This is a genomic window from Neobacillus cucumis (genome assembly GCF_023715505.1).
Genome location: NZ_JAMBOH010000006.1, coordinates 57,672 through 115,342 on the forward strand (window position 1 = coordinate 57,672; position 57,671 = coordinate 115,342).

The 57,671-nt window shown below is 39.0% G+C and carries 57 protein-coding genes (2 of these 57 cut by a window edge); 48 read left to right on the plus strand and 9 right to left on the minus strand.

Annotated elements, in window-relative coordinates:
• The 4 genes from M3226_RS11010 to recQ form a co-directional block, all read left to right on the plus strand.
• Positions 1-449 carry the 3' portion of a thiolase family protein gene (locus tag M3226_RS11010; protein WP_251565248.1) on the plus strand. The gene continues 712 nt to the left of window position 1, outside the view, so only the last 449 of its 1,161 coding nucleotides appear in the window; the start codon falls outside the window, past its left edge; the stop codon is at positions 447-449.
• Positions 450-562: 113 nt separating this feature from the next.
• On the plus strand, positions 563-2,134 hold the full coding sequence (locus tag M3226_RS11015) for a fatty acid--CoA ligase (protein ID WP_251565250.1): 1,572 nt from the start codon (positions 563-565) through the stop codon (positions 2,132-2,134).
• A gap of 14 nt (positions 2,135-2,148) precedes the next feature.
• The gene (locus M3226_RS11020; RefSeq protein ID WP_251565252.1) at positions 2,149-3,243 is read left to right on the plus strand and encodes a CaiB/BaiF CoA transferase family protein; all 1,095 of its coding nucleotides are present in this window, start codon (positions 2,149-2,151) and stop codon (positions 3,241-3,243) included.
• Between the two features lie 205 nt (positions 3,244-3,448).
• The gene (recQ, locus tag M3226_RS11025; RefSeq protein ID WP_251565253.1) at positions 3,449-5,572 is read left to right on the plus strand and encodes a DNA helicase RecQ; all 2,124 of its coding nucleotides are present in this window, start codon (positions 3,449-3,451) and stop codon (positions 5,570-5,572) included.
• Between the two features lie 530 nt (positions 5,573-6,102).
• Here recQ and M3226_RS11030 read toward each other — a convergent pair.
• Positions 6,103-6,903 (minus strand): formate/nitrite transporter family protein, encoded by an 801-nt coding sequence (locus tag M3226_RS11030; RefSeq protein ID WP_144563278.1) that lies wholly within the window; start codon positions 6,901-6,903, stop codon positions 6,103-6,105.
• Positions 6,904-7,103: 200 nt separating this feature from the next.
• Here M3226_RS11030 and yfkAB point away from each other — a divergent pair, with 200 nt between their 5' ends.
• The 5 genes from yfkAB to M3226_RS11055 all read left to right on the plus strand — a co-directional run bounded on the left by yfkAB (position 7,104) and on the right by M3226_RS11055 (position 11,558).
• Entirely contained in the window at positions 7,104-8,222 is a 1,119-nt protein-coding gene (gene yfkAB, locus M3226_RS11035) for a radical SAM/CxCxxxxC motif protein YfkAB (RefSeq protein ID WP_251565254.1), read from the plus strand.
• A 221-nt stretch (positions 8,223-8,443) separates the two neighbouring features.
• The gene (gene hprK / locus M3226_RS11040) at positions 8,444-9,367 is read left to right on the plus strand and encodes an HPr(Ser) kinase/phosphatase (protein ID WP_251565257.1); all 924 of its coding nucleotides are present in this window, start codon (positions 8,444-8,446) and stop codon (positions 9,365-9,367) included.
• Positions 9,368-9,472: 105 nt separating this feature from the next.
• Positions 9,473-9,622 carry a hypothetical protein gene (locus tag M3226_RS11045; RefSeq protein ID WP_251565259.1) on the plus strand — a complete coding sequence of 50 codons (150 nt, stop codon included), beginning with the start codon at positions 9,473-9,475 and terminating at the stop codon, positions 9,620-9,622.
• A gap of 152 nt (positions 9,623-9,774) precedes the next feature.
• Positions 9,775-10,005 (plus strand): hypothetical protein, encoded by a 231-nt coding sequence (locus M3226_RS11050; RefSeq protein ID WP_098996209.1) that lies wholly within the window; start codon positions 9,775-9,777, stop codon positions 10,003-10,005.
• 221 nt (positions 10,006-10,226) lie between these two features.
• Complete coding sequence (locus M3226_RS11055) at positions 10,227-11,558, plus strand: GntT/GntP/DsdX family permease (protein ID WP_251565261.1); 1,332 nt, start codon at positions 10,227-10,229, stop codon at positions 11,556-11,558.
• 47 nt (positions 11,559-11,605) lie between these two features.
• On the opposite strand, the gene M3226_RS11060 is transcribed toward M3226_RS11055, so the two are convergent.
• Positions 11,606-12,451, minus strand: a complete 846-nt coding sequence (locus M3226_RS11060) for a MurR/RpiR family transcriptional regulator (RefSeq protein WP_251565263.1) — start codon at positions 12,449-12,451, stop codon at positions 11,606-11,608.
• 148 nt (positions 12,452-12,599) lie between these two features.
• Between M3226_RS11060 and gnd the strand changes: the two genes are divergently transcribed.
• On the plus strand, positions 12,600-13,496 hold the full coding sequence (gene gnd / locus M3226_RS11065; RefSeq protein ID WP_251565265.1) for a phosphogluconate dehydrogenase (NAD(+)-dependent, decarboxylating): 897 nt from the start codon (positions 12,600-12,602) through the stop codon (positions 13,494-13,496).
• A 61-nt stretch (positions 13,497-13,557) separates the two neighbouring features.
• Here the strand turns inward: gnd and gntK are convergent, their stop codons facing one another.
• A complete protein-coding gene (gene gntK / locus M3226_RS11070) occupies positions 13,558-15,102 on the minus strand; it encodes a gluconokinase (protein WP_251565267.1) in 1,545 nt (514 codons plus the stop codon).
• Between the two features lie 366 nt (positions 15,103-15,468).
• On the opposite strand from gntK, the gene M3226_RS11075 reads away from it, so the two are divergent.
• The 19 genes from M3226_RS11075 to M3226_RS11165 all read left to right on the plus strand — a co-directional run bounded on the left by M3226_RS11075 (position 15,469) and on the right by M3226_RS11165 (position 32,631).
• On the plus strand, positions 15,469-15,816 hold the full coding sequence (locus M3226_RS11075) for a YrdB family protein (RefSeq protein WP_251565269.1): 348 nt from the start codon (positions 15,469-15,471) through the stop codon (positions 15,814-15,816).
• A gap of 117 nt (positions 15,817-15,933) precedes the next feature.
• Positions 15,934-16,695 (plus strand): threonine/serine exporter family protein, encoded by a 762-nt coding sequence (locus M3226_RS11080; RefSeq protein WP_251565271.1) that lies wholly within the window; start codon positions 15,934-15,936, stop codon positions 16,693-16,695.
• A gap of 17 nt (positions 16,696-16,712) precedes the next feature.
• Positions 16,713-17,144, plus strand: coding sequence for a threonine/serine exporter family protein (locus tag M3226_RS11085; protein ID WP_251565273.1), 432 nt, complete (start codon positions 16,713-16,715; stop codon positions 17,142-17,144).
• A gap of 207 nt (positions 17,145-17,351) precedes the next feature.
• On the plus strand, positions 17,352-18,101 hold the full coding sequence (locus M3226_RS11090; protein ID WP_251565275.1) for a C39 family peptidase: 750 nt from the start codon (positions 17,352-17,354) through the stop codon (positions 18,099-18,101).
• Positions 18,102-18,876: 775 nt separating this feature from the next.
• On the plus strand, positions 18,877-20,292 hold the full coding sequence (locus M3226_RS11095; protein WP_251565277.1) for an amino acid permease: 1,416 nt from the start codon (positions 18,877-18,879) through the stop codon (positions 20,290-20,292).
• 177 nt (positions 20,293-20,469) lie between these two features.
• Positions 20,470-21,708, plus strand: a complete 1,239-nt coding sequence (locus tag M3226_RS11100) for an ATP-binding protein (RefSeq protein ID WP_251565279.1) — start codon at positions 20,470-20,472, stop codon at positions 21,706-21,708.
• A 224-nt stretch (positions 21,709-21,932) separates the two neighbouring features.
• A complete protein-coding gene (locus tag M3226_RS11105) occupies positions 21,933-23,129 on the plus strand; it encodes an HD-GYP domain-containing protein (RefSeq protein WP_251565281.1) in 1,197 nt (398 codons plus the stop codon).
• Between the two features lie 152 nt (positions 23,130-23,281).
• Positions 23,282-24,469: a hypothetical protein gene (locus tag M3226_RS11110; RefSeq protein WP_251565283.1), complete on the plus strand. Its 1,188-nt coding sequence runs from the start codon at positions 23,282-23,284 to the stop codon at positions 24,467-24,469.
• A 147-nt stretch (positions 24,470-24,616) separates the two neighbouring features.
• Positions 24,617-25,702: a hypothetical protein gene (locus M3226_RS11115; RefSeq protein ID WP_251565285.1), complete on the plus strand. Its 1,086-nt coding sequence runs from the start codon at positions 24,617-24,619 to the stop codon at positions 25,700-25,702.
• On the plus strand, positions 25,689-27,878 hold the full coding sequence (locus tag M3226_RS11120; RefSeq protein WP_251565287.1) for a molybdopterin oxidoreductase family protein: 2,190 nt from the start codon (positions 25,689-25,691) through the stop codon (positions 27,876-27,878). The genes M3226_RS11115 and M3226_RS11120 overlap by 14 nt, the downstream gene beginning before the upstream one ends.
• Positions 27,878-28,438, plus strand: a complete 561-nt coding sequence (locus M3226_RS11125) for a 4Fe-4S dicluster domain-containing protein (protein ID WP_251565289.1) — start codon at positions 27,878-27,880, stop codon at positions 28,436-28,438. Before M3226_RS11120 ends, M3226_RS11125 begins: the two co-directional genes overlap by 1 nt.
• 15 nt (positions 28,439-28,453) lie before the next feature.
• On the plus strand, positions 28,454-28,978 hold the full coding sequence (locus M3226_RS11130) for a QcrA and Rieske domain-containing protein (RefSeq protein ID WP_251565601.1): 525 nt from the start codon (positions 28,454-28,456) through the stop codon (positions 28,976-28,978).
• Positions 28,968-29,159, plus strand: coding sequence for a hypothetical protein (locus M3226_RS11135; protein WP_251565291.1), 192 nt, complete (start codon positions 28,968-28,970; stop codon positions 29,157-29,159). Before M3226_RS11130 ends, M3226_RS11135 begins: the two co-directional genes overlap by 11 nt.
• Positions 29,152-29,463, plus strand: a complete 312-nt coding sequence (locus M3226_RS11140) for a hypothetical protein (RefSeq protein ID WP_251565293.1) — start codon at positions 29,152-29,154, stop codon at positions 29,461-29,463. Before M3226_RS11135 ends, M3226_RS11140 begins: the two co-directional genes overlap by 8 nt.
• The gene (locus tag M3226_RS11145) at positions 29,450-29,731 is read left to right on the plus strand and encodes a hypothetical protein (RefSeq protein ID WP_251565295.1); all 282 of its coding nucleotides are present in this window, start codon (positions 29,450-29,452) and stop codon (positions 29,729-29,731) included. Before M3226_RS11140 ends, M3226_RS11145 begins: the two co-directional genes overlap by 14 nt.
• Before the next feature lie 58 nt (positions 29,732-29,789).
• Entirely contained in the window at positions 29,790-30,443 is a 654-nt protein-coding gene (locus tag M3226_RS11150; protein ID WP_251565297.1) for a sensor histidine kinase, read from the plus strand.
• A 20-nt stretch (positions 30,444-30,463) separates the two neighbouring features.
• Positions 30,464-31,117, plus strand: coding sequence for a response regulator (locus M3226_RS11155; RefSeq protein WP_285857808.1), 654 nt, complete (start codon positions 30,464-30,466; stop codon positions 31,115-31,117).
• A 13-nt stretch (positions 31,118-31,130) separates the two neighbouring features.
• Positions 31,131-31,583 (plus strand): GAF domain-containing protein, encoded by a 453-nt coding sequence (locus tag M3226_RS11160; RefSeq protein WP_251565299.1) that lies wholly within the window; start codon positions 31,131-31,133, stop codon positions 31,581-31,583.
• 19 nt (positions 31,584-31,602) lie between these two features.
• On the plus strand, positions 31,603-32,631 hold the full coding sequence (locus tag M3226_RS11165) for a PAS domain-containing sensor histidine kinase (RefSeq protein WP_251565301.1): 1,029 nt from the start codon (positions 31,603-31,605) through the stop codon (positions 32,629-32,631).
• Between the two features lie 78 nt (positions 32,632-32,709).
• Here the strand turns inward: M3226_RS11165 and M3226_RS11170 are convergent, their stop codons facing one another.
• Positions 32,710-33,174 carry a low molecular weight protein-tyrosine-phosphatase gene (locus M3226_RS11170; protein WP_251565303.1) on the minus strand — a complete coding sequence of 155 codons (465 nt, stop codon included), beginning with the start codon at positions 33,172-33,174 and terminating at the stop codon, positions 32,710-32,712.
• Positions 33,175-33,387: 213 nt separating this feature from the next.
• A complete protein-coding gene (locus M3226_RS11175; RefSeq protein WP_251565305.1) occupies positions 33,388-35,046 on the minus strand; it encodes a glutamine--tRNA ligase/YqeY domain fusion protein in 1,659 nt (552 codons plus the stop codon).
• Between the two features lie 228 nt (positions 35,047-35,274).
• Here M3226_RS11175 and M3226_RS11180 point away from each other — a divergent pair, with 228 nt between their 5' ends.
• From M3226_RS11180 to M3226_RS11190, 3 genes are all read left to right on the plus strand, one after another.
• Entirely contained in the window at positions 35,275-36,258 is a 984-nt protein-coding gene (locus M3226_RS11180; protein WP_251565605.1) for a Gfo/Idh/MocA family protein, read from the plus strand.
• 302 nt (positions 36,259-36,560) lie between these two features.
• A complete protein-coding gene (locus M3226_RS11185; RefSeq protein WP_251565306.1) occupies positions 36,561-37,577 on the plus strand; it encodes a 4Fe-4S binding protein in 1,017 nt (338 codons plus the stop codon).
• Positions 37,578-37,747: 170 nt separating this feature from the next.
• Positions 37,748-39,715 (plus strand): WG repeat-containing protein, encoded by a 1,968-nt coding sequence (locus M3226_RS11190; protein WP_251565308.1) that lies wholly within the window; start codon positions 37,748-37,750, stop codon positions 39,713-39,715.
• Between the two features lie 63 nt (positions 39,716-39,778).
• Here the strand turns inward: M3226_RS11190 and M3226_RS11195 are convergent, their stop codons facing one another.
• Entirely contained in the window at positions 39,779-40,135 is a 357-nt protein-coding gene (locus tag M3226_RS11195) for a hypothetical protein (protein ID WP_251565310.1), read from the minus strand.
• Between the two features lie 268 nt (positions 40,136-40,403).
• Between M3226_RS11195 and M3226_RS11200 the strand changes: the two genes are divergently transcribed.
• The 4 genes from M3226_RS11200 to M3226_RS32210 all read left to right on the plus strand — a co-directional run bounded on the left by M3226_RS11200 (position 40,404) and on the right by M3226_RS32210 (position 43,206).
• Positions 40,404-41,252 carry an MBL fold metallo-hydrolase gene (locus tag M3226_RS11200; RefSeq protein ID WP_374110582.1) on the plus strand — a complete coding sequence of 283 codons (849 nt, stop codon included), beginning with the start codon at positions 40,404-40,406 and terminating at the stop codon, positions 41,250-41,252.
• Between the two features lie 125 nt (positions 41,253-41,377).
• Entirely contained in the window at positions 41,378-41,677 is a 300-nt protein-coding gene (locus tag M3226_RS11205; RefSeq protein WP_251565312.1) for a DUF5658 family protein, read from the plus strand.
• A gap of 100 nt (positions 41,678-41,777) precedes the next feature.
• The gene (locus M3226_RS11210) at positions 41,778-42,923 is read left to right on the plus strand and encodes a DEAD/DEAH box helicase (RefSeq protein WP_251565314.1); all 1,146 of its coding nucleotides are present in this window, start codon (positions 41,778-41,780) and stop codon (positions 42,921-42,923) included.
• A gap of 148 nt (positions 42,924-43,071) precedes the next feature.
• Positions 43,072-43,206: a hypothetical protein gene (locus tag M3226_RS32210; RefSeq protein WP_255286495.1), complete on the plus strand. Its 135-nt coding sequence runs from the start codon at positions 43,072-43,074 to the stop codon at positions 43,204-43,206.
• A 187-nt stretch (positions 43,207-43,393) separates the two neighbouring features.
• On the opposite strand, the gene M3226_RS11215 is transcribed toward M3226_RS32210, so the two are convergent.
• From M3226_RS11215 to M3226_RS11225, 3 genes are all read right to left on the minus strand, one after another.
• Positions 43,394-44,926 (minus strand): FAD-dependent oxidoreductase, encoded by a 1,533-nt coding sequence (locus tag M3226_RS11215; RefSeq protein WP_251565317.1) that lies wholly within the window; start codon positions 44,924-44,926, stop codon positions 43,394-43,396.
• 141 nt (positions 44,927-45,067) lie between these two features.
• On the minus strand, positions 45,068-45,214 hold the full coding sequence (locus M3226_RS11220; RefSeq protein ID WP_186446588.1) for a hypothetical protein: 147 nt from the start codon (positions 45,212-45,214) through the stop codon (positions 45,068-45,070).
• A gap of 82 nt (positions 45,215-45,296) precedes the next feature.
• Positions 45,297-45,683 carry a DUF1360 domain-containing protein gene (locus M3226_RS11225; protein WP_144567249.1) on the minus strand — a complete coding sequence of 129 codons (387 nt, stop codon included), beginning with the start codon at positions 45,681-45,683 and terminating at the stop codon, positions 45,297-45,299.
• Between the two features lie 113 nt (positions 45,684-45,796).
• On the opposite strand from M3226_RS11225, the gene safA reads away from it, so the two are divergent.
• The 12 genes from safA to M3226_RS11285 form a co-directional block, all read left to right on the plus strand.
• Positions 45,797-46,408, plus strand: coding sequence for a SafA/ExsA family spore coat assembly protein (gene safA / locus M3226_RS11230; RefSeq protein WP_251565319.1), 612 nt, complete (start codon positions 45,797-45,799; stop codon positions 46,406-46,408).
• Positions 46,409-46,561: 153 nt separating this feature from the next.
• Positions 46,562-46,909, plus strand: coding sequence for a lmo0954 family membrane protein (locus M3226_RS11235; RefSeq protein WP_251565321.1), 348 nt, complete (start codon positions 46,562-46,564; stop codon positions 46,907-46,909).
• 33 nt (positions 46,910-46,942) lie between these two features.
• Positions 46,943-47,587: a PspA/IM30 family protein gene (locus M3226_RS11240; RefSeq protein WP_251565324.1), complete on the plus strand. Its 645-nt coding sequence runs from the start codon at positions 46,943-46,945 to the stop codon at positions 47,585-47,587.
• A 365-nt stretch (positions 47,588-47,952) separates the two neighbouring features.
• Positions 47,953-48,687, plus strand: coding sequence for a cell wall-active antibiotics response protein LiaF (liaF, locus tag M3226_RS11245; RefSeq protein WP_251565326.1), 735 nt, complete (start codon positions 47,953-47,955; stop codon positions 48,685-48,687).
• Positions 48,684-49,733 carry a sensor histidine kinase gene (locus M3226_RS11250; protein ID WP_251565328.1) on the plus strand — a complete coding sequence of 350 codons (1,050 nt, stop codon included), beginning with the start codon at positions 48,684-48,686 and terminating at the stop codon, positions 49,731-49,733. The genes liaF and M3226_RS11250 overlap by 4 nt, the downstream gene beginning before the upstream one ends.
• Positions 49,726-50,358: a response regulator transcription factor gene (locus M3226_RS11255; RefSeq protein ID WP_251565330.1), complete on the plus strand. Its 633-nt coding sequence runs from the start codon at positions 49,726-49,728 to the stop codon at positions 50,356-50,358. Before M3226_RS11250 ends, M3226_RS11255 begins: the two co-directional genes overlap by 8 nt.
• A gap of 137 nt (positions 50,359-50,495) precedes the next feature.
• Positions 50,496-51,344, plus strand: coding sequence for an iron uptake system protein EfeO (gene efeO, locus M3226_RS11260; RefSeq protein WP_251565332.1), 849 nt, complete (start codon positions 50,496-50,498; stop codon positions 51,342-51,344).
• Positions 51,345-52,634 carry an iron uptake transporter deferrochelatase/peroxidase subunit gene (gene efeB / locus M3226_RS11265; RefSeq protein ID WP_251565334.1) on the plus strand — a complete coding sequence of 430 codons (1,290 nt, stop codon included), beginning with the start codon at positions 51,345-51,347 and terminating at the stop codon, positions 52,632-52,634. It abuts the gene before it with no gap.
• 37 nt (positions 52,635-52,671) lie between these two features.
• Positions 52,672-54,432: an FTR1 family iron permease gene (locus tag M3226_RS11270; protein WP_251565336.1), complete on the plus strand. Its 1,761-nt coding sequence runs from the start codon at positions 52,672-52,674 to the stop codon at positions 54,430-54,432.
• A 108-nt stretch (positions 54,433-54,540) separates the two neighbouring features.
• Complete coding sequence (locus M3226_RS11275; RefSeq protein ID WP_098527285.1) at positions 54,541-55,875, plus strand: polysaccharide biosynthesis protein; 1,335 nt, start codon at positions 54,541-54,543, stop codon at positions 55,873-55,875.
• Positions 55,876-55,955: 80 nt separating this feature from the next.
• Positions 55,956-56,474, plus strand: coding sequence for an RNA polymerase sigma factor (locus M3226_RS11280; protein WP_251565338.1), 519 nt, complete (start codon positions 55,956-55,958; stop codon positions 56,472-56,474).
• 47 nt (positions 56,475-56,521) lie between these two features.
• Positions 56,522-57,671: the 5' portion of an aromatic amino acid hydroxylase gene (locus M3226_RS11285; protein WP_251565340.1), read on the plus strand. 590 nt of this gene lie beyond the right edge of the window; 1,150 of the gene's 1,740 nt are visible here — the first part of the coding sequence; the start codon lies at positions 56,522-56,524; its stop codon lies off the right edge, out of view.

Here is a 57,671-nt window from a genome sequence, read left to right on the forward strand (position 1 = left end):
CCAGCCAAATTAGTGACGGTGCGGCCGCCTTATTACTGATGTCACGGGAAAAAGTAGAAGAACTCGGTTTGAAACCTCGTTTTCGAGTCCACACACGTGTGGTCGTTGGATCAGACCCAACTCTAATGCTGACAGGACCAATCCCGGCGACACAAAAGGTGCTTGTAAAATCAGGCCTTTCGATTTTTGATATAGATGTATTTGAAGTCAATGAAGCCTTTGCTCCAGTTACGCTGGCATGGCTAAAGGAGACAGGTGCCGACCCTAGGAAGCTGAATCCGAACGGAGGTGCGATTGCCCTAGGCCATCCATTAGGCGGCAGTGGTGCACGTTTAATGGTTACGATGATGCATGAGCTTGAACGGACAGGTGGACGATATGGATTGCAAACCATGTGTGAAGGTCATGGAATGGCGAATGCGACTATTATTGAACGGTTGCAATGTTAAAAAACAATTCGCTGATAAACTGAAAAAATCGCTGATAACCAACATCCTAATCCTTATGAATAAATAAGGGCAGTCCCGGCTGCCCTTAAGTTTAAATAATTGGAGGCGGCCTAATGAGTACGACGATTGGTAAAATCTTTGATTTAACAGTGAAAAAGTTCCCGAACAAACCGGCCATTTACGATGTCAGAAAAAATGTCCGTTACACCTATCGGGAGTGGAGCGAACAAGTAAACCGGCTAGCCAATGCCCTACTCAAAGAAGGGGTAAAAAAAGGAGACCGCGTATCTACCTTCATGTTTAATACCGAAGAATTAGGTACAGCACTGTTTGCCTGCGCCAAAATTGGAGCGGTATTTAATCCAATTAATTTCCGTTTAACGCAGGAGGAGGTTGCTTTTATTCTCTCAGATGCTACCCCGAAAGTGGTACTTTTTGAAAGGGCACTGGAACCTGTAATGGAGGCCATCGCAGGTCGTTTTGATAAAACTGCCTTTTGGTTTATCGATGAAAATAAGCCTGACTATGCCGCATCGTATCAAGAAAAACTGGCAGAAGTTTCTACAGAGGATAAAAAAATAGAGGTAAAAGAATCTGACATCTATGCATTTATCTATACAAGCGGAACAACCGGAAGACCAAAAGGTGTGATGCATACACACCGCAATATGGTGGACCAAAGTGTATTGTGTATCGCCGCAGAAAAGCTTGAAGTAAACGATGTCGGTCTGGTTACCGCACCGATGTTTCATTGTGCTGAACTCCATTGTGCCTTTCTCCCAAGGGTCCATGTCGGGGCGAGTAATGTCATTTTGCATCAATTTAATCCAAAAGCTATTCTTCAATTATTAGAACAAGAAAAAATTACGAAACTATTTGCTGCTCCAACGATGTGGAATATGCTCCTTCAAGAGAATTTAACTCAATATAATCTCTCTAGTTTGAAGCTTGGGCTTTATGGTGCTGCACCCATGGCTCCATCCCTTGTTAATAAGCTGCATGACCGCTTAGGTATCTCCCTGATCCAGGCTTATGGAATGACGGAAATGGGACCCGCCATTACCTTTTTATCCGAGTATGATCAGCTTCGGAAGGCAGGATCTGCCGGGCAAGCTGCTCTTAGTCATGATATTCGAATTGTCCGTACGAGGGAGGATGGCCCCTCAGATCCGGATGATATCGTTCCAGTGGGAGAAACGGGTGAGATTATTGTACAGGGGCCATGTATGATGCTGGGATATTTTAACCGTGTAGATGCGACTGAAAAAGCTATGTACAAAGGGTGGTACCACACTGGCGATATCGGCTACATGGATGAAGAAGGATACCTTTATGTCAATGACCGTGTCGATGACATGATTATTAGCGGTGGAGAAAATATTTATCCGAGGGAAGTAGAAGATCTTTTACATGCTCACCCTAGTGTCCTTGATGTGGCAGTTGTTGGTCAGCCAGATGACCGATGGGGAGAAACGGTTACCGCTTTTATTGTAAAAAAGAATCCCGTTATTACGGAACAAGAGCTGGATGATTATTGTAAAAACAGCGATCAGCTGGCCAACTATAAACGCCCGCGTAAATATGTTTTCTGTGAATCACTCCCACGGAATGCGAGCGGGAAAATTCAAAAGTTCGTTTTGCGAAAACAATTGGAGGAGCTTCTTTCCCCCGACTCCAGCAAATAGAAAGGGTTTTGTCTATGTTAAAAGGAATAAAGGTAATTGATTTTACTAACTATCTTCCGGGACCATTTGCAACACTCAGACTAGCGGAATTAGGGGCAGAAATCATCAAAGTAGAGTCACCGGAAGGAGATCCGGCCCGGAACACAGGCGTATTAAAGGACAATACTGGCCTTGTTTTTCTAGCGAATAATAGACAAAAGAAGAGTATAGCACTAAATCTGAGGGAAAAAGCTGGCTTGGAGACCGCACTAAGCTTGATCTCCCATGCCGATGTTGTGATTGAAAGTTTCAGACCTGGGGTAATGGGGAAACTAGGTTTGGGATATGAGGCGGTTCAACAGGTGAGGCCTGATATTATTTATTGTTCTATTTCTGGATACGGTCAAACAGGACCGTTAAGTAAGCTCGGAAACCATGACATTAATTATATGGCTCTAAGCGGGGTCCTTGCCCAGCTTAAAGATCAACAGGGAAGACCCATCCATCCCTCGATCACTCTTGCCGATTATTTGGGCGGGTTTGCCGCCAATGAGCGGATTTTAGCAGGGCTTGTTTCAAGACTGTTGACAGGAAAGGGAAGCTATCATTCTATTTCCATTACTGATCAACTGGTATCACTATTGGGAAATCATGTCTTGGTAGAAAAAGAAACAGGTGAAGGAAGCGGTATAAACGTTTTGAACGGCAGTATTATTTCGTATGCGATTTACGAAACGAAGGATCAGCGTTACATGAGCTTAGGGACGTTAGAGCCCAAATTTTGGAAGAGTTTTTGCCAAGCACTTGGACGCGAGGATTGGATAGGAGCTCATTTTTCCAGAACAGAAGCATCTAACCCAGTCTATCAGGAGCTCATCAACCTTTTTAAAACTAAGACCTTTTTCGAATGGATCGAATTTGCTCAGGCAGTAGATTGTTGTATGGCACCAGTCCTCGAGGTGGGGGAACTGAGCGAAAATCCGTATTTTAAAGAAAAAGAACTTATTTTTGCATCGTCCTGGGGAGATTATCAGGTTAAAATGCACAGTGATTTAGAGCTCCCGGTGATTGCTCCTCCTCCTAAAAAAGGTGAGCATAAAGCAGAAGTTTTAAATAGTATCTTCATATAAACAAGAGAAAGGCTATCGGAGGGAGCGATAGTCTTTCTTTTTATGGTTAAGAATACTCTCGGATTAAAAAAGGTTGCTCTCGGATAAGCGGAAAGTACTCTAGGCATAAGAATTTTCTCTCTCAGTTTTTTTAATTAATAGAACAGTAGCAGCTCCAAAAGCAGTATAATATAGACAGTTCCTAAAATTGAAAGGAGATACCATTTTGTTTGAACAAGCACTTTCCCTACTAAAAACACACTTCGGTTACAGTTCCTTTCGAAACGGGCAGGAGCAGGCAATCCGGTCGGTACTAACAGGTCAGAATACCATTTGTGTCATGCCGACAGGCGGCGGTAAATCGATTTGCTATCAAATTCCAGCCCTCGTCCTTTCAGGTACTACAATCGTTATTTCCCCATTGATTTCCTTAATGAAGGATCAAGTCGATACCCTCATCCAAGCAGGAATCCCTGCCACATTTATTAATAGCTCGTTAAATTTTTCAGAAGCTAATAGGAGATTAAACGAAGCGAAAGCAGGGAAATACAAGCTATTGTACATAGCGCCGGAAAGATTAGAGTCCTATGATTTTCTCGAGGACTTAAGGCAGATGGACATATCATTAGTTGCAGTGGATGAAGCTCACTGTATCTCTCAATGGGGACACGACTTCCGCCCAAGCTACCGTCATATCCAGCAGATGGTTAATAACCTGCCGCAAAAACCAGTTGTACTCGCCCTTACAGCAACCGCGACACCAAGGGTTCGGGAAGATATTTGTTATTCTCTCGAAATTGATCAAGCGAATACAATTATCACCGGATTTGAACGTGTAAACTTATCTTTTTCTGTTATTAAGGGGCAGGACCGTCTTAAGTTTCTCCTTGATTATCTGAAAAAGAATCAACAAGAAGCCGGGATTATTTATGCGGCTACAAGGAAAAATGTTGATCAGCTATATGAAAGACTGCGTAAGGAACAAATCAATGCCGCCCGCTATCATGCCGGAATGGGGGATGCGGACCGGGCTCGAGAACAGGAACGATTTTTAGAGGATAAAGCTTCTGTGATGGTTGCCACCTCCGCATTTGGGATGGGTATTGATAAATCCAATATCCGCTATGTCGTTCATTTTCAGATGCCCAAAAATATGGAGAGCTATTATCAGGAAGCAGGACGTGCAGGCCGGGATGGGTTAGATAGTGAATGTATTTTGCTTTATTCTCCTCAGGATGTTCAAGTTCAGCGTTTTCTTATCGATCAATCGAGTGATCGCGGCAGGATAACGCAAGAGTTAGAAAAGCTGCAGCAAATGGCGGATTACTGCCACACGGAAAACTGTCTTCAGGAATTTATTTTAAGATATTTTGGTGAAACAGAAACAGAAAGCTGTGGGAGATGTGGTAACTGCTTAGATTCAAGAAGCATGGTGGATGTAACAAAAGAGGCACAAATGGTGATGTCTTGTGTGATTCGAATGGGCCAGCGCTTTGGGAAAAATCTAACTGCCCAAGTGCTAACGGGATCAAAAAACAAAAAAGTCTCAGAGATGGGCTTTGATAAGCTGACCACTTATGGAATCATGAAGAATCAGGGTGCAAGAGAAGTAGGAGAATTTATTGAATTCCTAATCTCACAAGAGTTAATTGCGATTGAGCAAGGGCAATTTCCTACCATCTTTGTCGCGCCAAAAGGCAAGGAGGTCCTCCTAGGCAAGCAGCATGTCTATCGAAGAGAAGCGGTACAGGTTAAACAAGTGTCGAAAAATGATCCATTATTCGAAAGCCTGAGAGAAGTGCGCAAACAAATTGCCGAATCGGAAAATGTCCCGCCATTTGTGATTTTCTCGGATGCCGCGCTTAAAGATATGTGTGCCAAACAGCCGAAAACGAGTGAGGAATTTTTACAAGTGAGCGGAGTTGGAGAGCACAAGCTGCAAAAATATGGACTGGAGTTTATTCAGGCTATACGTGTGTTTCTTGAGGAGAATCCAGAATATCAAAGTGAAGAAGTACCAGCATCCAATACACCGAAAAAAACGACCAAAAAGGCTGTTCGTGACTCACATTTAGAAACGTATACCTTATATAAAGAGAACTTCTCTCTAAATGAAATTGCTGAAAAGAGGGCATTATCTCTGAAAACAGTTGAGGAACATATCATTCAGTGCGCACAGCAGGGGCTGGAGATTAACTTTACCGCACTTATTCCCGAGGAGTATCTGCCATTACTAGAGCAGGCGGTAGCAGAAGCAGGAAGGAGCCGCTTAAAACCGATTAAGGAACTATTGCCTGAAGAAGTCAGCTACTTTATGATCAAGGCATATCTTTATTTTTTAAGTAAATAATCAAGGCCATATTGTAATAAAGGAAAGCTATTAAAATTGGGTTAAGTTTAAGGTTACGAGTGGTTTATAACCTCTGATCAGCAGTGATAGGAGTGCTACGGCAGTTGTGAGTGGTTTATAACCTCTGAAAAGCAAAAGATGGAGGTACTACGACAGATAAGAAAGGCTCATAACCGCTGAAAAGTAAGAGATGAAGGTGCTACGACAGATAAGAGAGGTTCATAACTGCTTAAAAGTAAGAAATAAAGGCACTACGACAGTTATGAAGATTCATAACTGTCGTAGTGCAAGAGATGGAAATACTACGGGAGTTAAGAGCATTTCATAACCCTTAAAAAGCCATTATATAAGAGCTTCGACAGTTATAATCGTTTTTATAGCCCTAGAGCAACCCAAAATGGAGGAATCCTTGGAGTTAGGAGAAACCTCGCCATCTCTTGCGGCGAGGTTTTCATCTTTTAATATTGTCGAAATGCAGATGTTTTTGTTGATATTTCCCTGGAAATTTGTCGATAAACCGGAACCATCATTTAATGCCCCTGCTCCTTATCATACTCAGCTAAAAATGGCTTATTTGCATAGTAGTACATCATCGCCATAAACACAGCACCGCCAATTAAATTACCAATCGTGACCGGAACTAAATTATGTACGACCCCTGCCCAAGAAATTGTGCCTGGATGATTTAATACCAAAGCAATAGCGAACGTACACATATTAGCAATACTGTGCTCATATCCAGAAATAAAGAAACAGAATACAAACAACATCATTGCAAACATTTTTGGACCATCTCCTTTTAATCCCATTGGAAGGAAAAAGGCCATACATACGAGCCAGTTACAAAGAATCGCTCTAAAAAATAATTGAGTTGTCGGAACTTGCATTTTTACTTCCACAACATGAAGTAAAAAGCCGTTCACAGATGAATCTGCATAAAGTCCAGTAGTAAAAATAATAAAGGCAAACACGGCAGCTCCCAAGATATTACCAAAGTAACTACAAATCCATAGTTTGATGACATCGACCCAAGCCATTTTCTTACGGAGTGCTGCATAGGTGTAATAAAATGTATTGCCCGTAAATAAATCACCGCCTCCATATGCTATTAAAATAATAGCTGCTCCAAAGGTAAGAGCTGCCATTGGATAGGCAAACGGGGAATCTTTTAGATAGAAAAAGTTCCCTGTCTTAAAGGCAACAATAACGCCAAAGCCGATAAACATACTCGCAAGCATTGCCCGTAATAGGTAGCGAAGGATGCTTTGACGGAATATTTTAACCTTTTTTAAAGCGAGCTTTTCCGCTTCACTTAAAGGCTGCATTTCCATGTAAATTACCACCATTCTAACGTTTAATATTATCTGTATATTGTAAACGAAAGGGGTCAGGATATGTATATTTTTGGCGAATTTTCCTTGAATAGACACAATTACTGTAACATAAAATTTGTTAACACTTAAAACAACCCATTATTCTAGAAATCAGCTATAATAAAAAGGTTTTGAAGATTGATTTTTAAGGAGTTCAAATGTTGACTAGAAAACAAATCACCCCAAAATATGATCCATGGGAAGCTTATTTAGACATTGAGGAGTATGGGAAGCCGCTGCTTTCGAATATTGAATTCACCACGACAACCCTATGTAATATGCGCTGTGAACACTGTGCAGTTGGCTATACATTACAGCCAAAAGACCCAGACGCACTGCCGCTTGATCTGTTATTAAAAAGATTGGATGAAATTCCGTCATTGCGTTCATTAAGTATTACTGGCGGAGAACCGATGCTCTCCTTATCCTCGGTAAAAAATTATGTTGTACCAGTATTAAAGTACGCTCATGAGCGTGGTGTCCGAACACAAATTAATTCCAACTTAACCCTTGAATTAGGACGTTATGAGCTCATTGTCCCTTATTTAGATGTTTTACATATTTCGCATAACTGGGGCACAGTGGATGATTTTGCCCAGGGCGGTTTTGCAAGGATGGAGAGAAAGCCCGATTTCAAACAACGAGAAGCCTATTTTACGAGAATGATAGAAAACAGCCGTGAACTTGTGAAAGCGGGAATCATGGTATCCGCAGAAACCATGTTAAACAAGCGGACTCTTCCGCACTTAGAGAAAATTCACCGGCAAATTGTTGAAGAGATGTTATGTCAACGGCATGAGGTCCATCCTATGTATCCAAGTGATTTTGCCAGCAGCCTTGAAACTCTTTCATTAGGGGAGATTAGGGAGGCTATTCATCATTTATTAGATGTTCGGGATGAAAATGTCTGGATGCTGTTTGGGACACTGCCATTTTATGCGTGCAGTAAGAAAGAAGAGGACCTAGCGCTTCTAAAAAGACTTTATGACAGTAAGAATGTCACCGTAAGAAACGATCCAGATGGCCGTTCTCGATTAAATGTGAACATTTTTACTGGAGACATCATAGTTACGGATTTCGGTGATACACCACCACTTGGAAATATTCAAACAGACGATTTAATATCGGCCTATGACAGTTGGCAATCCTCTAACATTGCAAAAGAATTAAGTTGTCATTGTCCGGCTGTGTCCTGTCTAGGACCTAATATCTTAGTAAAGAATAGTTATTATCAAGATATGGATTTTGCTACACAGAAAGCAACTATAATAAAGTAATAGGAAAAAATAGTGTTAGGAAGGCTAAAAAAGGGAGGTATGGTCCTTTTTTTGGCCTTCCCTATTTTATAGCATTAGGTTAACCAGTCTTCTGGTTGACCTTTTCTATTGTTATGGTTTAACGGCTACAGCTGGCTTCTTAAAAAATCTCACATTCTACTATGTAAAGGATGATAAAATCAAGACTAAGAAAGTGATTTAGGATGGAGAGTGGCACAGACATGAAGATATTAACAGTTGAAAACTTAGTTCGAAAATTTTCTTTGAAAATATTGGCTGGAGAAAATCAATTACAACAAACCATTACACAATCCCGATCTCATCGTCCGGGTTTAGAATTCGTGGGACACTTTGATTTTTTTCCAACTGAACGTGTTCAAATACTAGGAAGAAAGGAAATTACTTATTTACATAAGTTAAGCATTGAGGAGCGTAAGATACGAATAGGTAATATCGTTAAATACCATCCTCCATGCTTTATCGTTACAGCAGGACAGGAAGGTCTAACGTATTTAACACAGTATTGTCTTGAAGAGGGAATCCCGTTGTTATGTACGTTAGAGCCTCAAACGACTTCTGAATTTATTATGAAGCTTGATGCATATATGGTAAAAAAATTAGCGCCAGAAATCGCCGTCCACGGGGTATGTATTAATGTATATGGAATGGGCATTTTACTTCGGGGAAAATCAGGTATCGGCAAAAGTGAAATTGCACACACAATGATTGGCAGAGGTCATAGGCTTGTGGCTGATGATATTGTTGTATTAAAAAAGCTTAGTCCACGAACCATTCTTGCCACACATGATGGGAAAACGAAGGAATTTCTTGCCTTGCGAAGTGTGGGACTATTGAATGTGGTCCGCCTATATGGGAGAAAAGCTTTTCAGGATGAGACGAGAATCGCACTCGATATTGAATTGACCAAATGGCAAAAAGATTCCCTCCATAATGAATTGGATCACGAATCTAGATTTACGGAATATATGGACGTTCGAATCCCTCATATTGAAATTCAGCTGCAACCTGGCCGTGATGTTGCGGGGTTGATTGAAGCCGCGGCTAATAACTGGCTTTTGAAGCAGGAAGGATACAGTGCTGCAGAAGAGTTTATGAGACGGCTGGAATCTGATGTAAGCTTGTAAAAACAAATACATCTCAGCCATCATTGGATCGGACCCTAAAACAGGTGAAATGCCAGAAAGAGTCGAAGACGAAGTGGCCAATCTTTTTCATTACTGAGAGAGATCATGGAGCTTGCCGGAGGAACGACCGATGATATTGCATATTTAAGTGTTTCATCAACGGACCGTGAATATGATCGCCCTGCAAGACATACCAGTGTTAAAAATCTAAGGGAAGGCCTTAGAGTACAAATTGAAATGACCGCTGTCTTGTAACAAAAAAATACTTATTGAAGTAAGGCTACTTTTTATAGATACAAGTCAATAAGTTTCTTAAAATTACTTAAAATAAAAATATCTTTAAGAGACATTAATTCTGTCTCTTTTTTTTGCAGTTTGGAACAATAAAAGGATGAGGAGGGAAGTTAATGGACCATATTGAAGCATTTTTACGAAGCAAGAATTGGCTTGATACCGATTTAGACTCAAGGTATATCAACGTCAACCACCCCTATGCTATCCTTGTTTCGGAGGATGAGGGACAAGTTACTCTGAGAGGGAATTCTGGCATAGACAATGGCCAGAATGGTGAAGAGATTTTTACTTTCACCTCTTTGAATGAGCTCCAGGAATGGTTTGAAGACAATATTGGAGAGTAGAGACGGGACATTTGCACCCGTCTCTTTTCTTAATCGGAAGGGCCTCTTAAATTATTTTGTTGTGGAAAATGAAAAAAATATTTTGTTTAGCAAGTAAACAAAATATTTTTTCAAAATAAATGTTGAAATAAAAAATTTTTTTTCGTATAATCATTTTTGTTGGAAGTGCTTTCATGGTAATTCTACAAAAATCGATTAAAACTTAGAGGGGTGGCAATCAAATGAATGCCTATTTATTATTCATAACACTTGTTTCAATTGTTATTGTTATTTTGGGAGTTTCATTGTTTAAGTGGCATGCGTTTATTAGTTTAACAGTAGCAGGATTATTCTTGGCGATTATGTCAGGATTAGGATTAGATAAAATTGTTGCCGCTTATGAAACAGGAGTCGGCGGTACATTAGGGCACTTAGTCGGTATCTTGGCTTTGGGAACAATTCTAGGAAAAATGTTGTCTGAATCTGGAGCAGGTTTACAAATAGCTAATTTCTTCATAAAAGTATTTGGTGAGAAGAAACTGCCTTGGGCCATGTTTCTTTCAGGGTTCGTCATTGGGATCCCGGTCTTCTTTGAAGTCGGAATTTTAATTTTATTACCGCTTGTTATTTCAATTCAAAAAGCATCTAAGCAAAATATCTTATTAATTGGATTACCGGCGATTGCAGGTTTATCGATTGTACACGGACTTGTCCCTCCGCACCCTGGTGCAATTGCGGCTATAGGGCTTTATGGGGCAAACCTTGGTAAGGTATTACTTTACTCATTAATCATTGCGATTCCGGCGGGAATCATCGGCGGACCATTATTTGCTAAATTTATCAACAAGCGTGTCGTACCGGTTGGTGAACCAGAATTAGTACGTGTTGATGACAATAAAGACAAAAAGTCATTACCAAGTGTAGGTGTATCTTTCCTTACTATCTTAATGCCAGTTATCTTAATGGTTTTAGGAACAGCCGCACCGTATTTACCTGTACCAGCTGGTTTTGAGAAGTTCTTAGTATTTATCGGTAGTCCAATCATTGCGTTATTGATTTCATGTTTCTTTGCCTTTTATTTCTTAGGCTTCCGTCAGGGAATCGATAAAAACACAATTAAGAATTTCACAGAGGAATGTATTTTACCAGTTGGTTCTATTCTATTAATAATCGGTGCCGGCGGTGGATTTAAACAGATCCTTATTGAAAGCGGAGTAGCGAAGGTTATTGCGTCTATGTCTGAAGGAATGTCATTATCTCCACTTGTATTAGCCTTCTTAATTGCCGGTTTAATTCGAATTGCAACTGGTTCGGCAACGGTATCTTTAACAACTGCTGCTGGAATTGTGGCACCAATCGTAGCTAATATGTCAGGTGTTAATTTAGAATTACTTGTTATCGCCACAGGAGCAGGTTCGTTAATGTTTTCTCATGTTAACGATGCAGGTTTCTGGATGGTGAAAGAATATTTGGGTCTTTCCATTCAAGAAACATTTAAAACGTGGACTGTACTGGAAACGATTTTATCCTTCATTGCATTTGCAGGTGCACTTATTCTTAATATTTTTGTATAAAAATAGGAGGATGGCCTTATTAGGTCATCCTCTCTCTATATCTATATTTATATTCTTGTATCAGAAATCGCTTCTCTTACTTTTCCAAGTGAGTGTTTTGCTTTTTCTTTATTGAGGACCATTATATTTACATAAAGTGCGTCTATAAGACTTAATTGAGCAATCCTGGATGAGAGGGCCTCCGAACGGTATTCTGTTTCTTCAGAACTCGTATATAGAGCTACATCAGAATACTGACAAATGGGCGATTTTGGATAACTAGTAATGCCGATCGTTTTTGCCCCATTTTTTTTAGCGGTCTTTAATATATTTAGGGTGTCTTTATTTGTCCCTGAGTGGGAGATCACTACTGCAACATCATTTTCTCTTAATTGAGATGCCGACATGAGTTGAAAATGGGTATCTATAAATGCAAACGCTTTAATTCCTGTGCGTACAAATTTATGAAAAGCGTCCATTGCTACTACATTTGATCCGCCAGTACCATAAAATTCAACCCGGGTGGCCTTCATTAGCAGACTAACAGCATTTTGAATGGAATCGCTGTCAAGGATCTGTAAGGTGTTTTCTAATGTTCTAATATTTGAATGAAAAATCTTATCAGCTACTGTTTTTTCATTATCGTTTTCATTGATCTCCTCATGAATCTGCTGTATGGGTTCGATAATTTCGGAAGCAAGAGCGATTTTCATTGCTTGATAACCTTTAAAACCTATCCGCTTGCAAAAGCGAAATACCGTCGCATCCGCCACTTGCAAATCTTCGGCGACTTCATTAATTGTATTATGGATAATTTTTTCAGGATTTTTTAAAATATAATCTGCAACTTTTTTTTCTTTTTCACTTAGACGTGCGTAATAAGAGCGAATCTTTCCCAAACAGTTTTGTGCCATAAAGTGATGTCCTCTCTATAAAAAATCATATCTTAAGTATAGCATGAAATTATCTGAAAAAATATTTTTTCACGTATAATTTGATTTAGGAAATAAATTTTCATATAATAAAATTATCAAGAAAAAATTATTTCGGAGGTTTTTCCAAATGCAGATCGGTTTAATAGGACTAGGAAAAATGGGGTATAATCTTGCACTAAATATGATGGAAAATAAACATAATGTAGTTGCATTTGATGTAAATAAGGAAGCTGTTAAAAAAATCAGCGGAGAGGGAGCAGTTGGGGCTGAGTCTATTTCGGCTCTGGTAAAAAAACTTTCCACTCCTAGAATCGTTTGGGTGATGGTTCCATCAGGTTCAATCACTGAACAAGTGGTGGAGGAGCTAAAGGACGAGCTGGTCGAAGGGGATATCGTAATTGATGGAGGGAATTCTCACTATAAAGATTCCATTCAGAGAGGCAAGGAACTTGCAGAAAAAGGCATACATTTCTTCGATGCAGGTACGAGCGGCGGTATGGCTGGAGCAAGGGAAGGAGCCTGCATGATGGTTGGCGGAGATAGGGAGGTCTTCAGCGTGATTGAACCAGTTTTCCGTGATATTAATGTAGAAAATGGTTACTTGTATGCCGGCAAGATCGGCAGCGGCCATTTCTTAAAGATGATTCATAATGGAATTGAGTATGGAATGATGCAGGCAATTGCGGAAGGGTTTGAAGTTTTGGAAAAAAGTGATTTTGATTTTGATTATGAAAAGGTTGCGCGGGTTTGGAATAATGGTTCCGTTATCCGCTCATGGCTGATGGAACTAACGGAAAACGCATTTTCTAAAGATCCTAAACTTGATTCTATTAAAGGAATCATGCATTCTTCAGGAGAAGGTAAATGGACAATTGAAACTGCTCTTGAACTTCAAACAGCAATGCCTGTTACTGCTTTGTCACTGATGATGAGATATCGTTCACTCGATGAAGATACCTTTACAGGTAAAGTTGTTGCTGCTTTAAGAAATGAATTTGGTGGACATGCAGTAGAGAAAAAATAATCATAAGTTAGTAAAAAAGCATCCGTACATTTCAGCCGGATGCTTTCTTTTATTTGAGTTGTTATTTTACCCACTTCTCTTGGAAACTTGTAATAGGGCCATATTCATTTTCTAAAACCCGTGAGACACGGATATAGATAGGTGTTAAGTCATTATAAATTTCTACATTACTTTCGATTGGCTGATGGGCATGGGTTGAACCAACTAGTTCAGACATAATTGAAAAATCCTCAATTTCCCCAAGAGCATACATACCTAGAACGACTGCACCCAGACATGAGCTTTCAAAGCTTTCTGGGACCACAACCTCCTGGTTGAAAATATCTGCCATCATCTGACGCCATAATTCAGACCGTGCAAAACCGCCTGTTGCTTGAATTTTGGTGGGCACTCCAATAACTTCCTGAAGCGCGAGTAAGACAGAATATAAATTTAAGATTACACCTTCGAGTACAGCGCGAATCATATGCTCTTTTTTGTGATGAAGTCCAAGACCGAAAAAGGATCCTCTTGCATGGGCATTCCAAAGTGGCGCGCGTTCACCGGCTAAATAAGGATGAAAAATAAGGCCATCAGCACCTGGAGCAACCCTTGAGGCGATCTTGGTTAATACTTCATAAGGATCAATTCCCAAGCGCTTAGCAGTTTCCACTTCGGCTGATGCCAACTGGTCACGCACCCACCGGAAGGTCATGCCGCCGTTGTTCACCGGGCCGCCAACAACCCAGTGTTTTTCTGTTAGCGCATAGCAAAAAATTCTTCCTTTTGGATCCGTAACCGGTCGATCCGTCACAGTCCGGATGGCACCGCTTGTCCCAATCGTAACAGCAACTACACCAGGGTCTATGGCATTTACTCCTAAATTGGAAAGAACACCATCGCTAGCCCCTACTACAAAAGGCGTTTCTATAGATAGTCCTAGTTCTTTGGCAAACTCCTCTTTTAAGCCTGTTAAATAGTAGGTAGTTGGGACAGGATCGGCTAGTTTATCACCGGTAATCCCAGCTACTTCTAGGGCTTCAGCATCCCAAGCAAGCTCTTTTAGGTTAAACATTCCTGTTGCCGATGCAATGGAATAGTCAACAACATATTTGCCAAATAACTTATGAAATATATATTCCTTAATCCCGATGAATTTATTTGTCTGATTGAAGAGTTCAGGCTCGTCGTGGCGCAGCCATGTAATTTTACTTAATGGTGACATCGGATGAATCGGTGTTCCTGTCCTTCGATAAATAGCGAGTCCATTTAGTTCGTTTTTAATCGTTTCAGCCCAGGCAGTTGCCCGGCTGTCTGCCCAAGTTATACAGCGGGTAAGCGGTTTATCTTCGTCACTCATGGCAATGACACTATGCATTGCGGAACTAAATGAGACAAGTTTAATTTTCTGGGAATCGATTTCCCCCTTCTTGACCGCCATTTTAATGGTTTCCACCACCGCCCGAAATATTTCTTCCGGGTCTTGCTCGGCAATTGATGGGGTTGGGCTATATAGTGGATATTCGACATGGTGCATACTAATGACCGTTCCTTTATCTCTATAAAGAACTGTCTTAGTACTAGTGGTTCCAATATCTACGCCAAGGTAGTAAGATAAGTTATTCATTAGACAATCTCCTTCAATATTAAGTAGAAGTTTTTGACTGAAGAAAAAATTCTTCTAAATAATAAATAATATGAAAAAATATTTCTTATATCATAATTGTACCTGAAATAATTATTGTTTTGAAACTTTTTTGACTTTAAAATTGAATTAAATAAGCAGTCGAAATACTTCTAAAGATTAACTATCTTCATTTTTTGTTCAAAATGAAATTTATATGTGCGATGGAAGGAATAATTCACCTAAAATTTCCATATTATTTTTGGATTTTATTGCCGCACAAGCGGCGCTTGCATTTTGGGAAGAACAAAGGGCTGAACCTATTTTAATAAAGCAATTGACAGAATATTTAAGTAAAAAAGGGTGTGGATGGAGAATATGGAAGTCATCAAACAATTGAATCTAGGAGTCCGCTTTTTGCTTGAGATTTTGGCTTTAATAATTCTAGGTTACTGGGGATTTAAAACACAACATGGTACCATTTTAAAGGTAGTGATTGGTATTGGAGCACCGCTGTTGCTCGCAGTAATCTGGGGGATGTTTGGAGCACCTAAAGCACAGTTTGGATTAAGGGGATTTCCCTTTCTTTTCTTAGAACTTATCGTTTTTGGATTGCCCTTTCTTGCCTTGCTTGTGACTGAAAAAACAACACTTGCTTCCCTTTATGGGGTAGTGGTAATCTTGAATCTAGTGTTTATAAAAATCTGGAAACAATAATACGAACAGGCAGCCTTCCTAGTGATAAGGCTGCTTGTTATATTTGGCGTGATTGCTTCAAACACTTCTTTTGATTTAAACTAAATATTAAATGTTGAAACACGTGGTGAGTATTAGATGGACAAAATGGTTGAACAGACATATGAAATCATGGAGGTTTGTTTGCTTGCAGGGAAGATTATGCTTCAAAGCGGCGGAGAAACCTATCGCGTGGAAGATACCATGATGCGGATCGCTGCTTCCTTTGGGATTGAAAAATCACATAGTTATGTCACTCCAACAGGAATCATTTTCTCAGCAGAAGGATCGGAACCCACTAAAACTAAACTTATCCGAATATCTGAACGGTCAACTGATTTGAAAAAGGTAGCGATGGTGAATAGTATTTCTCGGAGTATTAGCAGCGGGGAATTGGACTTGAACGAAGCTTTGAACAAATTAAAGGATATTGAAGACCTTAATGTTACTTTCCCCATGCGATACCAAGTAGCAGCAGCTTCAATAGCCAGTGGTTGTTTTATGATCATGTTTAACGGCGGCTGGAATGATTTTATTCCTGCAATGATATCTGGTGGAGCAGGATATGTAAGCTTTATTGCTTTTCATCGCTTTGTTCCGATTAAGTTCTTTTCGGAGTTTTTAGCTTCATTTGTAATTGGGTTACTATCATTATTATTTGTTAGGATCGGCTTGGGGCATAAATTAGATACGATTATCATTGGCTCAGTCATGACATTAGTTCCGGGGCTTTTAGTGACCAATGCCATCCGTGACTTAATGGCCGGCCATTTGGTTTCAGGTCTGTCAAAAGGGGCTGAAGCCTTTCTGACGGCGTTTGCGATTGGGGCCGGAATTGCGTTTGTATTATCATTTTTATAGCGTGGTGGTGAACGAGAATGGACATTCTTTCGCAGGCTATTACCAGTTTCCTGGCTACAGCAGCATTTGGGATACTCTTTAATGCCCCAAAAGAATCCTTAATAAAATGCGGCATAATCGGGATGGGCGGATGGTTAATTTATTTTCTTCTCGAAGGTTATAACCATGATCCAATAGTAGCGACATTGGCTGCAACAATTTTTATTGCAGTCCTCAGCCAAGAAATGGCGAAGATCTATAAGATGCCGGTGATTATTTTTAGTGTTGCCGGCATTATTCCATTAGTCCCTGGCGGTTTGGCGTATGATGCGATGAGAAATATTGTGGAAAATAACTATAACAATGCAATTGCCCTCTCAGCGAGAGTGCTCATGCTGGCAGGTACAATTGCCTTTGGATTAGTTTTTTCAGAGGTTATTAATCAGATTGTTAAAAAAATTAAACATTAGGAAGCATGGGGACGGTTCTTCTGCGTCAGAAGAACCGTCCCCATGCATCCCTTTTTTTAAGGAAAAATTAAGAAAAAGCAATTATGATTAAATTTGGTAAAGTTTTACCTTTAAACAATAAGTATACTTTGATAATGTAATATAATAGTATCTTACTAATTTTTACATGATCAGCAAAGAATCTAACAAGGAATGGTTTATCTGCTTATGAAAAAATTTCTGATTGTCATAGTGATTCTCTCAATTTCCATTTTGGGGGCCAAAACGATTTTTGCGGTCATGTCTGAGCGGCAAGCATCTGCAAAGACATTGGAGGCTGCTCCCTTAAAAACAAGAGAAGTAGTTCTTCAGGCGAAGGTAGCTCCCAGCTTACCAGATAGCATTAAACTGGATGTGCCTTTAATTATGCAAATGGATCAACCGCTTCTTTACAACGGCTGTGAGGTAACAAGCCTTGCGATGATTCTTAATTATTCTGGTGTAAAGGTAACGAAAAATGAGTTAGCTAATAATATTAAAACAGTCCCGTTAACCTATAGTAATGGCCAAAAAGGAAATCCTAATGTTGGGTTTGTTGGAGATATGGCACATGGACCTGGGCTTGGAGTATATAATGGGCCTGTTTTTGAACTAACAAAGAAATATGTCGGCGATCGAGCAGTAAATTTAACGGATAAACCATTTACTGATATTTTAAAAGAGGTGGGACAGGGGCGTCCTGTCTGGATAATTACCACGTCGAGCTTCGCTCCAATCTCTGTTTTTCAAACATGGGATACACCCCAAGGTAAAATTAAAATCACCTTTAGCGAACATAGTGTTGCTATAACTGGATATGATGAAAATTATATTTATATTAATGATCCATATGGTGGAAAAAATAAAAAATTAAACCGTGAAAGTTTCATTAAGGCTTGGGAGCAAATGGGCAAGCAAGCAATCGTTATAAAAGGTTAAAAAATGTCCTGTATTTTGAGTACAGGACATTTTTCTATAGGTGAAATTGGGCGAAGGCAGAGGGAATATCCCCTCTGCCTTCTTTTAAAGAAGATTCATTTAGTTAGAATCTAGTGTAACTTGTTAATGGGTGTTGTCATTATTATCAGCTATTGCAAGGTAAAAATTCCATTTATTGTAATTGTTTAATAAAAACAAGTTTGCCGCGGTTATTCTTCCACCTGATGGTTTTATACCTAAACGACGTAAGCCCTACCTCTCTTACATCCTAACGGCTCCGAAGCCGATCCAGTGTGAATAAGTTTTTATCTTAAAACATAAGCAGAATGCCAGAAAAAAATTCTTACATTGCATTAATCTTATCTATTACAAGTTACTCTTTATTTTTGGGGCACAAAAATTAATAATACACTGTTTCATCCACCATGTCAAGGGGTGCTGGCGGCGTAATTGTTTTTTGTTTTTATTTAATAAGTTACCAAGCCCACTTGATATGCTTAACTGGTAAGAGTTAACCGTTTTTTTTTTTTTTTGTTTTTTAAAAATACAATAATTACTTTCTTGAGATAATGAAATAAAAAAGTAAAACTATCGGTTTTAGTGAAAAATAAGCTATATTAATTAATTTGATTGGGATTTTTTGAATTGGAACTATTTTGAAATAGTTTATTTTTTGAAAAAATATTGCTTTTTCTGAAAAATGATTATATTATTTCAAATATAAGTTTTAATTACTTTTCAGAAATTTTAGAAATAAAACCCAGGGGGTTATATAATGGATTTATTTAGAAAGAAGTCAATCCAACAGCTTATACAAGACGTTGGTCAAAAGGATATAACATTAAAAAAGGAGTTAGGAGCATTTGATTTATCAATGCTCGGCATAGGGGCTATTATCGGTACAGGCATATTTGTTCTTACAGGAGTAGTAGCTGCTGAGCATGCGGGTCCCGCAATAATACTATCCTTTATCTTATCAGGATTAGCCTGTGTATTTGCAGCACTATGTTATGCAGAATTTGCCTCAACGGTCCCGGTGTCCGGTAGTGCCTATACCTACAGCTATGCGACCTTTGGTGAAATCATAGCTTGGATATTGGGCTGGGATCTAATTCTCGAATATGGGCTTGCCTCATCTGCTGTAGCGAGCGGTTGGTCCGGCTATTTTCAAGGATTGTTAGCAGGCTTCGGAATTCACTTTCCTAAAGCAATTACCAGTGCTTATAATCCTGCAAATGGAACTTATATTGATGTTCCAGCGATCTTAATTGTTTTCATTATCACAATGCTACTAACACAAGGTGTAAAAAAATCAGCTCGATTAAATTCTATTATGGTTATTATTAAGCTTGCAGTTGTAGTATTATTTATCGCTGTTGGAGTATGGTATGTAAAACCAGGTAATTGGACTCCGTTTATGCCGTTTGGATTCTCTGGTGTGACAACTGGAGCAGCTACTGTCTTCTTTGCTTACATTGGTTTTGACGCTGTTTCTACAGCGGCAGAAGAAGTGAAAAATCCACAAAAAAATATGCCGATTGGTATTATTGCCTCTCTATTAGTTTGTACGGTTTTATATATCGTGGTATCTGCCATTTTAACTGGGATTGTTCCTTATCAACAGCTAGGAGTTAAAAATCCCGTGGCTTTTGCTCTTAACTATATTCACCAGGATTGGGTAGCAGGTTTCATCTCTCTAGGAGCAATTGCCGGTATCACTACAGTATTATTAGTTATGGTTTATGGACAAACACGTTTATTCTATGCAATCAGTCGTGATGGATTACTGCCAAAGGTATTTTCTAAGGTAGATAAAAAGAAGCAAACACCAATGATAAATTCTTGGATCACATGTATTTTAGTATCAATCTTCGCAGGATTAGTTCCGTTAGGAAGACTTGCGGAGTTGGTAAATATCGGTACTTTATTTGCCTTTATGACAGTTTCAATTGGGATATTGTATTTGCGTAAAAACAAGCAGGCTCCAAAAACTGGGTTCCTTGTACCATTTGTACCATATATTCCGATACTTGCTTTCTTATTCTGTGGATATTTAGCGTTTCAGCTTCCAGCTTTATCATGGATCAGTTTCACTGTTTGGTTAGTAATTGGATTATTTGTTTACTTCGGATACGGACGTAGACATTCAACACTAAATGATAACGCTGGACGAATAGAGAAAGCCAGCTAGTCAATTGGAAAAAGAACTTGCTTTGGGGCAAGTTCTTTTTTGTTGTAATTTTTCATCGAATATTGTCGAAGATCATCGAGAAAGCAAAAATATTGTCATTTGGATTCGTGAAAGATGGTAGAATAGGAGTAGAGAACTAGTTTGATCTTATTATTTAAATATTAAGGAGTTAGCTATATGAAAAAAGGTAGCAATAATCTTAGATTATATGCTGAAGAAAAAAAAGCGGTAATCCTTTTTTTATGTTTATTTAACCTGCTTTTTTATGTTTGGGATGTGTATTACTACTATATTAGGTTATACATTGGTGGCAGTGTTGAAGTTTCAAGAGGTGGTTTAGGACTATCTTTATATTTTTTAATGTTGTTGCCCCTTTTTTTGGCTGTTTATCAATTAAAAAAAGGGAAGATTTTCTTAATTAAATATCAATATTTAACTGCCTTCCTAATGATTGATATTATAGATAACTTAATTAGGTATATTGGAACAAATCATCATTTTGCAACTGGGAATATAGTAGAGGTCCTCTGTATTCTATTTGCCCCTATATTTGTAAATAAGAAATACTTTTGGTTTACTGCTGTAGGAATCATTGGGAAATATATATTAATGGGTCTAATCCTGCAGGATATTAATGTTGTTTTTCCCATATTACTTTACTTAATTTTATCAGGAATTGCTCTAACTGTTTTGGTAAGATTTTATTCTTACATTCATTCGTTAACTGATGTTTACGAGGAACTAAAGAAAAAGGAGAAACTCGCGGTGATTGGTCAAATGGCAGCAGCTATTGGTCATGAAATTCGGAACCCTCTGGCAGCATTAAAAGGATTTACTCAGTTCCAGCAGGAAAACTATCCGAATACTAATAACTATTTTCCAATTATGATTGAAGAAATTGACCGCATAAACTCAATTGTTGATGATCTTATGTATATAGGGAAACCAAAAAAAATTAAATTTGAAAAGGCAAGCATTGAGGAAATTATTGCCTATACCCTATCGATTACCCAGCAGCAGGCTGAAAGACAGGGTGTAACTGTCGAAACAATTATTGCTGGCCCATTGCCCCCGCTTGATTGTGAAGAAAAACAACTAAAACAAGTTTTTATTAATCTAATAAAAAATGCAATTGAATCGATGCCTGAAGGCGGTAGGATTCAAATCCAAGTAAAAGTTATTGAAAAACATCATAAATTATTAATATCAATTAAGGATGAAGGTGTGGGTATTGCGAATGAGAATATTCTGAATCTTGGTGAACCTTTTTTTACTACCAAAAAGGATGGAACAGGGTTGGGCTTAATGGTTACCAACCAAATTATTAATGATCATCAAGGAGAAATTAAGATCGAAAGTGTCCTAAAAGAGGGAACAAAAGTGAATGTGATATTACCAATTATTCATAAAAGCTAAAGTTTGACTAAATATTCCAATAAATCCGAATAAAGGAGCAATTTCAACATTTTATTATAAAATTTTTCTATTTTATACATAAATCCATTGGATTTATTGTACTTTTATTAAAATAAATGTTTTATAATGTAGGAAAGTGTCGCAAAATTAGTTGTTTGTACTTAAAAATACTACTTACTACCTAAAAGGGGAATATTGTATGATCCTTTATGAGAGGTTTTAAAATGAAAAAACATATAATTGATCCAAATATTAGAAATGAAGAGACCCGCACTCTAAAGTGGTTTTTAGTTTTATTTTATATAATATCGATTGCTTTTGATATTATTTATTCTTTCATATCGAAAAATGGGCTTCATATTAAAAATACGCCTTATAATCTTATATATTGGATATATTTATTAATGTTTTTATTACTGCCAGTGGCACGCTATGCAATTAAAAAACAAAAATCATATTATATTAAATACATTTACTTTCTAACTTATACTTTTATTACCTTAATAAATGATGTAGTTACTTACGGTGGCCATCCTGAAAAATATCCTGGGGGTAGTGCCGTAGAAATTTTCTGGTTGTTGCTCTCAGCAATTTTCGTTAGTAAACCCTTTGTTATTGTAGTTTCAAGTGGAATTATATTGAAATATATTATAATTGGAATACTTATTAGTCCTCCAAACTTAGTGATAGGCCTTATATTAGCAGTCACACTTTCCATTTTTTCATTTATTTTATTATCAAGATTTCAATCTTATGTGAATGCAATAAAATCATCTTATGATGAACAATTAACTGGTCTTGTTAAAGGAGTAATTGCAACACTTGAACTTAAGGATCCATATACAAGAGGACATAGTGAACGTGTCGCAGGGTATGCACTAGAGCTAGCTAAAGCTACTCAAAAATATAAAGAAAAAGAACTAAAGGATTTTGAATTTGCTTGTTTACTTCATGATATTGGAAAGATTCACATCCCAGATCAAATATTAATGAAACCGTCTAGGCTAACTAATCAGGAGTATGAAATAATTAAATCCCACACAAATGTAGGTGCAGATGCTGTTTCAAAAGTGGTAGGTTTAAATAGTAGTATTGAAGTTATTCGCTCTCATCATGAACGATGGGATGGAAATGGTTACCCTGATCAGTTAAAAGGTGAGAAAATTCCATTTTTGGCACGGGTTGCTGCAATAGCAGACGCCTTTGATGCGATGACCTCGAATAGATCTTATCGAAATGCCTTGTCAGTTGATGAAGCTTACAAACGGATATTAGAGGGGATGGGCACCCAATTTGATCCAAAATTAGTTGATTTATTTAAACAGGTTTATCCAACATGGAAGGAAATCCATGAGAAATCTGCAAATGAGATTAGTGAAAAAGATATCTCTAATTTAGTTATCTCTAATTTAAGGAGGTGATATCCTTGAAGGTTCGGAAATTAAAAAAAATTAAAGTAACTAGTTTATGTTGGATATGTTGGTTTGGAGGAGGAGCATAAACAATAAAGGAGGGGTGCTAGCAAACGGCTTGCATCCTTCTTTGTTGGAATACAAGAGTGGTGGGGGATTAAATGGATATTACCCTTTTTTCATACCTTACATTAGTTCCTATCAATATTAGAGAAGAAAAAAAACACTTTATTGTTGAAGATATGAATTCCGGTGAGTTTTATGAAATGCCAAAGATTTGTATTGATGCAATTGACTTATTAAACAGTGGCCATTCATTAGGGGAGACCAAGCAGCATCTAGAGGAAAAGTTTCCGGAAGAAGAAGTAGACCTACTTGATTTTGTTGAACAGCTTTTAAGTCTCCAGCTGATTGCGATAATGGATGGAAAAGAGATTGTTCCTAAACAAAAGGAAAATAATAAAGAACATTTACGATTTTTGTGGATTTCACCTAAGGTGGGAAAGTTCTTTTTTAATAAGGTAGCACTGTTTTTTTATGTTATATTGTCCATTTTAAATGCGTTTCTACTAGTTTCCCACCCAAATCTTTTTCCTCATTACCAGGATTTATTTATTTCTAATTATATGGTTTTTAATATTATAGCTTTTCTTGTTCTAACTTTTTGCACGGTGTTAATCCATGAATTCGGTCATATATTGGCAATGCGGGCACAAAACCTTTCGACTAAACTAAATGTAGGACATCGACTGTTCTTATTAGTACTTGAGTCGGATATCTCCACAGTTTGGAAGCTGCCTTCTAAAGAACGTAATGTAATATATATTGCTGGCTTATGTTTTGATATGGTTATCCTATTTTTTGCTTTAATTAGTCAGCTCATTTTTGTAAGTGGATCAGGAATTTTCCTGAGATTAATGTCTGTAGTTGTATTAAATACATTTCTCCGCATTGTTTACCAATGCTGTATTTATATGAAAACCGATCTTTATTATGTATTTGAAAACCTCTCTGGTTGCCATAACATAATGGAGAACGCTCAACGATTGATTAGAAGATGGCTTCCGATAAAAAAAACACATGTTCATGAAGAAGTGGTTTTTACAGGTGAGAAGAAGACTGTCTTCACATATTCCATATTTTATTTATTGGGTGTTGTATTAACAGTAAGCATATACATTATCTTTTATATCCCGCAATTACTGTTTGCCTGGAAAAAAGTCCTACCTGGGTTTGCAAAAGGGTTCGGCTCCTATTCATTCTGGGACGCTACCCTATTTTCATTACAAATACTAATTGGACTAGCACTACTTCTCTACTCATGGCGAAAAAAATACTTAAAAAGATAATGTGACAAGAATTTGTCTAAAATAACTTTATTAGGGGTTTTTCCCCCGCATAATAGGGGATTTCCCTGATATAGATAACACATCCGTTTTTCTTACAATAAGAATAAGAAAAACGGATGTGTTATTTTTTTTGAGGAGGATCAAAAAATGCAATCAACCACTGTAGCAGCGACAAAAAAAGCGGGACGTTCGGTTAATGATGCCTTTGCTTCCCACTTTGCTAAATCCATGTTTTTAACCATCATCGGACTTGTCATTTTAACATTAATCGGAACAAGAATGTTTACACATATCGACTTAAACCTATACGGATACATGGTCGGAACCTTCGTCTTTATCGGTGGGTTCTTCTATCGCTTTATAGCATGGGGTGAAAGACCGCCAACCAAAATTATTATCAAAAAAGGCTTAAAACTGTTACTTAGGAAGAGCACACCAAAGACAGCTGTAAATCACTTAGCTATTTACGATTTCATTCGCAATCGGGGAATTTACCGATGGGTTCAGCATATTTTGATCGGCTGGGGCTGTGTGCTAGCATGTTTAGTTACTTTCCCACTGGTATTCAGCTGGATGTACTTCACGATGGAAGACAATGGGTACTACACAATCGTATTATTCGGAATGAACATCATGCATGTAAAAGCAGATGGAGCCATTGCTTGGATGTCCTATAATGCCCTAAATATTGCAGCGATCATGGTTACTACAGGCGTATGTATGGCGCTGCACCGCCGCTTGAAAAATATGCAGGCTAGAGCAGAACAAAAATTCATGTACGACTTCTTACCGCTTTATCTTTTGTTGTTTATTTCTGTTACAGGACTTTTATTAACTGTCCAAAATGTTCTTTTACATGGATGGATGCAGCCACAAATGTCGCTGATTCACCAATTTTCTGTGATCGTCACTTTAATTTACCTTCCATTCGGGAAATTAGCACATATACCATTCCGTCCAATGAGTGTATTTGCAAGAAACTACCGTGAACATTACGGAGAACAAGAAATGAAAAAATGTAAAGTGTGTGGAGATCACTTCGTATCAGTGGAACAATCAAACGATGTAAATCAGGTCTTGGGAGTAAATGAAATGGAATTTAATATGGCGGACGGCTTTAATTTAGCGGAATTGTGCTTACCATGCCGTCGTAAATATCGAATTGCAAGATTTTCGGGATTCGCAACGCACCAAGTGAAGGTTAAGGAGGCTAACCAGAATGCAAAGGGATAATTTTAGGAACGAAAGAGATAAATTCTTTAAAGATATTAAAAATCTAAATCATCCAAATGAAACATTAGTCAAAACACACTGCAGCTACTGTGCGATGCAATGCGGGATGAACTTAAGAGTAAATACAAAAACAAATAAAATTATCGGGGTTGAGCCTCGATATGATTGGCCAGTTACGCTTGGGAAGATGTGTCCTAAAGGTGTTACAGCTTACCAGCAGGTAAACAATCCAGATCGGATCTTAAAACCATTAATCCGTGATGACAAATCCTTAAAAGGTACGCAAGCTGGCTTTCGTGAAGCCAGCTGGGAAGAGGCTTATGACCTTATTGTAAAAAAATTCACCGAACTTCAAGCAGAATACGGAAAAGATACCGTGTCAGTATATAGCGGTGTTTCTATGACAAATGAAAAATGTTACCTAACTGGTAAGTTTGCGCGGGTAGGGCTGCAAACACGTTATATTGATTATAACGGGAGATTTTGTATGGCTAGTGCCGCAGGCGGTTTAAATCGTTCACTTGGTATTGATCGTGGATCCACAATTCCTTGGACAGATGTTCATGAAACAGACTGTATCTTCCTTGCAGGAAGCAATACAGCAGAATGTCATCCGACTTCCATGTTCCGTATATGGGCAGTTCAGGAAAGAGGCGGCTATGTAATTGTTGCAGACCCAAGGGAAACGCCAATCGCAAGAAGAGCCGATCTTCATCTTGATTTAAGACCTGGAACAGACTTAGCGCTTGCTATTGGAATTCTAAACTTGCTAATTCAAAATGGTCATGTGGATAAGGAATTTGTCAATAATCATACAAATGGTTTTGAAGAAACTAAAGAACTAGTAAAAGAATTTACGCCCGAATATACAAGTCAACTAACAGGTGTCGCTCCTGAGAAAATTATTCGTGCAGCTGAAATCTACGGAAAAGCACCCAATGCAATCGTAATGTTTGCAAGAGGAATTGAGCAGCAAATCAAAGGGGTAGATAATGTTTCTGCCTATACGAATATGGCTCTTGTTACAGGGAAAATCGGTCGTCCTAAGTCTGGGGTTGCTACAATTACTGGACAAGGAAATGGTCAAGGCGGTCGTGAGCATGGTCAAAAGGCGGATGCTCTACCAGGCTATCGAAAACTTGCTTATCCCGAACATGTTGAATATATCTCGAAAGTTTGGGGAATCCAACCGGAAGAAATGCCGAAAGAGGGTGTTTCAGCATACGAACTATTTGGCCTAATGGAACAAAAGACAATTCGTGCCTTATACCTTTTATGTTCAAATCCCGCAGTATCTGCACCAAATTTAAATTATGTTCGTGAACAAATGAAAAACTTAGATTTCATGGTATGTGTAGACTTTTATCTTTCGGAGTCTGCTGAATTTGCAGATGTGGTTCTTCCGACAACAACCTGGGCGGAAGACGAGGGGACAACAACCAATGTAGAAGGCCGCATTATTAAGATTAACCAAGCCCAAAAACCACTTGGTGAATCAAAACCGGATTGGCAGATCCAAATTGAAATTGCTGAGCGTATGGGCCGTGGGAAGTATTTTTCACACTTAAAATCTGCTAGGGATATCTTTGATGAACTTCGAGTGGCTTCTAAAGGCGGGACAGCCGATTATTACGGGGTAACATGGGAAAAGATTGAGAAACAAGATGGGGTATTCTGGCCATGTAAGGATGAAAATGACCCTGGTACACCGCATTTATTCTTAGATAAGAAATTCTATCACCCAGATGGAAAGGCAAAAATCTTTGCGTTACCTTACCGGCCGCCAGCAGAAGAGCCGGATCAAGAATTCCCGCTTCGTTTAACATCTGGCCGTGTTGTTTTTCACTATCTATCAGGTAATCAAACTAGAAGAATTCAATTCTTGCGGGATATGTGTCCGGAACCTTTTGTAGAACTACATCCTGAGACGGCACAAAAATACAATATCGAGCACGAAGAAAGAGTCCGCCTTTTTACAAGAAGAGGAGAGGCAGAATATAAAGTAAAAATCACAGAAGCAATTCGTAAAGATACAGTGTTTGTTCCATATCACTGGGGACATGAACAATCAATTAATCTTTTAACAATTGGAGCACTTGATCCAATTTCTAGGATGCCGGAATTCAAAGCTTGTGCAGCGCAGATACAAAAACTTACAAGAAGGGCGGTTCAGTAATGAAAAAGCGATTATATTTAGAACTTGAAAACTGTATAGGATGCCGTTCTTGTTTGGCTGCCTGCACGCAATGCGGCGGTCACGAAGTGCGGAACCGTAACTATGTTTACGACGTAAATCCTCTCGTCAACCGTCAAACCATGCCTCTCATGTGTCTTCACTGTGTGAATCCAGCATGTGCGAGAAGTTGTCCAGCACAAGCCATTCAAATTCACGAAACTGGAGCTGTTTTATCGGCTCTAGTAGAAAAGTGTATCGGCTGTCAAAACTGTACAATTGCTTGCCCTTACGGAATACCAAAGTTCGACACAGAGCAGAATTTAATGTATAAGTGTGACTTGTGTATCGACCGGTCAAAGGATGGAATTCCACCAATGTGTGCGAGCGTTTGCCCGTCAAATACATTACAATGGCTCACAGACGAGGAAATTGAAGCAAAGCAAAAGCAGTTTAACCTTGATAATGGCAAGTGGGTAACAAGCATGCCTTACTTAGAAGGCGAAACAAATGTTAAAGTGAATCTTCCTGGGATCCTTCAGGGCGTCACTAAATTGTTTTAGGAGGGATTAAGTATGATGACAGAGAAAAATAATAAAATCCCGTTCAATGAAGATAACTACACACACAATATTAATCGAAATAATGAGCGCAAACTGGACCGCCGCGGTTTCATGAAAACATTGGTGGGGGCTGCAGGGGTATTCGCGGTTTCCTCTCTTCCCTGGGGAGCATTAGCGGCAAAAGAATTAACTGGGCTTAGTGATAAGAAGTATCCAAAGCAAAAAATAACTGATGTAAGTGCAATTCCAGTGGGGGATGCCGTTGATTTTGCCTTTCCCGGTGAACACGACAGCGCTATTTTAATCAGGTTGTCTGAAAATAAATATGTGGCTTATCAAAATGCATGTACCCATTTACGCTGCCCAGTGTTTTGGAAAAAAGACGAGGGTGAGATGTTATGCCCATGCCACCACGGAAAATTTGATGTGAAAACGGGAGAACCAATTGCCGGGCCGCCGAGACGTCCGCTTCCAGAAGTCTATGTAAAAGTAGAAAACGGTGCGGTGTATGCCGTGGGGGTGAAACGTTATGAGGCGTAGTTACGTACCCGTTGGCCTCCTTTTAGCTGTACTCATGTTAAACATAATTATTACACAATATATGGTACATCAGTATTTCTACCAAAATTATACGAACACCATTATTGCTGCCGTCATCAACGTGATTTTATTTCCAGTTGCCTTTCTTATTTATAAAAAAGGTGTGAATGTCAATGACTAGTGAGACCTATATTGATTTTTGTTTTGTAAGGCCAGCATCAGGCGGTTTTGCAGCGGAGATTGATGAGCTATTGAAACAGACCTTTGCGAAAAAGCGGTTAAATTGGTTTTTAGAAGAAAAAATAAGCGAAGGTATTGAAATGGTTGTGGCAGAAATCAAAGGGATGAGCAATTGGCAGTCAGAAGAAGAGACGATTCAATTTATCGAAGACCATGCTTGCGAGGCGTTTTGGGAGTATTTGCAGGGCTACAAAATGTTCATCTATCCGGTATTGAAAGGATGTAATAGCTGTGCAACCCATTAATTTGGAAGATGTAGAACATTTTATTGGTGCCCTAGTCGAGATTATCATCCAGGATGAACAAGGCGGCGACCAAGCAGCTGCAGTAAGAAAAACGATTAAAAAGGTTCAGTATTGTCCGGATAAAACGCATATTCGTTTTTATTTTGATCATTTTTATTTTCTTGCTGTCCCGCTCACAAGCAAAATCAATCAGTCAGACGAAGTGTGGGCAGCGTTTGACGCAGACAGCGGATTAACCTATACATTAAAAAAGGTTCAGGTCCTTTAATAAGAACCTGACTTTTTTCATATTTTCAAGTAAATGGGGCTAAAAGGGGGGAACTTTAATGGATGTAATACAGACAAAGCAAAAGATTAATTCTTATATTATTGACTCACAGGAAGAGGAAATTAAGCGGATTGCCTTAGAGCTGCATGAAGGTGTTGGCCAAAATTTATATAGTATTTTAACAGGCTTGCAGTTTGTGGAATCCGGGATAACCGAGCAGAATATGAAAAGTCATGTGCGTGAAATGTCGCAGCTCATTGAAAAAACAATCCAGGAGATAAGATTATTATCTGTAGAATTGCATCCTCCTACCCTGAGCACATTTGGCTTACTTCCGGCAATGAAAAGCTATCTGAAGTTATATACATCTACGTTTGGAATCTTGGTGGATTTAAAATCAACTGGTGAAGAGTTCAGTCTGCCTGAACGCACCAATATTGCCGTTTTCCGTGTTTGCCAAGAAGCGCTGGCTAATATTGCAAAATATGCTGATACATCGAAAGTAAAAATGTCTTTTCTTTGGACGGAAAAAGAATTAAAGATTACCATTCATGATTTTGGTAAGGGATTTCAACTCGAAGAACATAACGGCTCACATCATTCATCAGGACTTGCTATAATGACAGAAAGAATGCATCTCGCTGGCGGCACATGTGCGATATCTTCTACAATAGGAGAAGGGACATTACTTGAACTATCATTGCCTTTATAGAAGAAAAGGAGATTTAATCATTGATAAAAATTCTGTTAGTTGATGATCATGCAGTAGTCAGAAGCGGTTTAAAGATGTTGTTGAATACCAATCCTGAACTGGAAGTAGTCGGAGAAGCATCGGAAGGAAATGAAGGGATCAAAAAGGCTTTAAAATTAAAACCTGATGTTGTTGTTATGGATTTAAGCATGCCGCATGGAAAAGATGGCTTATCAGCCACAACAGAATTAAAAAAACTTATGCCTGAGGTAAGTATTTTAATTTTAACAATGCATGACGACGAGGAGTACCTCTTCCGTGCCATTGAAGGCGGGGCATCTGGCTGCATATTAAAAAGTGCGCCTCATGCTGAGTTAATGTCTGCGATTGAATCGGTGGCCAAAGGGGATGCCTATCTCCATCCTGCCGCACAGAAACGTTTAATGGAAGAATACTTGGCAGGGGCAAAGCAGGATAGTAATGATATGTATCATCCTTTATCTGACCGCGAACAAGAAGTACTTACCCTTATAGCGAAAGGTTACTCAAACAAAGAAATTGCAGAGAAGCTCGTCATTAGTGTTAAAACGGTTGAGACCCATAAAGGAAAAGTGATGGAGAAGCTTCAGATGAAAACCCGGCCTGAGCTAGTTGAGTATGCCGTGAAAAAAGGGCTCCTAGGCTATGGGATATAAGGGGAGCCCTTAGATGACGGAAATAAAGGAATTGCAAAAGGTTATTGAAGTATGTAATCGATTAAAGGGACAAATTTCTTGTGACTTTGTTGGTCTCGCCATTCAAAATAGAGTGGGTCCTGACGTTAGGTGGCATTATGCAGTTGGCAATTTAAACGATAAATATAAACGAATAACCGTCCGTTTTGGGAAAGGTATAGCCGGGAAAATTATCTCAACTGGAACCCCGATGATGTTGGTAAATTTTCCTCATCAAGCAGCTGGAAAGGTAACGGATTATCCGATTGCTCTTGCCGAAAAGCTGAACACATCCTATGCGGTTCCTTTATTTTTTAATGGGGTCCCAAAAGGTGTATTATTGGTTGGAAACCGTGAATCTCGTCCGTTTTACGATAATGATCAAGAAGTGGTAAAAGAATCAGGTCAGGCTTTGGAAGCGATATTAAAGGATTATATTGGACTTTAAACCTGGGGGATAGATAGAGATGGATATTCAGCAGACGAGAAATGAACTGATGGATTATAAATTCGCCCTTGATGAATCTTCCATTGTCGCGATTACCGATTCGCGAGGTACCATTACATATGTGAATGATCAATTTTGCCATATCTCGAAATACTCACGTGAAGAGCTCATCGGTAATGATCATCGGATAGTTAATTCAAGGTATCATTCAAAAGAATTCTTCAAAGAGATGTGGAAAACAATCGGAGCAGGTGAGGTTTGGAAGGGTGAAATTTTAAACAAAGCTAAAGATGGTATTTATTACTGGGTGGATACAACGATCGTTCCGTTTTTAAATGAAAAAAATAAGCCCTATCAATATGTAGCGATTCGATATGAGATTACAGAAAGAAAGCGTGTTGAACAAGAACTTCAAAAAATGATGAGCTCGATTATTGAGGTTCAGGAAGAAGAACGAAAACGTTTGTCACGTAATTTACATGATGGAATTGGCCAAAATCTTTATAGTCATTTAATTACGATTAATCGCTTAATGGCTGAGGTTGATCATCCACTGTTGCATCAGATGCAGGAGGAAGCGGCACAATTAATTGAAGAGATACGGGAAATTTCTTGGGAACTGCGTCCATCTGTACTGGATGACCTTGGTTTAGTCCCGGCGATCCGTTCTTTCTTATCCCGATATTCTGACCATTACAATATCGATGTCTATTTTGAATGTGTGTTAAATCAGCGTCTTTCCATTAATATTGAATTGACCATTTATCGTATTATTCAAGAAGCATTAACCAATATACGCAAATATGCGGAAGTACCAGAAGCAGCAGTCACGATAAGAGAAATGGATGATGTTGTCCGGGTCATGGTGGAGGATAAGGGAAAAGGGTTTGATATAGAGAAACAGACCCTTGGAGTTGGTCTATTCAGTATGGATGAACGGGCACGCTCTGTCGGCGGTGATTTGTCTATTTTTGCGTCACCGGGAAAAGGAACAAAAGTGATTTTAGATATACCAATATTCAATAAAAATGAACCAGGGCTTCCGTAAGCTGCCTGGTTCTGTTTAGTTTCCTCTCATGGAATTTTCAAACTACTTTAGAACCAACAATCATTGATAATTGCATTTTTATAACTTTTGTTCTCTGCGTATTTTATAGAGTAATGCGCGGCACCCGGCTGAAACAAGACGATAAGTTTCATCAAAATCACCTGTAAAAAATGGATCGGGGACATCTTTCCTGTATTTTGTCAGGTCGAGCAGCCTAATGATCTTTGGATGATTAGTTTTGCTTGTTATCCTGTAAATATTTTTTAAGTTGCTTTCGTCCATCCCGATAATATAGTCGAATCTCCTAAAGTCTTCTTTCTTTAGTTTGCGTCCAATAAGCCCCTCAGAAGGTATATTGTATTTCTTTAGAATATCAAGAGTTCCTCCGTGCGGGGGAAAGCCGATTTGCCATGAACTGGTTGCAGCGGAATCAACTGCGATTTTGTTTGTCAAACTTTCTTTTTTGACTAAGTTTCGAAACAAGGCTTCAGCCATTGGTGAACGACAAATATTCCCCAGGCATACAAATAAAACGTTAATCATGATACTTAACCCCTCTTAACTTATCCTATTTTCCATTTACTTAAGAGTCTATGTACAAAACAGAAATGTGGAACGGCCATGTTTGCAAAATTCACTAAAGTCAGGGAACTTTTGTGAATTAAGCCGAATATATAAAAAAATGCTCAGAGTTTTTAGCTCTGAGCATTTTTTACTTCAAAACTGAACCGTTAATAAAAACATGGGTTCTTTTTGTTATATTTTAAACGAACTTTTTAATGAAACAATTCGGTTAAAGACAAGCTTATCAACGGTCGTTTCTTTAGGGTCAACGTTGAAATAGCCGTGGCGGAAGAATTGGAATTTATCCTGCGGCCGGCTTTCTCTCATGTTTGGTTCGACAAAGCCTTGCAGGATTTCTAATGAATTTGGATTGACTTGATCAAGGAAAGAAGTTTTCTCTTCCTCATTGCTGTCTTCTGTATCCTCCAAAATAAGCGGCTCGTATAAGCGGAATTCAGCCGGAACTGAGTGAGTAGCTTCTACCCAATGGATCGTTCCTTTAACTTTTCTCCCGGTAAAGCCTGTTCCGCTTTTAGTCTCAGGATCATAGGTACAGCGAAGTTCTATTACTTCACCATTTGCATCCTTGACAACCTCTTCACATTTAATGAAATAGGCATGTTTTAAACGAACCTCATTGCCAGGGAAAAGACGGAAGTATTTCTTTGGCGGATTCTCCATAAAATCATCTTTTTCAATATAAATTTCACGAGAAAAAGGAATCTTCCTCATCCCCATATCAGGGTTTTCTGGATTAATTTCCGCATCAAGTAATTCGATTTGTCCTTCTGGGTAATTGGTAATCACCACTTTTAACGGGTTAATGACACCCATTGTCCGAGGTACCTTTAATTTTAAATCTTCCCGGACATAGTGTTCAAGCATTTGTGAATCGACGGCACCGGACCCTTTGTGCACGCCTGTTTCCTTAACAAAGGCACGAATGGATTCTGGCGTAAAGCCTTTTCTTCTCATTCCCGAAATAGTTGGCATGCGCGGGTCATCCCAGCCATCAACAAATCCCTCTTCAACTAGCTGCTTAAGCTTCCGCTTACTCATCACGGTGTTGGTCACATTCAAACGGCCGAACTCAATTTGCTGTGGTGTGCTTTTCATTTCACATTGTTCTACAACCCAATTATATAATGGTCGTTGGTCCTCGAATTCAATGGTACAAATAGAATGGGTTACCCCCTCAATTGCATCCTCAAGCGGATGAGCAAAAGCATACATTGGGTAAATGCACCATTTATCCCCGGTATTATGGTGTGTTGCATGAGAGATACGGTAAATAACAGGGTCACGTAAGTTGATATTAGGTGAACTCATATCAATTTTTGCCCGGAGTACCTTTTGACCATTATCGAATTCACCGGCACGCATCCGTTTAAACAGGTCAAGGTTTTCCTCGATAGAACGGTCGCGGTAAGGACTATTTTTTCCAGGCTCTGTTAATGTGCCGCGGTATTCACGGATTTCATCTGCTGACAGGTCATCAACGTAAGCAAGCCCTTTTTCAATTAATAAAACAGCTCGGTTATACATTTCCTCAAAATAATCGGAAGCAAAGAATAAGTTATCCCACTCGAACCCTAGCCATTTTACATCTTCTTTAATGGAGTTAACATACTCAATATCTTCCTTTAACGGATTGGTATCATCAAAACGTAAGTTGGTTTCTCCATTAAATTCATCTGCTAAACCGAAATTGATAATAATTGATTTAGCATGCCCAATATGTAAATAACCGTTAGGCTCTGGTGGGAATCTTGTCACAATCTTTTGATGTTTACCTGATTCCAAATCTTTTATCATAATATCTTTTATGAAATTAGATGTTTGATTTTCCACCTTTACAACCTCATTTCTTCAGTGTCTAGTCCGGCCCTAAGTTGAAGCCCTGCACTTTTCTTCATATCTATTACATATAACATAAAATCTGATATTTTTCCATTGTTCCCAACAATTCATGTTCAAAACAGATAGAATATGAAAATTTACTTGTTTATATTGGAAAGCGGTACTTAAAAAGGATAAAATGGAACCTAAAAGTATTTAATAGGAAGAGGTAATAAAATGATTAAGTTTGCTACAGTGGGGACAGGATGGATTACGGAATCTTTTATTCAAGCAGCAAAGCTTAGTGAGCAATACCAATTAGTTGGGGTGTATTCTCGTAATGAGGAAAATGCGAGAAAGTTCGCTAATGAATATAACGCATCAAATTATTTTACCGATTTAGAAGAAATGGCAAAAAATGAAGAGATTCAGGCCGTATATATTGCGTCGCCAAATTCGCTTCATTTTGAACAAACACTTACCTTTTTGAAAAATAAAAAGCATGTGATCTGTGAAAAACCGATATTCTCTAATACGGCTGAATTAGAAAAAGCCTACCAAACCGCTGAAGAAAATGGAGTCTATTTATTTGAAGCAATCCGAAATATACATACTCCAAATTTTAAAATCCTCAAGGAAAAACTGCACCTTGCAGGTGATCTAAGAAGTGCAATTCTTCCTTATATGAAGTACTCCTCTCGTTATGATTTATTTTTAAAAGGAGAGGAACCCAATATTTTCTCAAGCCTCTATTCTGGAGGGGCGTTAGTAGATCTAGGCGTTTACCCATTATATTTAGCTGTTTGTCTGTTCGGTGAGCCTAAGAAGGTATCTTACCACCCTGTTGTTTTACGAAGTGGTGTCGACGGCAGTGGAACATTATTATTGAATTATGAGGGATTTGTTTGCACCATTCTTTGTTCTAAAATTGTAGATTCGATGATTCCTTGTGAAATTCACGGGGAGAAGGGGACGTTTGTCCTTGAAGATGCCGCCCCAATCTCGGAAATTAAGTTCCATGATACACATACAAAGGAAAGCAAAATCCTAAGTGTGAACCAGGAAGAACAAAACATGGTTTATGAATGTATGAATATCGCGGAAATAATTGAAACAAATAATCATGAAGAATATGAGCAATTAAAAGACTGGAGTAAAATTGTCCTCAAAATTACAGATGAAGCAAGAAGGCAAAATCAAATCGTGTTCAAGGCGGATCAATAAAAAATACCGGTGGATTCAATTGAATCCACCGGTATTTTTTAGCGGATAGCCAAAGTAAAACTTTCTAATCAGGCATAAGTGCAACTACGCCTCTGTCATCGCCCTTAGGGGCTCGCCAATCGGCAAGTTTTCTAATGGTCAAAGTTTACATTGCTGTTATTCGGATATGAAATCACTTTTTGACAAATTTAAGAATGCTTATGTGACATTTTTTTGAAATAAAATCTGCCAATGATGTATATCACTTACCAGCTTTCCTGCGTTCAGTATAGTTAGGTTGATAATGAATGGAGGAACTCTTTATGAAGTCAAAGGCTTGGTATAGAAAACAGTTGAAACGAAAGCCGGTACAAATCACCAGATACACCATTCAGGCTGTGTTTTTGCTGTTTTCGCTCTATATAGGTCTGCAATTTTATCAATTTTACGAGCATTTTGTAACAAATGGAACAGCCCCTTTTGTGGAGCGCCCAGCTGCTGTTGAGGGATTTTTGCCAATCAGTGCCCTGGTTGCCCTAAAGGTTTGGCTGATCAGTGGGGATATTGATGTAATTCATCCAGCTGGTCTGGTTTTGCTCTCGTTTTTCGTCAGTGCAGGAATCCTTCTCCGTAAAACCTTTTGCAGCTGGATTTGTCCAGTGGGTACAGCAAACGAACTCATTGCCTGGCTTGGCAGAAAGATATTTAAAAGAAACTTTGAACTACCAAAATGGCTTGTCTGGCTGCTAACCCCCATAAAGTATGTGCTGCTGTTACTTTTTATCGGTATGGTCCTCCAAATGGATATTTTTAGTGCCAAAAGTTTTCTCGTCGATAACTACAATAAAGTTTCAGATGTGAAAATGCTGCTCTTATTCTTAAATATTAGTGGATTTACCTTGAAGTTCATTATTGTTATTTTTATTTTATCTATATTCTTTCGGAACTTCTGGTGCCGTTTTTTATGCCCGTATGGTGCATTCATTGGTCTGGGTTCCATATTTAGAATAACAAAAATTGAAAGAAACGTTGATACTTGTACCAGCTGTGAAATGTGTACAAAGGTATGTCCGCAGCGATTAAAGGTTCATCAAGTGGAAAAAGTTACGTCCCTAAATTGCTCAGCCTGCATGTCTTGTGTAGAGGCATGTCCGATTAAGGGTACGTTAAACATGACCGTTGCCAAGAAGAAAGTCAATAAATGGTTTGTTCCGGTTACATTCTTTGTTTTATTCTTCGTGGTCATAAGCGTAGCGAAAATGACTGGTCACTGGACTACGACTATTACATATGCTGAATGGAGACAATTAATTCCGGAAGCACGATATATTGGTCATTAAAAAAACAGCCAGAATTTGGCTGTTTTTTTAAATTTCCCGGTTGTGGACGATTAAAGTTCGGAAGTTTTTTATTGTACACTTTCAGTTGTGGGCTATTTTATTTGAAAAAACACTATCACACAAATGGCCCATCAAATTCATATATATATTAAAAAAATGGGTGAGAAACCATGGTTGAATTAAATCGTGAGGTAAATTTTGTCTTACCTTACCTCCCAGCTGGGGCAGAAATCATATATCAAAACGAACAGGCCATTCTAAGATGGGGTGATTTGGATGGAGACGGAATCCATGAAGTCTTTGGCCTCTATCATTATCATCAACAGCGATACTTATTTATTTTAAAGAATCCGTATGGAGCCTATCTATCCTATTTTCCAGTTTCTAAGGTAGTTGAGAAAAGGGCAGTTAGAATACTTAATGAAATTTTTGAAATAAGAGCCGTTTATTTATTCCCTGCCTCGATTAAAGAGATTGGCGGAAATAAGTGGGGATTTATCAATCCTAGAGGCAAATTTGTTCTTCCTCCAATCTATGACCAGGCGGGAGATTTTCAAGATAATGGTTTAGCAAGTGTAGGCCTAATGAATAAAACTGGTGTCATCAATGAAAAAGGTTATCTAATCGTTAAACCAAAATATGATACCATCCAGCCGTTTCGAGAAGGACGTTCGGTAGTTAATGACCATGAAGGCTTTAAGGTTATTGATGAAAGCGGTAAAGAGATAACTGAAAAAGCATACTCTTTCATTAGTCCCGAATATAAGGAGGGGCGCGTAGAAGCTGCAGAAACAGATGTACACGGAAATTATTTATATGGGTATTTAAATAAAAGAGGCAAGCTGGTTATTCCGGTTATTTATGAATCAACCAGTGAATTTACAGAGGGAAGGGCAGTAGTAAAAGTTAAGGGAGGTCATTATCAACTATTAGATCTTACAGGAAAAGTATTGCATACCTACTCCTATGTATGGGTTGGAAACTTTGGTCATGGTCTCCTCTCCTTTAAGAAAAGTAATGATGGTCCATTTGGCTATATCGATGTTCAGGGTAACATAGTCATTGAGCCGCGGTTTACAACTGCAGGACAATTTATAGACGGACGCGCCATTGTCAGTTTAGAAATAAATAATAAGGAACAGTATGGACTCATTGATCAAAATGGACAATTTGTAATAAAACCTAATTATAATCAAATTTTATATTTAGGAGAACAACGGTTCGCCATTGGGAAAGAGATCGATCCGAAGCAGGCATGCATGAGATCGATTTTTGCCTTGGCAACTGATGAAGGACATATTTTTACTGGCTTTATTTTTCACGAAATGGGAATCTTTCAGGACGGTTTGGCATCTGTCTCGGATGATCAGCATACCTACTTTATAGATAAACAGGGGAACCGTATGGACCACTTGCCCCAAGTAACTGGCAGCGGGCGGCTTAGTTTTGATCAGACCCTAATAAAAGGTGATATTGATCAGCGCTTGATGTATTTTAGTCAAAATAATGAGTTGATTTGGAAAGAAGCATCCACTTTTTCGTTAAATAACCAATATGCTGTTGTGGAACATAAATATAAGCCGAATTTTGATTATCTCGTTTATTATCCCGAGATTAAAGGGATGGAGCATTCAGCCCAAGTTAATAAGACCTTAGAAGATATGGCCGGGGTAAAACCAGTACCCTCCACTCCATTGGTATCCAATTACACAGGTGATTATGAGATTACTTTTTACAAGAAAAATTTATTGGTGATTGAAATAACAGGCTACGATTATCCCTTTTGTGCGGCTCATGGCATGCCAATAAAGAAATATGCACATATAAACCTTAAAACGGGCAGGTTGTACCAGTTAAAAGATCTTTTTATAACAGGAAGCCCTTATGTAAAGGTAATTAGTGATTTAATTGAGGATCAGATAAAAAGTAATGATCAAAATTCATATATCTTTCCAAATGAATACCATGGTATTCAATCAGATCAGCCGTATTTTATCAATGATGCAGGCTTAAATATCTTCTTTCAACCTTATGAAATCGCTGCTTTTGCGGCTGGGTTTCCTACCTTTACAATCCCTTTTAATGAACTTAAGGAATGGATGGATGTCAACGGAGAATTTTGGAGGACCTTTCATTAAGTGGAGGAAAGATAATAATGAAAAGGCGTGTATACCATGTGGATACACGCTTTTTTGGTTTTGCTAGACATGCTTCCTCCTAAAAACAAACCAGTAACTGCTAAGACCGATAAGGAGGAAAAGACATACAACTGCAGGAACAACGTAGTCTTTAATAGAAGGTTCAACAGTTTGGTTTTTTTTCGTAAGCAAAACAGCATTTTCTGTTTCATTCTTGGTGTCTTTTGTGTCGGTAGCTTGTATATTTGTGTTCTTATCTGAGACTGTCACCAAAGTTAATGTTGAATTATTATAAATTGAATCTGCTTGGACAGAATCGAATTTAGGAGTAGATTTTTCTGATTGTGTATAAGCAAACCCATTTGTTCCAGATATAAAGAACAAAAATGAGACGAAAAGTGCAATTCTGCTAAACATCATATTCAACTCCAATATATTGTTATATTGATGTTCATTTTATCATCAATGCACGGGTTTTAATCGAATTAGCGACATTGTTCACAAACCTTTCGAATTTAAGGAACTTTGAAATTGTATAAGTTTTCCTGAACAAAGGTAACGATTGCTAAAGTATTTATTCTTTATTAAAAACAATTTTGTTTGTTATAATGTATTTATCTTTTGTCTTGTAGAGACGGTCATAAATTTACTTTCTGGGTTAAATAATATACAAAAAGGGGGTATTTCATTGGATCAGACTCAGGATAGTAAATTTGAAGATTCATTTCTGCCGATGTCTTCCATTGGCAGCGGGATTGGTGTTGCTGTAGTGCAAGATGTTTATTGTTATACCGATCAAATCGTCAATCTTGTTTTAGTGGGAAATCCAAGTGAGACAAGTGAATTTGTGCTGATTGACACGGGGATGCCAAAGTCGGCCGAGCAAATTAAGAATATGATTAAAAATCGATTTGGGGAAAATGCCTTACCAAAGGCGATCATACTGACACACGGGCATTTTGATCATGTCGGGTCGATTGCAGCTCTATTAGAGGATTGGGATATTCCTGTATATGCACATGAACAGGAGCTCCCTTTTTTAACGGGAAAAGAGGATTACCCGCCAGGGGACCCGAATGTGGACAGCGGCCTAGTAGCCAAGATGTCTCCAATGTTCCCAAACCATGGGATTGATATTAGTGCTCATGTTCAGCCCCTTCCAAGTGATGGAACGGTTCCTAATATGCCTGGCTGGAAATGTATACATACCCCTGGACATACTCCGGGTCATATTTCTTTATTCCGAGAACAAGACACAACCCTAATTGCAGGAGATGCCTTTGTTACTGTAAAACAGGAATCCCTTTATAAGGTTTTGACACAAACACAGGAAATAAGCGGACCGCCAAGGTATTATACGACTGATTGGGAAGCGGCTTATGAGTCTGTTAAAAAATTGGAGGCACTAAAACCGCAAGTGGCTGTGACGGGGCATGGGGTCCCGATGAGTGGGAAGGAACTTTCAACAAACCTTCAATACTTAGTGGAGCATTTTAATGAAATGGCTAAACCTGAAAGCGGGAAATACGTAAATTAAAATGATTGCTTAGGTTGCTTTAACCAGCAGCCTTTTACTCCGTCTGTATGTTCGTAATAAAGAATGTATTAGCATATATATATTTAGAAAGAATGGTGTTTAACAGTTAGTCTAAAGGAGGAACTATGAAACCTTGTATCTTTTTGCTCGCTGCTGGTTTGTTAGATGCTATCTTGACACATGTCGGAATTTCATCCGGTTTTATTGAAGAAGGAAACCCAATGATGAAAGAAGTCATTAACAAGGGCTGGTCCTATTTTTATTTGATCAAGATATTCCTACCGCTCTTGCTTCTTGGTTTATTTTATCTAAAGCCCTTTAAGGGAACTATTCGAATGCTGCTCATTTCAACCTGTGTCCTATATCTATCCGTTCTTGTTTATCATACGGTCTGGGTCGTACTCTACCTCAAAACTTCAGCATAATCAAAACTAGACACCTTAAGAATAATAAGATAGTATCAATACGATATTGAATAACAAATAATAAAGTAAAAAATGATGTTAGATATAGAAGGAGTATAAAATGTTAAACACCTTACAACCGTTTCTACAGGAAGCATGGCAAAAGTCTGGCTTCCAAGCACCAACATCCATCCAGGAAACAGCTATTCCACTCATACTCGAGGGCAAAGATGTGATTGCGGAGTCGCCGACAGGTACGGGGAAGACACTTGCTTATTTGCTTCCATTGTTACATAAAATCGACAGTAATACCCCGTCCTTGCAGGCAGTTGTTTTAGCGTCTTCACAAGAGCTAGTCATGCAGGTTTTTCAAGAATTCCAAAAGTGGTCAGAAGGCAGTGGTATTAGAGGTACCTCCATAATTGGCGGTGCCAACTTAAAACGCCAGCTTGAAAAATTAAAGAAGCGGCCGCATGTTATCTTTGCTACACCTGGACGCTTACTGGAGCTAATCAAGCAAAAAAAGGTGAAAATGCACGAAGCCAAGATGGTTGTCCTTGATGAGGGTGACCAGCTGTTAATTCCAGAGCATTTGCAGACGGTTCAGCAAATTGTCAAATCGACACTGGGTGACCGCCAAGTCGTCTTATTTTCGGCTACCATGAAACCGGCAACAGAAAAATTAGCGAAAGAAATGACTAATGATTACGAAGTATTACGGATTGAAAAAGACGAGATCGCATCTGCTGGGGAAGTGGAACATATTTATTTCTTAGTTGAGCAAAGAGATAAAATTAAGCTGCTTGAAAAAATAACACGTCTTGAGAATAATAAATCACTTGCCTTTATAAATGATATTGGTGAAATTCAAGTTTTTAAAGAAAAATTGTTGTTTAAAGAATTATCCATTGGCATCCTCCATAGTGATATGAAAAAGCTGGAGCGTCAGGCCGCGTTAAAGGACTTCCGTGATGGGAAAATGAAAATGCTGATTGCCACTGATATTGCCGCCCGAGGGCTGGATATCCAAGGTGTCAGCCATGTGGTACAGATCGACTTTCCGAAGGATATTACCCAATATGTGCATAGGGCTGGGAGAACAGGAAGAATGGGGGCTGACGGTACCGTTATTTCATTAGTAACCGAGCGTGAAGAACGCGAGCTGAAACGTTTTTGCAAGGAATTGCAAATTCCTCTTGATAAAAGAGTATTTTTTCAAGGGAAAATTGTTTCGGAAGACCAACGCCATCAAAAGTTAAAACGGTAAGAGGAAAGCAGTGGAATATTCCACTGCTTATTTCTATTAAAGAGGGATTTTTTTTAGCTGCAATCGAAAGCCGCCAGTTTTAGTTAGGAATAGGGGGAATCTGTTTCATCCATACTATAAATGATTTTCTTGAAAAGGAGATGGTAGTGTGGGAAAACAGAAGCTTGGTAATGCTAATGCCCAGCGTAATAACAATCGTAAAAAGGGCATGAAAGATAGTGCTGAATTAGTGGAATTTACAACGGGTGAAGAATTAAAGCTGAATCGTCCGAATAGCAAATAAAAGGAACGCCTCCTTCGATGGGAAGGGGGCATTTTTTGAATTCTAGTATTGAATTGTTAATATATCCCGACTTTTTGTTAATATATCTGATTTTTTGTTAATATCCTTTAAGTTTTTGTTAATATATCGATTTTTTTGTTAATATCAGACGAGTTTTAGTTAATATCACTAATTTCCCCTCGGAAAATTACTCTCCTTGAAGCAGTTCTAACGACTTTTTGGTTGGACCCTCAATCACATCGCCCGCGTACGAATAGCGGGAGCCGTGGCATGGGCAGTCCCAAGACTTTTCGGCACGATTCCATTCACATTCACACCCAAGATGAGTACAGGTCGTATCAACAATATAAAGCTTGCCATTCTCGTCCTTATAGGCACCAGCTCTTTTGCCATGGAACATCACAACCGAACCTTCACCTTCCTGTAAATCTTCCGGAACCTTTTCAACTATTTCAAGCTTACCTTTGAGTAAGTGTTTGGCAACATCAGCATTAGTCGAAATGACTTCCTTTAAATCAGGATCAGCATGAAAGCGTGATGGTGAATATAATGCTGCAAAACGATTCGTTCCGCCAACAATATAATCTTTTATAATATGCCCTGCTAAAATACCTGTGGACATCCCCCATTTTTTAAAACCAGTTGCGATTAAAACATTTTTTCGTTCTTCCGTATAGGGACCGATATAAGGCATTTTATCCAGGGTCACATTATCTTGAGCAGACCAACGGTATTGGTATTCCTTGATGCCAAAAACCTCTTCAGTGAAGGTTTGAAGCTCTTCAAAGTGCTTCTGCGTGTCAACACCTTGTCCTGTTTTGTGGTTCTCGCCGCCAATAATCAGCAAATTTTCGCCATTATCAAGCGGGGTGTACCGAATCGAACGTGACGGGCTGTCAGCGCTGATGTACATGCCGCCAGGATATTCTTGATTCGTTCTGACCCCGATGGCATAAGAACGATCCGCATACATTCTTGCAAAGTAAAGTCCTGGTTTGTCATAAAAAGGGAAATGTGAAGCAATGATTACATGCTTAGCCGTCACTCTTTGCCCGTTTTTTGTAATAACCTTTGGCTCTGAATGGTCATCCACTATATCATTCGCAATGGTATTTTCATAAACAGAACAGCCCGCTTGAACGGCCTCATCTAAAAGTGCTTTTAAAAATTTCAATGGATGATACTGAGCCTGGTTGCTCATCATCAAAGCTGCTTTTGCTGGAATATTAAAGGGAATCGAATCTTTCAAGGCTCCCTCAATATCAAGACTCTTGTAAGCCTCCCACTCAGTTTTTAGCTTGTCGGCATACTCATCCGTTGTGGCATATACATAGGCATCCTGCTTACTAAAATCACATTTTATGCCCCTCTCGTTCACCGTATTCTCCACAAACTGAACAGCCATCATCATTGATTCATAATATAGTCTCGCTTTTTCTTTACCAAAATGATTAATAAACTCATCATAAATAAGCCCGTGCTGAGCAGTTAATTTTGCCGTTGTGTGTCCGGTTGTACCGTTTAAGATTCCCCCAGCCTCAAGTAAGGCTACTTTTTGACCTTCTTTAGTCAGCAGATAGGCAGCAGTTATCCCTGTTATTCCAGCTCCAACAATGGCAACATCTACACTAATATCCTGTTCTAATGGCTTGAATGTTGGTAATTCAATTTCACGCCAATATGTTCGAGGAAACTTTTGGGCGTTTTCAGATGAATTCATATGTATTCCTCCACTTCAAAATAATCACATGTTTAATTTTTCCTAAAATGAAAAAATCATGTGATGTAAGGGAGAACTTATTTTTTAGAAAAATAAAACTCGCCAATAGGCGAGTCATCGTGATTCACAAAATGAGGGATGTTACATGGATTCTTGATCGGAATTAATTTTATCAATCCGTTTAGCGTCGTCTATATCCAGCCCCTGCCGTAAGAAATGAATAAAGGTTCCGCCTGCAAAACCGAGACAAAGGACAAAAGCGATGGTTGTAATCCACCAAATTGCCAACTGAAAATCCCCCTTTACATATGCCTAGCTACAGAAGCATAACTAAATATATGCGCAAGGGGGAGAAATTGTTCCACTTGTCTTAAGATTTGTTATTGTCTTTTTTGTGAAGCTCGGAGTAGTAATCGACCTTTTTTATGTTTACTCCGACAAAAGTTTCGATAATCGATTGGCCGCCTGCTATAGAGAGAATTAAAATAATGACAAAGGTGACCTTGGGGAATAGCAAGTAGGCGCCGCCTAATAAAAAAGCGCTCCACATGCCAGCACACCAATAACATTTTAATAAGTAACCAAACATGGAGGTAGGAACTTCCTTTGTTGTGGTTCCCTCGCTCGTTTCTACCTTGACCTTTTTTACAAATGGTCTTCGGATAAATTCGGTGATTTTATCAAAAACGATCAAATGGGTTAATCGATAGCTTGCTAAAATTAACATGATATAAGTCATCCCAGAAATGTCTGCCACTTTTTTAGTCCTCCAAAGACGGTTTGTTTTAGTGTTACTTTTAGAAAAGTTTTTTTCGCTGCCTGTATATTTTGAGCCTGAAATCAAAATTATATATCGAGGAGGCGAATAAAATGAAAAAATCTTTTTGGTTCAGTTTTCTGTTCTTACTATCCCTTTTCTGCATTCCAAGTGTCTCTTTTGCCCAACAAATCTACACGGTTCAATCTGGGGACTCACTTTGGAAAATTGCTGTCCGGTATCAAGTAGGAATTAGTGAGCTTATTTCAGCAAATCCGCAGTTTAAGAATCCTAACATGATTTATCCTGGTCAAAAAGTAACCATTCCTGATTTAGGCGGAGTAAAATCAATTGAAAACCAAGTTATTCAGCTTACAAATCAAGAGCGTGCAAAGAACGGGCTGCCAGCTATGGCTGCCGATTGGGAACTGTCAAGGGTTGCACGCTACAAAGCAATGGACATGAGAGACAAAAATTATTTTAGTCATACAAGTCCAACGTATGGCAGTCCTTTTACGATGATGAAGAATTTTGGTATTACTTATCGTTCTGCAGCGGAAAATATTGCTGCCGGACAAACTACACCACAGTCGGTGGTACAGTCATGGATGAATAGCTCAGGTCACAGAGCCAATATCCTAAGCTCCAACACTAGAATTGGAGTTGGTTACGCTAAGGGCGGTTCCTATGGTTATTACTGGGTTCAGATGTTTATCTCTAAATAATCTAAAGCCAAGGGTCAGTTTCTTAAGCAATTGCTTAAGAGGCTGACCCTTTCTACGTCTTAAGACCGATAAAAAAATCAAGCTTAGGCTCAATTATGGGAGCCAAGGAAAACAGGTATGATGAAAACAAGAAAGGAAAGGAGTGAAACAAAGATGAAAAAGTTTGGTTTACTGTTAGCCGGGGGAATTGCGGCATTCATCCTGCTTTCAACCATCGGTCCAATGGTTGGATTACTTGTAAGTGTGGTTCTTCTGTATTTCATCTTTAAGCAATTCTTAAAGACAAAATCTATTGGGGGACGAATTGGTCTGGGAATCATTGGCTTTATAGTCCTAATTGCATCGCTTCACAATGTACCGGCAATTATTGGCATAGCAGCAGCATACGTTTTATACCTTGTTTATAAAAAGTGGAACAAGAGTAAGGTCAGCAAAATAATCGAAGCTGATGATCCATTTAGTAATTTTGAAAAACAATGGAGCGAATTGAAACAGTATTAGAAATGCTAACCCTATTAAAAGGAGAGAATGAACATGACAAACTTATTTACAAGGATTAAAAATACGATTACCGCCGATTTACATGAGGCGCTCGACCAGAAGGAAAATAAGAACCCAATTGCTATGTTGAACCAATATCTTCGCGAATGTGAGCAGGAAACGGAAAAGGTAAGAAAACTTTTGCAGCGTCAATATACTTTAAAGGATGAATTTACGAGAGAATATCATCAGGCAGAGGAGTTAGCCAATAAAAGAAAGCATCAGGCAGAAATTGCTTCCAAAGCGGGAGAAACAGAGTTATCCGATTTTGCTTCGGCTGAGTATCAGCAATATCAAGAAAGGTCTAGCCGCATTAAGGCATCACTTGATCAAGTCACGGGACAGCTTGGAGATTTAGAAAGAAAATACGAAGAAATGAAACATAAATTAAAAGACATGCATTTGCGCCGTATGGAGTTAATGGGCCGTGAGAATGTGACTCGGGCAAATCTGCGAATAAACCAAGTGCTTGATGCACATTCTGGTTCGGATCAATCTTACTCAAGATTTAAAGAAATTGAAAACTATCTTGACCGTCTCGAACATCAAGTTAACAGTTCCTTCTACCGGAATACAATCGATGCGAGAATTGCACAATTAGAAAAAGAAATGAAATTAGAAGAAAGCAAGTCCATTTAATCAAAAAAATGGTATTCTATAAAAGAAAGCGGAAGCGCCTTGAACGGGGCTGACAAGCACAAGACGAGCCGGCCGAAAGATTGCTTTTTAACCTTTTGGGCGGGTGGACCTAAATGTGGAGGCGACTGCCCTGGGACTCTAGGCTAAGATGGCCCCTGCAAGAAGGCGCTTTTTTCCTTCTTCAGGGGATGGCTAGACTTGCGTCCCAGGGAGCCGCAACTGGATAAGTTTGTGACCTCGAGGGGCTAGGCGCTGGAGCAGGACTGGACTATTCTATTATAAAAGCGCAAGCGGATTCGTAAAGGGCGTAGTTTAAACTGCGCCTTTTACCTGTAAAACTACTGCAATAAAAGGGAGGGTGGCCAATGTTTAAAAATACAAAAAGTGATTATCTTAGCTGGCTTGTTATCATCGGGATTGTAATCTTGCTCTTAGAGATTTTATTTTTTAACAGAGGGCTGATATTCTCTCTTTTTATTGCAGGCGGGATGATTTATTTAGGCCGGAAAAAGGCGGGTAAAAGGTTAGGGAAAGTCCTGTTTATTGTAGGGATCATCTTCTTTGTTCTAAGTATTGTCAATATGATGACCTTTAAGTTTCTATTATTAGCGATATTATTGCACTTTTTCATTCAATATTTTCAAACGAAAAGACAGCCAAAAAAAATAGTGCCGGATATTGTTTCTTCTGAACCAGCACAATTAGAAGAAACGTTGATTAGTTCGGAACCATTGTTTAGTAATATTCTCGTAGGACAGCAAAAAACACCTTTAGGTGTATACGAGTGGGATGATGTGAATATTCAAACGGGAATTGGCGATACCGTTATTGATCTTAGCTATACGATGCTGCCAAAGGGAGAAGCGGTTATTTTTATCCGAAATATTATTGGAAATATCCATATCCTTGTACCATACGAAACGGATGTAAGTATTCACCATTCTGGTGTCGTAGGATCAGCTAAAGTATTTGGCAATGACAGAGATAAAATATTCAACCAAGTTTTCCACTTGAAAACTTCCGGTTATGAAACTTCTGAGACCAAGGTGAAAATTGTTACTTCACTTGTGGTCGGAAATTTAGAGGTGAGCCGGATATGAGTTCAACCCAGCGGCAAATGATCTGGCATATTCTGTTCTGCTTTCTGATTGCGTTAGTCATTGGAGCGGTTCTAATTTATGTATTCCCATTGGGAGACTGGTCGGAATTATGGACGAGACAATTCATGAATATTCCAATTGTGATTTTTGTTCCTGTCTTTAGTATTGCAATCGGAATACTTTTAGGCGGTTTTTCAGGACTTTTTTGGCGTAAACAATTACTTGCCGTCGAACATTCTTTACATCAGCTTGAGGAAGGAAGACAAATCGAAGTACCAGAGAAGCCCTCTGTTTCAGAAATCCAAGCCATTGCTAAAAGAATTGAGAACGTTGGCAGGCAAATGTCTGAGCAGGCAAAGCTGTCACAGCGGTTAGCTACCGAAAAGGTAGAGGGCCAAGAAGAAAGAATTCAGCAGATCATTGAACAGGAGCGGAATCGGCTTGCAAGGGAATTGCATGACTCCGTCAGCCAACAATTATTTGCTGCTTCGATGATGATGTCGGCAATTAATGAAACAAAAGGCCCGTCTGAAGATGACCGTGAAACCAAACAATTAAAACTCGTTGAAGAAATGATTCACCAATCACAGTTAGAGATGCGGGCCCTTCTGTTACATTTACGCCCAGCTGCCTTAAAGAATAAATCACTGCAAGAAGGAATTGAGGAGCTGTTAATCGAATTATCTCAAAAGGTGACAATGGATATTAAATGGAAAGTTGAAGATTTTCCATTAGATAAAGGGGTAGAAGATCATCTGTTCCGCATCCTGCAGGAGTCTGTCTCTAATACCCTACGGCACTCAAAAGCCAGCAAATTTGAGGTTTTATTAGTGAAGCGGGATGACCTTGTCATTCTTAGGATTGTAGACGACGGAATTGGTTTTGAAGTGAATGAAATGAAAGCAGGCTCCTATGGTATGCAAAACATGCACGAACGTGCGGTTGAAATAGGTGGTACATTAAAAGTGGTTAGTGTTAAAAATAAAGGAACAAGGCTGGAAGTAAAGGTTCCGGTGATGATTAATGGAGATGGTATCAATGATTAGTGTAGTATTTGTCGATGACCACGAAATGGTTAGAATCGGTGTATCCTCTTACCTTTCTGCGCAGGAGGATATTGAAGTGGTGGGTGAAGCTGATAATGGAAAAAAGGGAGTAGAACTCTCCTTAAGCTTACGTCCTGACATTATTTTAATGGACTTGGTGATGAAGGAAATGGACGGAATTGAAGCAACCCGGCAAATTATTGAGCAATGGCCCGAAGCAAAGATCATTATCGTCACCAGCTTTTTAGATGATGAAAAAGTGTATCCGGCACTTGAAGCAGGGGCGACGAGCTATATGCTGAAGACATCAAAGGCCAGTGAAATTGCCAATGCTGTCCGTGCTACATATCATGGCCAATCGGTTCTTGAGCCTGAAGTCACCGGGAAAATGATGGTCAAAATGCGTCAAAAAAATACGCAGCTGCCGCACGAAGAACTAACCAGCCGTGAACTTGAAATTTTACTGTTGATGGCGGAGGGGAAAACTAACCAGGATATTGCGGATGAATTATTTATCGCTCTGAAGACCGTTAAAACCCACGTCAGTAATATACTAAGTAAACTTAACGTACAGGACCGCACTCAAGCAGTTATCTATGCCTTTAAGCATTCATTAATTAAATAAACGTACAAACCTCTTAACTTATGTTGGGAGGTTTTTTAATTTTTAAAAAAATGATTGAAAATTGTTCTCATTTACTGTTATTATAATAATTAATGAAAATCATTCTCACTATTATTCTATCTGGAGGAAATTCACACATGAAAATATATAAATTATCTGGCCTTGTTTTATTATCTAGCAGTCTATTATTTGGCTGTTCCAATTCGGATCAAGCTTCGTCCACAGAAAAAACAAAGAAAACCCAAAACACATCAACCGAATCGCTAAAAGGGGTATCGGATGAATATCGACAATATGCGATATCTGAGATTGAAGAATTTGTTAAAGCCACAGAGGCTTTTACAACAGCTGTTAAAAACGGTGAAATTGATAAAGCTAAGGAGCTTTATGGACCAGCCCGGATGCATTATGAGCGCGCCGAGCCAATCGCCGAGAGCTTTGGTGACCTCGATCCTAAAATTGATGCACGAGAAGGAGACGTTCCCGACGCAGAATGGGGCGGATATCACCGGATTGAAAAAGGATTATGGATCGAAAACACGACAAAAGGTTATGAACAAATGGCTGATCAGCTAATGAAAGATGTAAACCTGTTACGTGCTAAAGCAGATACAGTAGAAGTGACGCCGGATTTATTAATTACCGGAGCTGTTGACCTCTTAAATGAAGTTTCAACTTCAAAAGTAACAGGTGAAGAGGACCGCTACTCCCATACGGATCTTTACGACTTTGCGGCAAACGTTGAAGGAGCGGAGAAAATCTATCAGCTTCTTAAACCGGCACTAGAGAAAAAAGACAAAGACGTTTCAACGGAGATTCAGGCTCGTTTTGATGATGTTTATAGTCTATTAAACCAGCATAGAAATGGTGATGGCTATAAGCTTTATACAGAATTGACGGAAGCGCAGGTAAAAGAACTTAGCCAGGCTATTGATGCACTAGCTGAACCACTATCACAAATAGGTATTATTACGGAGGCGTCTTAATTGACAAACAATCCAACCAACTTAGAGGCATTAGCTGAAAAAAAGGTATCAAGACGGGATATTCTGAAAACCGCCGGAATTGGCGGTGTTGGAGTCATTCTAGGAGCATCGGGTCTCGGCAGTGTCCTTTCGCTAAAGGAAAGTAAGGCATCTGGCCCTGAGTCGAATCAAGAGATTGTTCCTTTTTATGGTGATTATCAAAGCGGTATTACGACAAAACCACAAAATCATGTTTATTTCGTTTCCTTAGATGTAACGACGTCAAAACGAGAAGACTTGTCCAAACTATTTAAGGATTGGACCAAGGCCTCCGCTTTAATGACAGAGGGGAAGGCAGTCGGCAAGCTTTCTAGCAACGAATTTTTACCTCCGGACGATACAGGGGAGGCAGCAGGATTATCGCCATCCAATTTAACGATTACATTTGGGGTCGGTCCTAGTCTTTTTGTAAAAGATAATCAAGATCGATTTGGGTTAAAACACAAGCAGCCGAAAGAATTGGTTGATCTTCCCGCTTTCCCGCTTGATGCATTGGAAGAGGAATGGACCGGTGGGGATATTTGTATCCAAGCATGCGCTGATGATTTACAGGTAGCCTTTCACGCGGTCAGAAATCTTATTCGAATCGCCAGAGGGAAAGCAACATTGCGCTGGGCGCAAACTGGTTTCCAGCGCACAAAGCAGGCTGATCCTAAAAAGGAAACACCGAGAAACCTATTCGGTTTCAAAGATGGTACCGTAAACCCTGATGTTGACAGTAAAAAACAGGTGAATGAGCATATTTGGGTTCAGCCAGGTGATGGACCTGATTGGCTTGTTAATGGCAGTTACCTTGTAGTCCGCCGGATTCAAATGTTTATTGAGGTCTGGGATAGAACCAATCTAAGGGAGCAAGAAAACACTTTTGGCCGATACAGGGACAGTGGTGCACCGTTAGGGCAAAAGAATGAATTTGATAAACCTGATTTCACCCAAAAGAAAGAAACCGGTGAGGACGTGATTCCTGTCAATTCTCATGTACGCTTGTCCCATGGAGATGGCACGCAGCAGATTCTCCGCCGTGCCTATTCCTATGCAGATGGGATGGACTTGAAAACAGGCAGCTTTGATGCAGGTCTTTTGTTTTTATGTTTTCAGCGTACACCAAGTAAGCAGTTTATCCCGATTCAGAACAGGTTAGCTAAAATGGATAAGTTAAATGAATATACGTCCCATCGTGGAAGTGCCATCTTTGCCTGTTTACCAGGAGCTAAACAAGGCGGTTTTATCGGAGAGACACTATTTAACTAACTAGTGGTTTTTCTTTTACAAGAGGAGAGAGAAGATTATGCAGCGTTTAAATTGGAAGCCATTATTAGTATTAATCATGATGATCAGTTTTTTTCAAATGATCCTTCCCGTAAAGGCGGCAGAAAATAGTGATGAACTTTTTGTGCTAATTGGTGATAGTTTAATGAAGGCAAAGGATGGCGAACAGGCTGTCGTGGCCAAAAACATGGAGCAGTTTGCAAGCCAGTGGCAGTCCATTAAAAAAACTGGCAGCGAACAAGCCCAAAAAGTGGACCAAGAATTAAAAGAAGTTCAAAGTTTACTAGCAAAAGACAGCGTCGATAAAGAGGCACTTTCGAAGAGTCTCTCGGCCCTTTCAAGTGCAGTCGTCCAATATGATGAGGAACAAAATCCTAAAGATAAAGATAAAGCCAAAGAACAGGTAAAGCAGTTACTTCCGCTTATAACCGTTATGAAGGACTCAGTAGAAAAAGGGGATACGGCTCCATTAAAGTTTCAATACCAAAAAATAATGAATGGCTGGACTGCTTCAGAGAAGGCCGTTCACGATGAGAGTATTGCTGCGTATGGAAATATTGAAAAATACACAGCCCTCATTCGAATTGCGATTACACAGGAACCTGCGGATTTAGAGAAAGCCAGTCAAAACTTGGATCAATTAAAAAGCGAAGTAGATAACTTTATTGCCGGTAAAGTATTGAAACAGGCAGCAGGAGAGTATTCCTTGAATGACTTAGCTGCTTTGTTAAGTGATTCTGAAAATGCTATTTCTCAAAGTGACTACAAAGGGGCCAGTGAGCATTTAAATAAAATTTTGACTATCTGGCCAATGGTGGAAGGCGATGTCCAAACTAGGGACAGCGGTTTGTACAGTGATTTGGAAACGAAGGTACCAACTGCCATCAGTCTATTAAATTCTGAAAATGTAAACGCCGATAAAGCCGCCGATATTGTTAAGGACTTAGAAGATCGGCTTGCCCCATTATTAAGTAAAACAAGTTACTCATTATGGGATGCAGCCCTTATATTATTACGTGAGGGATTAGAAGGCTTACTAGTTGTCGCAACGCTCATTGCCTTTTTGAAAAAGATGGGGCAATCCGCCCAGCAAAGGTGGATTTGGTCCGGAGTGGTTGCTGGTATCTTAGCAAGTGCCGTCCTAGCCGTAATTATCAATATAGTCTTTTCCCAATTTGTTGCCGCGTCAAGCAGGGAGTATATTGAAGGGATTACCGGTATAGTCGCTGTCGTCATGATGTTGACGGTTGGGGCATGGCTTCATAATAAGTCAAGCATCGGTAATTGGAATAAATATATTAATCAGCAAATGCAGCAAGCCATCGCAAAAGGAAGCCTTATGTCCTTTGCCTTTATTAGTTTTCTTTCGGTCTTCCGTGAAGGTGCAGAGACGATTATTTTCTATACCGGCATTACCCCGTATATAAGTTTAGCGGAACTCGTGATGGGGATCTGTTTGGCCCTTGTGTTGTTAGTCATTTCTGGCTTTGCCATCATTCATTACAGTGTGAAGATTCCCATTCGCTTGTTCTTTAGAACGGCGACAATCTTAATTTACTTTTTAGCATTTAAAATTTTAGGGATTAGTATACATGCATTGCAGATATCAGATGTACTTTCAACCACAACGGTAGAACGCTTACCATTTATTGACTGGCTGGGACTCTATCCAACGTACGAGACCACTTTACCCCAATTACTATTATTGTTAATCATCTTTTTTACGACTTATTTAGTTAAAAAAAGTCAAGGTAAACAAGTAATATCAACAAATGCTTAAAAGGGCTGCCCATCAGCCCTTTTTTCTTTTGAAAAAAATTTCTCCTACTATTCAAGAGACTTGTCTCATAAGTTATTAAAAGAGATGAGAGTAAGGGAGATTTGTAAATTGAATATTTATTATAAAAGTATCTTTTTTTTAGCTGCCTCTGCTTTTTTAGGTGAAATGATTGAGGTCCTGATCAATATGATTTTGGCTAGAGAGCTGGGGTCACACGGGTTAGGACTTTATATGACGATTCTTCCCTCGATTTTTTTACTTGTCTTATTATCCAGCTTTGAATTACAGGTCTCGATTTCGAAATTTATTGCGGAACGGGATCAGCGCTACCATCGTAATATTCTTTATCACGCCTTGACCATTACGATCGTTTTTACATGTATTCTTTTCTTAGCCGCCGCCGCGCTTATTCCATTTATCCCTGTGTTTAATGCTTACCACCCATATGTAAGATGGCTTGTCTTGGCATTAGTCCCTGTCATCTCCTTTACATCCGTAGCTAGAGGCTATTTTATGGGCGTTCAGGAGATGGGGAAAATAGCGGTCTCGAACTTTCTTCGCAAGTCAATCCAGCTTATAGGTCTGTTTATCTTGTTTCGCTTTTTTGAATTCGATGCGGAGGCATCCTTATTAATTGCCATTTGTGCCTTGATAGGCAGTGAAGTTGTGGTGTTTTTATATCTGTTTTACTTATTTATCATTCAATTCCAACAGCTGAAAAGGAAGCCTTTCTCCAATATGGACCGAAAAGGGGTACGGAAAAACTTAATTGCGGTGTCGATTCCAACGACAGGACTGAGGCTGTTCTCCGCTATCATGAATGCCGTTCAACCATTTGTTATAAAGGGAGCCTTGGTTTACTCAGGATTATCCAGTACGCTCGCTGTAGAACAATTTGGAATGCTGATGGGTGTGGCAGCATCAATTGGATTTTTCCCCGCCTTTATTGCTCACTCCTTAATGATTGTGCTGATTCCGGCTGTATCAAAGACTAACTCGCAAAAAGATTTCGCAACCCTGCAAAAAATGCTTCAGCAAGTGATGACGATTACGTTTTTGTACGGAACTCCAGCGGTTGTCATTTTTTACTTTTTTGCACCAGAATTAACATCTTTATTTTTTAAATCGGATACCTCTGCTATATATCTGCAGTTACTTTGGCCGTATTTCCTGTTTCATTTCTTTATTATGCCAATGCAGGCTTTCTTAATTGGTCTTGATATGTTAAAAGAATTATTTTTTCATATTATTTGGTCGACCATCATCTCATTTGCTTTGATTCTTTGGCTCGGCTCCTCTCACGATTGGCAGATGAACGGGGTGATTATCGGTATGAATACTGGAGCTGTCCTATTAGCCCTTATGCATTATTTAACAATCTGTAAGAAGATTGGAGTTTCTATTTTTATGAAAGGTCTCGTTACGGAAGCAACTGAAAGGTGAATCTATTTTTACACAAAGTGTAGGGAAGTTGCAGTTCCTTTCCGTCTATTATATGAAAGATGTTGTTGAAGGAAGGATGGATGGTTAGGATGAACGCCCTTGCATTTGAGAAACTAGTGAATGAACATAGTGAGGCTACATTTAAATATATTTTATCGTTAACGAGACAGAAAGAACTTGCTGAAGACCTTTTTCAAGAGGTATTACTTTCAGCTTACTTAGCATATCCTTCCATTAAGGAGCAATCAAAATATAAAAGTTGGCTTTTTAGGATTGCGTTAAATAAATGCCGTGACTTTTGGCGGAAAGAAAAAAAATCGCAGCATTTTTGGAGAGAAGAGGTTTTTGCCTATTCAGTCCTGTTTGAACCACATTCCTTTCCCGAAGAGGAAGTCCTGGATAAATACTCGAGAGAACAAATGGCTGAAAAGATAAGGACATTGCCCGACATTTACCGTGACCCTATTTTTCTATATTACTATCAAGATTTATCTTTGCTTGAAATTGCAGAAAAAAGTAATCTGCCAATGTCGACAGTGAAAACGAGAATGAGAAGAGCGAAGGAGAGACTACGTCCAAAAATGCAGTCACTTGCTTGATTGCTCCCGTCCTTAATCAAATAAGGTTGGAAAAGGGGAAGGTCAAAATGACTGATAAAGAAAAGAAACAGATTCCGAAGCATTTGCAGCCGTATATATCAACGCAATACTACCACAATTACACGCCAATCGACCATTCCGTTTGGCGCTTTGTTATGAAACAGAACCATTATTTCTTAAAGGATATAGCCCATCCTGCGTATGTTAATGGATTAAGAGATTCGGGAATTAAGATAGATCAGGTTCCAAAGGTAGGAGATATGGATACGAGTTTGGCAAAAATCGGCTGGGGTGCCGTTACAATTGATGGGTTAATTCCAGGCTCGGCTTTTTATGGCTTTTTAGCTAACCGGATCCTGCCAATTGCAACGGAGATCCGGAACATCCAAAATATAGCCTATACGCCTGCACCGGATATGCTCCATGAAGCGGCAGGGCATGCACCAATATTATTGGATGAAACTTACCGGGACTTTGTCAGGAAAATTGGTGAAATGGGAGCTAAGGCCCTGTCGAGTAAAGAGAAATTAGAAGTGTTTAAAGCGGTTCGCCATTTGACGATTATTGCCGAGGACCCTGATTCAACTCCTGAGCAGGTTCAAGAAGCTGAACGGCAGGTTGTGGAAGCTAGGAGCAGGGTCAAAGGTTTGTCTGAGGCTGACAAAGTTTCTAGGCTGTTTTGGTGGACAGTTGAGTACGGATTAATAGGAGATATGAACAATCCTAAAATTTATGGAGCGGGATTACTGTCTTCGGTAGGGGAAAGTCAAAGTTGCCTGAAACCAGATGTGAAAAAAATCCCCTTCTCCGTTGAAGAATGTATCAATACTCCCTATGATGTTACAAAGCCACAGCCGCAATTATTTGTATGTAAGTCCTTTGATGATTTAGTGGAGAAGATTGAACAATTCGCCTCGACTATGGCCTTCCGTAAAGGCGGCACGGAAAGTCTAGATCAAGCACTAGAATCGAACAGTGTTGCCACAATGGTTTTATCATCAGGCCTCCAGGTTACCGGTACGCTGACTGCTATTTTAAAGGATGAAAATGCGGAGGCCATTTATGTGAGAACAAAAGGCCCTACAGCTTTGTCCTATGATTATAAACAATTGAAGGATCAAGGTACGGATATACACCGTAAAGGATTTGGAACACCAATCGGTAAATTAAAAGGAGGTATTGTAATAGAAGCTTGTA

Excerpts from the sequence above, each read along its gene's own strand:
- M3226_RS11205 (WP_251565312.1), top strand. The coding sequence starts at position 41,378 with ATGAAACCTTGTATCTTTTTGCTCGCTGCTGGTTTGTTAGATGCTATC.
- M3226_RS11240 (WP_251565324.1), top strand. The coding sequence starts at position 46,943 with ATGACAAACTTATTTACAAGGATTAAAAATACGATTACCGCCGATTTA.
- liaF (WP_251565326.1), top strand. The coding sequence starts at position 47,953 with ATGTTTAAAAATACAAAAAGTGATTATCTTAGCTGGCTTGTTATCATC.
- safA (WP_251565319.1), top strand. The coding sequence starts at position 45,797 with ATGAAAAAATCTTTTTGGTTCAGTTTTCTGTTCTTACTATCCCTTTTC.
- M3226_RS11140 (WP_251565293.1), top strand. The coding sequence starts at position 29,152 with ATGACTAGTGAGACCTATATTGATTTTTGTTTTGTAAGGCCAGCATCA.
- M3226_RS11125 (WP_251565289.1), top strand. The coding sequence starts at position 27,878 with ATGAAAAAGCGATTATATTTAGAACTTGAAAACTGTATAGGATGCCGT.
- M3226_RS11095 (WP_251565277.1), top strand. The coding sequence starts at position 18,877 with ATGGATTTATTTAGAAAGAAGTCAATCCAACAGCTTATACAAGACGTT.
- M3226_RS11085 (WP_251565273.1), top strand. The coding sequence starts at position 16,713 with ATGGACATTCTTTCGCAGGCTATTACCAGTTTCCTGGCTACAGCAGCA.
- M3226_RS11030 (WP_144563278.1), bottom strand. The coding sequence starts at position 6,903 with ATGGAAATGCAGCCTTTAAGTGAAGCGGAAAAGCTCGCTTTAAAAAAG.
- gnd (WP_251565265.1), top strand. The coding sequence starts at position 12,600 with ATGCAGATCGGTTTAATAGGACTAGGAAAAATGGGGTATAATCTTGCA.
- M3226_RS11120 (WP_251565287.1), top strand. The coding sequence starts at position 25,689 with ATGCAAAGGGATAATTTTAGGAACGAAAGAGATAAATTCTTTAAAGAT.
- M3226_RS11105 (WP_251565281.1), top strand. The coding sequence starts at position 21,933 with ATGAAAAAACATATAATTGATCCAAATATTAGAAATGAAGAGACCCGC.
- M3226_RS11020 (WP_251565252.1), top strand. The coding sequence starts at position 2,149 with ATGTTAAAAGGAATAAAGGTAATTGATTTTACTAACTATCTTCCGGGA.
- efeO (WP_251565332.1), top strand. The coding sequence starts at position 50,496 with ATGAAAATATATAAATTATCTGGCCTTGTTTTATTATCTAGCAGTCTA.
- M3226_RS11060 (WP_251565263.1), bottom strand. The coding sequence starts at position 12,451 with ATGGCACAAAACTGTTTGGGAAAGATTCGCTCTTATTACGCACGTCTA.
- M3226_RS11195 (WP_251565310.1), bottom strand. The coding sequence starts at position 40,135 with ATGATGTTTAGCAGAATTGCACTTTTCGTCTCATTTTTGTTCTTTATA.
- M3226_RS11210 (WP_251565314.1), top strand. The coding sequence starts at position 41,778 with ATGTTAAACACCTTACAACCGTTTCTACAGGAAGCATGGCAAAAGTCT.
- M3226_RS11270 (WP_251565336.1), top strand. The coding sequence starts at position 52,672 with ATGCAGCGTTTAAATTGGAAGCCATTATTAGTATTAATCATGATGATC.
- M3226_RS11110 (WP_251565283.1), top strand. The coding sequence starts at position 23,282 with ATGGATATTACCCTTTTTTCATACCTTACATTAGTTCCTATCAATATT.
- M3226_RS11100 (WP_251565279.1), top strand. The coding sequence starts at position 20,470 with ATGAAAAAAGGTAGCAATAATCTTAGATTATATGCTGAAGAAAAAAAA.
- M3226_RS11080 (WP_251565271.1), top strand. The coding sequence starts at position 15,934 with ATGGACAAAATGGTTGAACAGACATATGAAATCATGGAGGTTTGTTTG.
- M3226_RS11160 (WP_251565299.1), top strand. The coding sequence starts at position 31,131 with ATGACGGAAATAAAGGAATTGCAAAAGGTTATTGAAGTATGTAATCGA.
- M3226_RS11075 (WP_251565269.1), top strand. The coding sequence starts at position 15,469 with ATGGAGAATATGGAAGTCATCAAACAATTGAATCTAGGAGTCCGCTTT.
- yfkAB (WP_251565254.1), top strand. The coding sequence starts at position 7,104 with ATGTTGACTAGAAAACAAATCACCCCAAAATATGATCCATGGGAAGCT.
- M3226_RS11045 (WP_251565259.1), top strand. The coding sequence starts at position 9,473 with ATGGAGCTTGCCGGAGGAACGACCGATGATATTGCATATTTAAGTGTT.
- M3226_RS11185 (WP_251565306.1), top strand. The coding sequence starts at position 36,561 with ATGAAGTCAAAGGCTTGGTATAGAAAACAGTTGAAACGAAAGCCGGTA.
- M3226_RS11150 (WP_251565297.1), top strand. The coding sequence starts at position 29,790 with ATGGATGTAATACAGACAAAGCAAAAGATTAATTCTTATATTATTGAC.
- M3226_RS11255 (WP_251565330.1), top strand. The coding sequence starts at position 49,726 with ATGATTAGTGTAGTATTTGTCGATGACCACGAAATGGTTAGAATCGGT.
- M3226_RS11015 (WP_251565250.1), top strand. The coding sequence starts at position 563 with ATGAGTACGACGATTGGTAAAATCTTTGATTTAACAGTGAAAAAGTTC.
- M3226_RS11135 (WP_251565291.1), top strand. The coding sequence starts at position 28,968 with ATGAGGCGTAGTTACGTACCCGTTGGCCTCCTTTTAGCTGTACTCATG.
- M3226_RS11090 (WP_251565275.1), top strand. The coding sequence starts at position 17,352 with ATGAAAAAATTTCTGATTGTCATAGTGATTCTCTCAATTTCCATTTTG.
- M3226_RS11250 (WP_251565328.1), top strand. The coding sequence starts at position 48,684 with ATGAGTTCAACCCAGCGGCAAATGATCTGGCATATTCTGTTCTGCTTT.
- M3226_RS11215 (WP_251565317.1), bottom strand. The coding sequence starts at position 44,926 with ATGAATTCATCTGAAAACGCCCAAAAGTTTCCTCGAACATATTGGCGT.
- M3226_RS11055 (WP_251565261.1), top strand. The coding sequence starts at position 10,227 with ATGAATGCCTATTTATTATTCATAACACTTGTTTCAATTGTTATTGTT.
- M3226_RS11165 (WP_251565301.1), top strand. The coding sequence starts at position 31,603 with ATGGATATTCAGCAGACGAGAAATGAACTGATGGATTATAAATTCGCC.
- M3226_RS11050 (WP_098996209.1), top strand. The coding sequence starts at position 9,775 with ATGGACCATATTGAAGCATTTTTACGAAGCAAGAATTGGCTTGATACC.
- gntK (WP_251565267.1), bottom strand. The coding sequence starts at position 15,102 with ATGAATAACTTATCTTACTACCTTGGCGTAGATATTGGAACCACTAGT.
- hprK (WP_251565257.1), top strand. The coding sequence starts at position 8,444 with ATGAAGATATTAACAGTTGAAAACTTAGTTCGAAAATTTTCTTTGAAA.
- M3226_RS11280 (WP_251565338.1), top strand. The coding sequence starts at position 55,956 with ATGGTTAGGATGAACGCCCTTGCATTTGAGAAACTAGTGAATGAACAT.
- M3226_RS11170 (WP_251565303.1), bottom strand. The coding sequence starts at position 33,174 with ATGATTAACGTTTTATTTGTATGCCTGGGGAATATTTGTCGTTCACCA.
- M3226_RS11115 (WP_251565285.1), top strand. The coding sequence starts at position 24,617 with ATGCAATCAACCACTGTAGCAGCGACAAAAAAAGCGGGACGTTCGGTT.
- M3226_RS11190 (WP_251565308.1), top strand. The coding sequence starts at position 37,748 with ATGGTTGAATTAAATCGTGAGGTAAATTTTGTCTTACCTTACCTCCCA.
- M3226_RS11130 (WP_251565601.1), top strand. The coding sequence starts at position 28,454 with ATGACAGAGAAAAATAATAAAATCCCGTTCAATGAAGATAACTACACA.
- M3226_RS11235 (WP_251565321.1), top strand. The coding sequence starts at position 46,562 with ATGAAAAAGTTTGGTTTACTGTTAGCCGGGGGAATTGCGGCATTCATC.